Annotated in this window: 56 protein-coding genes and 1 tRNA gene (1 of these 57 running past the window's edge); 43 read left to right on the top strand and 14 right to left on the bottom strand. The window is 71.4% G+C overall.

Annotation, left to right across the window (positions count from 1 at the left end; genetic code table 11):
* Positions 1-219 precede the first annotated feature (219 nt).
* The 3 genes from IE134_RS05160 (at position 220) to IE134_RS05150 (ending at position 2,260) form a co-directional block, all read left to right on the top strand.
* Entirely contained in the window at positions 220-705 is a 486-nt protein-coding gene (locus tag IE134_RS05160) for a helix-turn-helix domain-containing protein (RefSeq protein WP_032782050.1), read from the top strand.
* A gap of 188 nt (positions 706-893) precedes the next feature.
* On the top strand, positions 894-1,112 hold the full coding sequence (locus tag IE134_RS05155; RefSeq protein WP_070204304.1) for a helix-turn-helix domain-containing protein: 219 nt from the start codon (positions 894-896) through the stop codon (positions 1,110-1,112).
* Positions 1,112-2,260: a tyrosine-type recombinase/integrase gene (locus tag IE134_RS05150; RefSeq protein WP_189429687.1), complete on the top strand. Its 1,149-nt coding sequence runs from the start codon at positions 1,112-1,114 to the stop codon at positions 2,258-2,260. Before IE134_RS05155 ends, IE134_RS05150 begins: the two co-directional genes overlap by 1 nt.
* Before the next feature lie 56 nt (positions 2,261-2,316).
* On the opposite strand, the gene IE134_RS05145 is transcribed toward IE134_RS05150, so the two are convergent.
* Together IE134_RS05145 and IE134_RS05140 are read right to left on the bottom strand one after the other, a co-directional pair.
* Positions 2,317-2,817 carry a hypothetical protein gene (locus IE134_RS05145; protein WP_093438623.1) on the bottom strand — a complete coding sequence of 167 codons (501 nt, stop codon included), beginning with the start codon at positions 2,815-2,817 and terminating at the stop codon, positions 2,317-2,319.
* A gap of 466 nt (positions 2,818-3,283) precedes the next feature.
* The gene (locus IE134_RS05140) at positions 3,284-4,324 is read right to left on the bottom strand and encodes a nucleotidyltransferase (RefSeq protein ID WP_189429685.1); all 1,041 of its coding nucleotides are present in this window, start codon (positions 4,322-4,324) and stop codon (positions 3,284-3,286) included.
* Positions 4,325-4,462: 138 nt separating this feature from the next.
* Here IE134_RS05140 and IE134_RS05135 point away from each other — a divergent pair, with 138 nt between their 5' ends.
* Complete coding sequence (locus IE134_RS05135; protein ID WP_093438628.1) at positions 4,463-4,768, top strand: helix-turn-helix domain-containing protein; 306 nt, start codon at positions 4,463-4,465, stop codon at positions 4,766-4,768.
* Positions 4,761-5,285, top strand: coding sequence for an ImmA/IrrE family metallo-endopeptidase (locus tag IE134_RS05130; protein ID WP_229823328.1), 525 nt, complete (start codon positions 4,761-4,763; stop codon positions 5,283-5,285). The genes IE134_RS05135 and IE134_RS05130 overlap by 8 nt, the downstream gene beginning before the upstream one ends.
* A 259-nt stretch (positions 5,286-5,544) precedes the next feature.
* Here the strand turns inward: IE134_RS05130 and IE134_RS05125 are convergent.
* Positions 5,545-5,618: transfer RNA gene (locus tag IE134_RS05125), tRNA-Gly, on the bottom strand.
* Positions 5,619-6,175: 557 nt separating this feature from the next.
* Here IE134_RS05125 and dcd point away from each other — a divergent pair.
* Entirely contained in the window at positions 6,176-6,751 is a 576-nt protein-coding gene (dcd, locus tag IE134_RS05120; protein WP_030723081.1) for a dCTP deaminase, read from the top strand.
* Between the two features lie 6 nt (positions 6,752-6,757).
* A complete protein-coding gene (locus tag IE134_RS05115) occupies positions 6,758-7,258 on the top strand; it encodes a phosphoribosyltransferase (RefSeq protein ID WP_030723084.1) in 501 nt (166 codons plus the stop codon).
* A 78-nt stretch (positions 7,259-7,336) separates the two neighbouring features.
* Here the strand turns inward: IE134_RS05115 and IE134_RS05110 are convergent, their stop codons facing one another.
* From IE134_RS05110 to IE134_RS05095, 4 genes are all read right to left on the bottom strand, one after another.
* Complete coding sequence (locus IE134_RS05110; RefSeq protein WP_030723087.1) at positions 7,337-8,314, bottom strand: Yip1 family protein; 978 nt, start codon at positions 8,312-8,314, stop codon at positions 7,337-7,339.
* A gap of 118 nt (positions 8,315-8,432) precedes the next feature.
* The gene (locus IE134_RS05105) at positions 8,433-9,578 is read right to left on the bottom strand and encodes an FG-GAP repeat domain-containing protein (protein ID WP_189429683.1); all 1,146 of its coding nucleotides are present in this window, start codon (positions 9,576-9,578) and stop codon (positions 8,433-8,435) included.
* A 257-nt stretch (positions 9,579-9,835) separates the two neighbouring features.
* Entirely contained in the window at positions 9,836-12,103 is a 2,268-nt protein-coding gene (locus IE134_RS05100) for a (Fe-S)-binding protein (RefSeq protein ID WP_030723092.1), read from the bottom strand.
* A gap of 80 nt (positions 12,104-12,183) precedes the next feature.
* Positions 12,184-12,861, bottom strand: coding sequence for a sugar transferase (locus IE134_RS05095; RefSeq protein ID WP_030723095.1), 678 nt, complete (start codon positions 12,859-12,861; stop codon positions 12,184-12,186).
* Positions 12,862-13,279: 418 nt separating this feature from the next.
* Here IE134_RS05095 and dnaK point away from each other — a divergent pair, with 418 nt between their 5' ends.
* The 6 genes from dnaK (at position 13,280) to IE134_RS05065 (ending at position 18,310) form a co-directional block, all read left to right on the top strand.
* Complete coding sequence (dnaK, locus tag IE134_RS05090; protein ID WP_010063164.1) at positions 13,280-15,133, top strand: molecular chaperone DnaK; 1,854 nt, start codon at positions 13,280-13,282, stop codon at positions 15,131-15,133.
* Positions 15,130-15,783, top strand: a complete 654-nt coding sequence (grpE, locus tag IE134_RS05085; protein ID WP_030723097.1) for a nucleotide exchange factor GrpE — start codon at positions 15,130-15,132, stop codon at positions 15,781-15,783. Before dnaK ends, grpE begins: the two co-directional genes overlap by 4 nt.
* A 96-nt stretch (positions 15,784-15,879) precedes the next feature.
* Entirely contained in the window at positions 15,880-17,070 is a 1,191-nt protein-coding gene (dnaJ, locus tag IE134_RS05080) for a molecular chaperone DnaJ (RefSeq protein WP_030723099.1), read from the top strand.
* 1 nt (position 17,071) lies between these two features.
* A complete protein-coding gene (locus tag IE134_RS05075) occupies positions 17,072-17,515 on the top strand; it encodes a heat shock protein transcriptional repressor HspR (protein ID WP_030723102.1) in 444 nt (147 codons plus the stop codon).
* 238 nt (positions 17,516-17,753) lie between these two features.
* Positions 17,754-18,059 carry a hypothetical protein gene (locus IE134_RS05070; protein WP_126931119.1) on the top strand — a complete coding sequence of 102 codons (306 nt, stop codon included), beginning with the start codon at positions 17,754-17,756 and terminating at the stop codon, positions 18,057-18,059.
* 8 nt (positions 18,060-18,067) lie between these two features.
* On the top strand, positions 18,068-18,310 hold the full coding sequence (locus tag IE134_RS05065; RefSeq protein ID WP_032769752.1) for a hypothetical protein: 243 nt from the start codon (positions 18,068-18,070) through the stop codon (positions 18,308-18,310).
* Between the two features lie 59 nt (positions 18,311-18,369).
* Here the strand turns inward: IE134_RS05065 and IE134_RS05060 are convergent, their stop codons facing one another.
* Entirely contained in the window at positions 18,370-19,362 is a 993-nt protein-coding gene (locus IE134_RS05060; RefSeq protein WP_373296788.1) for a helix-turn-helix domain-containing protein, read from the bottom strand.
* A 166-nt stretch (positions 19,363-19,528) separates the two neighbouring features.
* Between IE134_RS05060 and IE134_RS05055 the strand changes: the two genes are divergently transcribed.
* Positions 19,529-19,849, top strand: a complete 321-nt coding sequence (locus IE134_RS05055; RefSeq protein ID WP_063837379.1) for a helix-turn-helix domain-containing protein — start codon at positions 19,529-19,531, stop codon at positions 19,847-19,849.
* 99 nt (positions 19,850-19,948) lie between these two features.
* Here the strand turns inward: IE134_RS05055 and IE134_RS05050 are convergent, their stop codons facing one another.
* Entirely contained in the window at positions 19,949-20,482 is a 534-nt protein-coding gene (locus IE134_RS05050) for a hypothetical protein (protein ID WP_189429682.1), read from the bottom strand.
* 146 nt (positions 20,483-20,628) lie between these two features.
* Positions 20,629-22,407, bottom strand: coding sequence for an ABC transporter ATP-binding protein (locus tag IE134_RS05045; protein ID WP_030723121.1), 1,779 nt, complete (start codon positions 22,405-22,407; stop codon positions 20,629-20,631).
* Positions 22,408-22,600: 193 nt separating this feature from the next.
* Between IE134_RS05045 and lxmA the strand changes: the two genes are divergently transcribed.
* The 11 genes from lxmA (at position 22,601) to IE134_RS04990 (ending at position 33,393) form a co-directional block, all read left to right on the top strand.
* Positions 22,601-22,816, top strand: coding sequence for a lexapeptide family class V lantibiotic (gene lxmA, locus IE134_RS05040; RefSeq protein WP_010063176.1), 216 nt, complete (start codon positions 22,601-22,603; stop codon positions 22,814-22,816).
* 94 nt (positions 22,817-22,910) lie between these two features.
* Positions 22,911-23,546 carry a peptide terminal cysteine decarboxylase LxmD gene (gene lxmD / locus IE134_RS05035; RefSeq protein WP_030723124.1) on the top strand — a complete coding sequence of 212 codons (636 nt, stop codon included), beginning with the start codon at positions 22,911-22,913 and terminating at the stop codon, positions 23,544-23,546.
* The gene (locus IE134_RS05030) at positions 23,543-24,607 is read left to right on the top strand and encodes a hypothetical protein (RefSeq protein ID WP_098894526.1); all 1,065 of its coding nucleotides are present in this window, start codon (positions 23,543-23,545) and stop codon (positions 24,605-24,607) included. The genes lxmD and IE134_RS05030 overlap by 4 nt, the downstream gene beginning before the upstream one ends.
* On the top strand, positions 24,604-25,899 hold the full coding sequence (gene lxmK, locus IE134_RS05025) for a class V lanthionine synthetase subunit LxmK (protein ID WP_189429681.1): 1,296 nt from the start codon (positions 24,604-24,606) through the stop codon (positions 25,897-25,899). Before IE134_RS05030 ends, lxmK begins: the two co-directional genes overlap by 4 nt.
* Positions 25,896-26,900, top strand: coding sequence for a T3SS effector HopA1 family protein (locus IE134_RS05020; RefSeq protein ID WP_098894524.1), 1,005 nt, complete (start codon positions 25,896-25,898; stop codon positions 26,898-26,900). Before lxmK ends, IE134_RS05020 begins: the two co-directional genes overlap by 4 nt.
* A 5-nt stretch (positions 26,901-26,905) precedes the next feature.
* Complete coding sequence (locus IE134_RS05015) at positions 26,906-27,790, top strand: class I SAM-dependent methyltransferase (RefSeq protein ID WP_030723136.1); 885 nt, start codon at positions 26,906-26,908, stop codon at positions 27,788-27,790.
* A gap of 13 nt (positions 27,791-27,803) precedes the next feature.
* On the top strand, positions 27,804-29,246 hold the full coding sequence (locus tag IE134_RS05010) for a M16 family metallopeptidase (protein ID WP_189429680.1): 1,443 nt from the start codon (positions 27,804-27,806) through the stop codon (positions 29,244-29,246).
* Positions 29,243-30,787 carry a M16 family metallopeptidase gene (locus tag IE134_RS05005; protein ID WP_189429679.1) on the top strand — a complete coding sequence of 515 codons (1,545 nt, stop codon included), beginning with the start codon at positions 29,243-29,245 and terminating at the stop codon, positions 30,785-30,787. Before IE134_RS05010 ends, IE134_RS05005 begins: the two co-directional genes overlap by 4 nt.
* On the top strand, positions 30,784-31,818 hold the full coding sequence (gene lxmJ, locus IE134_RS05000; protein ID WP_030722193.1) for a F420-dependent peptide dehydroalanine reductase LxmJ: 1,035 nt from the start codon (positions 30,784-30,786) through the stop codon (positions 31,816-31,818). Before IE134_RS05005 ends, lxmJ begins: the two co-directional genes overlap by 4 nt.
* A 71-nt stretch (positions 31,819-31,889) precedes the next feature.
* The gene (locus IE134_RS04995; RefSeq protein WP_229823326.1) at positions 31,890-32,654 is read left to right on the top strand and encodes an ABC transporter ATP-binding protein; all 765 of its coding nucleotides are present in this window, start codon (positions 31,890-31,892) and stop codon (positions 32,652-32,654) included.
* Positions 32,647-33,393 carry an ABC transporter permease gene (locus tag IE134_RS04990; protein WP_189429678.1) on the top strand — a complete coding sequence of 249 codons (747 nt, stop codon included), beginning with the start codon at positions 32,647-32,649 and terminating at the stop codon, positions 33,391-33,393. The genes IE134_RS04995 and IE134_RS04990 overlap by 8 nt, the downstream gene beginning before the upstream one ends.
* Before the next feature lie 134 nt (positions 33,394-33,527).
* On the opposite strand, the gene IE134_RS04985 is transcribed toward IE134_RS04990, so the two are convergent.
* Both IE134_RS04985 and IE134_RS04980 read right to left on the bottom strand, forming a co-directional pair.
* A complete protein-coding gene (locus tag IE134_RS04985; protein ID WP_126931113.1) occupies positions 33,528-34,517 on the bottom strand; it encodes a helix-turn-helix transcriptional regulator in 990 nt (329 codons plus the stop codon).
* A 138-nt stretch (positions 34,518-34,655) separates the two neighbouring features.
* The gene (locus IE134_RS04980) at positions 34,656-35,666 is read right to left on the bottom strand and encodes a helix-turn-helix transcriptional regulator (RefSeq protein WP_179255697.1); all 1,011 of its coding nucleotides are present in this window, start codon (positions 35,664-35,666) and stop codon (positions 34,656-34,658) included.
* A 315-nt stretch (positions 35,667-35,981) separates the two neighbouring features.
* Here IE134_RS04980 and IE134_RS04975 point away from each other — a divergent pair, with 315 nt between their 5' ends.
* Positions 35,982-36,302 (top strand): Rieske (2Fe-2S) protein, encoded by a 321-nt coding sequence (locus IE134_RS04975; protein WP_003967571.1) that lies wholly within the window; start codon positions 35,982-35,984, stop codon positions 36,300-36,302.
* 130 nt (positions 36,303-36,432) lie between these two features.
* Here IE134_RS04975 and IE134_RS04970 read toward each other — a convergent pair whose 3' ends face one another.
* Complete coding sequence (locus IE134_RS04970; RefSeq protein ID WP_032782140.1) at positions 36,433-36,834, bottom strand: pyridoxamine 5'-phosphate oxidase family protein; 402 nt, start codon at positions 36,832-36,834, stop codon at positions 36,433-36,435.
* Positions 36,835-36,978: 144 nt separating this feature from the next.
* Between IE134_RS04970 and clpB the strand changes: the two genes are divergently transcribed.
* Positions 36,979-39,579, top strand: coding sequence for an ATP-dependent chaperone ClpB (gene clpB / locus IE134_RS04965; protein WP_098895621.1), 2,601 nt, complete (start codon positions 36,979-36,981; stop codon positions 39,577-39,579).
* Positions 39,580-39,737: 158 nt separating this feature from the next.
* Positions 39,738-40,283: a YbjN domain-containing protein gene (locus tag IE134_RS04960; RefSeq protein ID WP_030722169.1), complete on the top strand. Its 546-nt coding sequence runs from the start codon at positions 39,738-39,740 to the stop codon at positions 40,281-40,283.
* Between the two features lie 77 nt (positions 40,284-40,360).
* Here IE134_RS04960 and IE134_RS04955 read toward each other — a convergent pair whose 3' ends face one another.
* A complete protein-coding gene (locus IE134_RS04955) occupies positions 40,361-41,527 on the bottom strand; it encodes a pyridoxal phosphate-dependent aminotransferase (RefSeq protein ID WP_032769595.1) in 1,167 nt (388 codons plus the stop codon).
* A 139-nt stretch (positions 41,528-41,666) separates the two neighbouring features.
* Here IE134_RS04955 and IE134_RS04950 point away from each other — a divergent pair, with 139 nt between their 5' ends.
* The 15 genes from IE134_RS04950 to IE134_RS04880 all read left to right on the top strand — a co-directional run.
* The gene (locus IE134_RS04950) at positions 41,667-41,960 is read left to right on the top strand and encodes a hypothetical protein (RefSeq protein WP_030722163.1); all 294 of its coding nucleotides are present in this window, start codon (positions 41,667-41,669) and stop codon (positions 41,958-41,960) included.
* A 320-nt stretch (positions 41,961-42,280) separates the two neighbouring features.
* Positions 42,281-42,802 (top strand): DUF2617 family protein, encoded by a 522-nt coding sequence (locus IE134_RS04945; RefSeq protein WP_030722161.1) that lies wholly within the window; start codon positions 42,281-42,283, stop codon positions 42,800-42,802.
* Between the two features lie 67 nt (positions 42,803-42,869).
* A complete protein-coding gene (locus tag IE134_RS04940; protein WP_030722158.1) occupies positions 42,870-44,468 on the top strand; it encodes a polyamine aminopropyltransferase in 1,599 nt (532 codons plus the stop codon).
* 145 nt (positions 44,469-44,613) lie between these two features.
* The gene (locus IE134_RS04935) at positions 44,614-45,504 is read left to right on the top strand and encodes an SRPBCC domain-containing protein (protein WP_098017357.1); all 891 of its coding nucleotides are present in this window, start codon (positions 44,614-44,616) and stop codon (positions 45,502-45,504) included.
* A 20-nt stretch (positions 45,505-45,524) separates the two neighbouring features.
* Positions 45,525-46,331 carry an aldose epimerase family protein gene (locus tag IE134_RS04930; RefSeq protein ID WP_030722152.1) on the top strand — a complete coding sequence of 269 codons (807 nt, stop codon included), beginning with the start codon at positions 45,525-45,527 and terminating at the stop codon, positions 46,329-46,331.
* Between the two features lie 81 nt (positions 46,332-46,412).
* Positions 46,413-46,952: an orotate phosphoribosyltransferase gene (gene pyrE, locus IE134_RS04925; RefSeq protein ID WP_010063206.1), complete on the top strand. Its 540-nt coding sequence runs from the start codon at positions 46,413-46,415 to the stop codon at positions 46,950-46,952.
* Positions 46,953-47,097: 145 nt separating this feature from the next.
* Positions 47,098-48,129 carry a class II fructose-bisphosphate aldolase gene (fbaA, locus tag IE134_RS04920; protein ID WP_010063207.1) on the top strand — a complete coding sequence of 344 codons (1,032 nt, stop codon included), beginning with the start codon at positions 47,098-47,100 and terminating at the stop codon, positions 48,127-48,129.
* 100 nt (positions 48,130-48,229) lie between these two features.
* Positions 48,230-49,411 (top strand): MalY/PatB family protein, encoded by a 1,182-nt coding sequence (locus IE134_RS04915; RefSeq protein WP_126931108.1) that lies wholly within the window; start codon positions 48,230-48,232, stop codon positions 49,409-49,411.
* A 219-nt stretch (positions 49,412-49,630) separates the two neighbouring features.
* Complete coding sequence (locus IE134_RS04910; RefSeq protein WP_189429676.1) at positions 49,631-51,139, top strand: MFS transporter; 1,509 nt, start codon at positions 49,631-49,633, stop codon at positions 51,137-51,139.
* Positions 51,140-51,280: 141 nt separating this feature from the next.
* Positions 51,281-51,694, top strand: coding sequence for a DUF3151 domain-containing protein (locus IE134_RS04905; protein ID WP_003967556.1), 414 nt, complete (start codon positions 51,281-51,283; stop codon positions 51,692-51,694).
* 129 nt (positions 51,695-51,823) lie between these two features.
* On the top strand, positions 51,824-52,672 hold the full coding sequence (locus IE134_RS04900) for a tryptophan 2,3-dioxygenase family protein (RefSeq protein ID WP_030722149.1): 849 nt from the start codon (positions 51,824-51,826) through the stop codon (positions 52,670-52,672).
* Positions 52,665-53,903, top strand: coding sequence for a kynureninase (gene kynU, locus IE134_RS04895; RefSeq protein ID WP_126931107.1), 1,239 nt, complete (start codon positions 52,665-52,667; stop codon positions 53,901-53,903). The genes IE134_RS04900 and kynU overlap by 8 nt, the downstream gene beginning before the upstream one ends.
* Before the next feature lie 136 nt (positions 53,904-54,039).
* The gene (locus IE134_RS04890; RefSeq protein WP_098019007.1) at positions 54,040-54,957 is read left to right on the top strand and encodes an alpha/beta hydrolase; all 918 of its coding nucleotides are present in this window, start codon (positions 54,040-54,042) and stop codon (positions 54,955-54,957) included.
* A 95-nt stretch (positions 54,958-55,052) separates the two neighbouring features.
* Complete coding sequence (locus IE134_RS04885; protein WP_030722140.1) at positions 55,053-55,880, top strand: NAD(P)H-binding protein; 828 nt, start codon at positions 55,053-55,055, stop codon at positions 55,878-55,880.
* Between the two features lie 132 nt (positions 55,881-56,012).
* Positions 56,013-56,262: the start of a sensor histidine kinase gene (locus IE134_RS04880; protein ID WP_189429673.1), read on the top strand. 1,106 nt of this gene lie beyond the right edge of the window; 250 of the gene's 1,356 nt are visible here — the first part of the coding sequence; it begins with the start codon at positions 56,013-56,015; the stop codon falls past the right edge of the window.

Raw genomic sequence — 56,262 nt, 5'->3', positions numbered from 1 at the left:
TTTGCGCGCTGAGCCCCTCGGTGTTGGGTCACCGGGGGGCTTTTTGTGCTTCTGGGCAGGTCGAAGCGCGCGCCAGTGGACCGGTGCGGTCTGCTGGGGAGTTTCAACAGTACCACTACCTATGCGGATCGCATAGCGTTTTGCGATCGGCAGAAGCGATGCTAGCGTTATGGCATGCGCCGAAGTGGCGGTGAACGCGGAGAGTGAGAGGAGGCGGCGATGTCGGATGACGAAGAGGGCTCCGAGGGGGTGCTCCTCAGCGGCGAAGAGAACGCCACCGTGCGGATCAAGCTGGAGCGGGAGAAGCGCGGCTGGAGCACCACGACGCTGTCCGACCACATGAACGAGGCCGGCTTCGACATGAACCCGTCCGCGGTGTGGCGTATCGAGAACCGGAAGCGCCGCATCAACCTCGACGAGGCCATCGGCTTCGCCGAGGTCTTCGGCGTCCCGCTCAGCAACTTCGTCGGGCCGCCCAGCCTGGCGACCATGGGCCGCGCCATGGAGCTGATCGACAACGTCGTCGCCACCTATCGGGCCTCCAACCGCGCCAACCACGAGGCACGGAGAGCCCGCGACCAGCTCGATGCCTACCTTGCCGACCACCCGGACATCCGGGAGGAAGCCGACGTGATGGTCTCCAACGCCATCGCGACCGAGTTGATCAAGGTCAACGAGGAGTACGGTCCCGCTTCCGACGCGTAGCGAACCGATCCAGCCGCCGCAGTGGGAACGCAAACCCCCGCTGCGGACGCATCACCCGTCCCATCCCTGAACGACACCAGGCCAGCCCAGGGTTGCCGCCCTGCCCGCCGGCCAGAACCGGAGCACCAACTTTGCGCCCTTCGGCGATACCGCACGTCCCTGCTCAGCGCACACTCCAGGCGGAGGAGGTGACCACTACCGACCCCCTCCTCACCGTGGAGCAGGCTGCCCACCGCCTCGGCACCGGCGTGCGCTTCATCCGGCGACTCGTCCAGGAGCGCCGTATCCGCTACGTCAAGCTCGGCAAGCCCGTGCGGATACCCGAGAGCGCCATCGCCGCATACATCGAGGAGCGCACCGTGCCGACTCTCCGCGATGAGCGTTCCCGCTACGGGAAGGCCGCCTGATGGCCACCCGCAAGCCGCAGAGGCGGCGTGAATTCGGCACGGTCCGCCAACTGCCTTCGGGGCGCTGGCAGGCACGCTACTGGGCCCCGGACGGCAGCCGCCGTACCGCCCCGGAGACCTTCTCGACGCGCACGGACGCCCAGACCTGGCTCACGCTCACCCAGGCCGACATCGAGCGCAAGCACTGGGTCGACCCGGACGCCGGGGCGGTCAACTTCGCTGCCTACGCGGTCCAGTGGGTCGAGGAGCGCGGCCTCTCGGCCACCACGGAGGAGCTGTACCGCAGGCTCCTCCGGCTGCACCTGCTGCCCACGTTCGCCTCGGTGAACCTGGACGACATCACACCGCCCGGTGTGCGTACCTGGCGGGCCGAGCGGCTGGAGGCAACCGGTGCGACGACCGTCGCCAAGTCGTACCGCCTCCTCAAGGCCATCATGGAGACGGCCGCCGACGACGAGCTGATCCGCCGCAACCCCTGCCGGATCAGGGGCGCCGGCAGTGAGAGGGCCAAGGAACGCCCCACCGCCGCCGTCGAACAGGTCGACGCGCTCGCGGATGCCATGGGCCCCAGGTGGCGGCTGATGGTCTACTTCGGCGCCTACGGGCCGGTGCGGCCGGAGGAGCAGGCGGCACTGCGGCGGCCCGACGTCACGCTCGAACCGCTCGCGGCCAGGATCAGCGACGCCGCGCCGGAGCTGACCACAGGCCGCCGGGTCGAGGGCGACACGAAGTCGACCGCCGGACGCCGAACCGTCTTCCTCCCGGCCTTCTTGCACATCGAGGTGAAACGCCACCTGGACTGGTACGCGGAGAAGGAGCCCAACGGCCTCCTGTTCGTCGGTGAGCGGGGCGCGCCATTCCGGCGGTCCTCCTTCGGCCGCAAGTGGCGCAGGGCCCGCGCCAAGGTGGGCCTGCCGGAGGACTTCCGCTTCTACGACCTCCGCCACACCGGCCACACCCTGTCCACCCAGTCGGGGGCCACGCTCAAGGACACGATGGTCCGCGCCGGCCAGTCCTCGGAGAAGGCGGCGCTGATCTACCAGCACTCCGACGGGGCGCGGCAGCGGGAGGTGGCGGAGGGCATCGACGCGCGGGTGCGTCAGCAGCGTGCTCAGGGCGGTCCGAGGCCAACCAGTTCCAAGGCGTGAGGCCGAGGGGCGGGCGGGCTACCGCTCGCCCCGGCGCCGCGTCCCACTCTTCGCCATCAGAGGTGCCGACGCATCGCGGTGATGCAAGCGGTCTTGGCGGCGTTGGATCTCTCCCGGGAGTACGCAGTACCCAAGTTCATGCCGCTGTCGGATGTGATGGGGGCTTGGAGCCAAGCCACGCTCATCTGAACACCCGCTTCAGCCCGAGCGGTGGCAACGAGAGTGGCGTACGGCCCGGCCACCGACGACGCTTCGATCTGCAACCACGCTTGGTGGAAGGCCATGCGTGCCAGGATGGAGCTGACCTCGTCGGTCAACTCCCGACGTGCTTCTGGAAGGTCAGGCCGCCGACGGATTCGGTACGGCATCTCCAGGTATTCCTCGACTGCTGTCAACGCCTCTGCGAAGGTCTTGGACCGTCGCTCTCTCCTCACCGCACGCTGGTTCAGCGTGTAGGTGATGTAGACGCCGAGTAGCGCGATTACGGGGACAGTCAGGGCGGTGGTCTGTGCCCATGACCAGCCGCTCGCCGCCTCTGCGGCCGAGACGATCTCCACGCACTACTCCCAGGCATGCCGTGCGGCGCATCCCTCACGAGCCACCGGCCACCCTGGTCGCCTCCGGTCAGGCGCCAGTAGTGTTCAAGGAACAGGTGCGTACGAACGACCTCGATGAGGTCGAGAAGCCCGTTCTTGCTTGTCCACCGGTGCTCCTCAGGATCGTACGGGTGCCAGAGGCAAAGGGCATCGTCTACCGGGTACCGATGCTTTGACGCCGCACCTGGATTTGCGTGTACGCGGGGGAATTCGCTTGGCTGAAGCCCGTAGGTTTCGTATGCCGGGTGCTTGAAGAAGCGGATCTCCACATCGAGCGGCTGGGCTCCCGCAACGTCCAACCCTCTGACCCTGTAGGTCAAGGTCTCTGCCTTGTAGGAATGTTGGAGTGCGCCGCCGAAGCGGTGGCGCGCCTCTCGCTCCAGAGGCGCCCACCACGCCGGCTGTACCCCGTACCAGAGGCCCATGCCTACGGGGCCCAAGCGCGAGTCGGGGTAACCCGTGGGGTCAGGAGGCCAAGGCCGGAGGCGGCGCTTCCGGTCGTTGCCACGCTCTGAACCAGACGCGCTGCCTCTTCCTCGGCGGCAGCTTCTGCGTCAGCGGGGTCGATGTCGGGGATGATCTCTGGCAGTACCTGGTGGAGTGCGTGCTGGGCGCTGAGTGGACGTCCTGCCGCCTCGTGGTCGACAGCGAGGCCGATGTAGTCCCTGGCGGTTCGTAGGCGCTTGCGCACGTCCGTGATCGGCAGGCCGAGAGGGATGTCTCCTGCTACGCCCGCGGGGTCAGGGGTGGCTCCGTCTTCGAGCTGCTCTGCCGCATAGGTGAAGAAGAGCTGCAGGGCTTCGATCAGAGGCATGGGCGTGTTGATGCATCCCAAGGCCAGCGCCTTGATGTTCCAGGAGCAGAGAGGCTTGCTGTGGGTCGAGTTCCAGTGCTTGAGCAGCCTCACGACCCGAGCGAAGACCATGTTCGTGTCCTCGATGGCTTTGTGCACCATCAGCGTATGACTGACCGGATCGGCCCTGTCCCATCTCGCTGCGATCTTGTTGTTGGGGATGAACAGACCCACACCGGTGGGGTGGGGGATGGCCGTCATGACGTCGGCCGTGAAGTCCTGCTGCCCCTTGGTCACCGGGGCGCCGAAGCGTACGAGCACCGCGCGTCTCCGGCCGACGACCTCAATCGTGAGGTTGGGAAACTCGTCTTCCAATCCGGCCCGGATCGCGGCGCGCGCTCGCTCCATCAGCGATAGAGCATCCTTACCCTCAGGTCCGTAGCCTTCCGCGTCGGTGGGAGACAGGATGACCCCGAGGTCGACATCGGTCAGGGGGGTGTTCGCGTCGCCGTGCGCCACGCTGCCGTTGAAGTAGCAGGTCGACCCAGGAAACGCTCGCCTCATACATGCGGTCAGCAAGCTGCGGCGGCGCTTTGCCTCCGCGAGCTCATCGTCTGTCACCTGGATCTTGCGGCGGCCCTCATTGAGCAGGGTTGCTAGAGGCTTCTTCTGCATCAGAACTTCCTTCCTTGTACTTCCTGCCCCAAGGGATGCCCTAGGTTCCAGTTTGCCAAACCACTCGGTTATTCCAGTCTCACAAACATGGTTTGGGAGACTGGAACCGGCAGTGGTGGTGCTCCAGGATGGGAACTGATGGACTATTTCTATGAGCGCTTTGGGGACCGTGTTCGACGGGCCCGCATCGCCTGCGGGATGAACCAACAGGCCCTAGGTGAGGCCGTGGGACTCAATCGGACGTCGATCAGCAACATTGAGAAGGGTCGTCAGCGAGTCGCGCTCCACATGCTCTACGAGTTCGCCGCAGCCTTGCGGGTGGAGCCGGAAGCGCTTCTGCCGACTCCCGGCGATCAGCCAGACATCCTGGATGCGGTGCCGGAAGATGCACGCTCGTGGGCGCAGGATGTGCTCGCGAATGCTGAGGAGGAAGATCGTGGCTAGACGGGCCGAGGCTCGCGCAGCTCAATTGCTTGCTGACTGCGGAGTGTTTTCACCGCCCGTCAACGTCGAGCGGCTCGTCAGGCATCAGGGAGCGATGGTCTCTAGGAGCTCCTTCAAAGATGGTGACGTGTCAGGGATGTTGCTCCGGCGGGACGGGCAGTCGCCGGTGATCGGGGTCAACGACTCCCAACCCCCCTTGCGTCAGCGCTTCACTATCGCCCATGAGCTCGGACACCTCCTGCTGCACCCGGGGCGCGAGGTCGTCCTAGACCGCCCTGTTCGAATCAACCTGCGTGATGGGCTGTCCAGCACCGCTACGGATCGCGAAGAGATTGAGGCGAATGCCTTCGCTGCGAGCCTGCTGATGCCGGCCGATATGGTGCGCGAACAACTCATGCTGTTGCCGGTGGCGATCAGGCAGGATCCTGACCGATGCACGACTGCGCTTGCCGAGCGCTTCGAGGTCAGTGCGTCGGCGATGGGCTTCCGTTTGATCAACTTGGGATTGGTCAGCTGAGGACGCGGGGGCGGTGTCACTCCAAGGGTGCGCATCCTGCCCTGGGGAACGAGCCTGCATGTTCCCGCCGAAGGTGGCGCAGATCACTTGTGTTCGCCGACGAAGAGCGAGTCGTCGCCGGGCTGTGGTGCCGAGGTAGATGAGTACCACCTCGGCTAGGGGGCGATTAAGGGCCACTTGGGGCACGCGGAGGGCACGCTGCACCGCAAGAGGTCTAGACAACAAAGAAGCCCCGGGCCATTGGCCTGGGGCTTTCATGTGGAGCGGGTGACGAGAATCGAACTCGCGCTCTGAGCTTGGGAAGCTCATGTTCTACCATTAAACTACACCCGCGAAGCATGCCGATCACCGGCTCTGCATCGTTCCACACTGTACCCCATGCCAGGCCCCCGGCGGATGCGCCGAGGGGCCTTCCTGTCGTGTGCCGGGGGTGGGGGGAAAGGTGGACGGGGGTGTGATGGGCGGGAGTTGGGGGCGTAGCGTGGGTGGTCGGAGTGCCGCGTGGAGTGGCGTCCTGTTCATCCCCTAATGTGGCGTTCTCGTCCAGATGCGGTTGGGGAAGGGACTTGATGGAGTCGATGGAGCGCACCGTCGTCCGCTGTGCCGAAGGGCACGTTTTCACTACCTCGTCGTTTCCGATGCAGCAGCTCGGGGCCGACAGGATCGGGCCGGGGCGGTTGATCCGGTGTCCCCGGTGCGCCCGGTTGCGGCAGGCCGTTCCCGTGGCGTTCGAGGAGCGTTAGCGGCAGCGGTCGTCGTGGCTGAGCGGTCGCCGGCGGTAGTGGAGTGGTAGTGGAGTGGTAGCGAAGCAGTAGTCGTGGCGACGTGGAGCAGGGGCGCGCGGGTGGTCCGGTTGGGGCGGGCTCGCGCGTTCTGCGTATCCTCGGGGCGTGCTTCTCTCAGACAAGGACATCCGGGCCGAGATCGACGCCGGGCGAGTCCGTATCGATCCGTACGACCCTTCGATGGTGCAGCCGTCGAGCATCGACGTGCGGCTGGACCGCTTCTTCCGGGTGTTCGAGAACCACCGGTACCCGCACATCGATCCGGCGGTGGAACAGCCCGATCTGACGCGGACCGTCGAGCCCGAGGGGGACGAGGCGTTCATCCTCCACCCCGGCGAGTTCGTGCTGGCCTCCACGTACGAGGTGATCTCGCTCCCCGACGATCTGGCCTCGCGGCTGGAGGGCAAGAGTTCGCTCGGGCGGCTCGGTCTGGTGACGCACTCGACGGCCGGGTTCATCGACCCCGGGTTCTCCGGGCACGTGACCCTGGAGCTGTCGAACCTCGCCACGCTGCCGATAAAGCTGTGGCCGGGGATGAAGATCGGGCAGCTGTGCCTGTTCAAGCTGACCTCGTCCGCCGAGTTCCCCTACGGGTCCGAGCGGTACGGGTCGCGGTACCAGGGGCAGCGCGGGCCGACCGCCTCGCGGTCCTTCCAGAACTTCCATCGGACCCAGGTGTGATCGACCATGGCTAATGACGTGCGGGAAAACCTGACCTACGAGGGCTTCGGGCGTGCCGTGCGCGAGCTCGCCCAGGCCGTTGCCGATGACGGCTATGAGCCGGATGTGGTGCTGAGTATCGCTCGCGGTGGCGTGTTCGTCGCCGGCGGGCTCGCCTACGCCCTCGACTGCAAGAACATCCACCTCGTCAACGTGGAGTTCTACACCGGGGTCGGGACCACCCTGGAAATGCCCGTCATGCTGGCGCCCGTCCCCAACGCGATCGACTTCTCCGACAAGAAGGTCCTGATCGCCGATGACGTCGCCGACACCGGTAAGACCCTCAAGCTCGTCCATGACTTCTGCGTCGACCATGTCGCCGAAGTGCGCAGCGCGGTCATCTACGAGAAGTCCCACTCCCTCGTGAAGTGCGAGTACGTGTGGAAGAAGACCGACCAGTGGATCAACTTCCCCTGGTCGGTCGAGAAGCCCGTCGTTCGGCGGGACGGGCAGGTCCTCGACGCCTAGGGATGACGAAGACCTATGCGGAAGGCCCCGGAACGCGGAAGCGTTCCGGGGCCTTCTTGCACGTCCCTCGCTACTCGCTCAGATCGTGCCCAGCTTGATGATCGACAGCAGCGCGATCAGCTGGATCGCCGACGCTCCCAGCGCCTTCGGCCACGGCAGGTCGTGCGACTTGCTCACCATCGACGTGAACAGAGCGCCCGCCGCCAGCCAGGTCAGCCAGCCCACGATCTGGACCAGGGAGTTCTCGCCGCCCAGGAAGAGGGCGAAGAGCAGGCGCGGGGCGTCCGTCATTGACATGATCAGCATCGACAGGCCCACCGTCGGCTGCCACGAGCCCGTGCCGCCGAGCTGGCGGGCCAGGGTGTGCGTCACCGCGCCGAGGACCAGGCCGCCGATGACGAAGCCGACGCCGGTGAACAGGACGTACGGGATGGCCGTCGAGATCGTCGCGTTGATCGCTTCTTCGCGCGCCTGGTCGAAGCCGAAGAGCGCGAGCAGGCCGTAGAGGAACGTGACGACCAGCGCCGGGCCCCAGACCGGGTAGTCCCGCATCTGCCAGAACGTCGGGCCCGGGCGCATCACGATGCCGCTCAGCAGCTCCTTCCAGCGCAGCCGCGGGCCCGCCGGCTGGGCGGGGGCGGAGCCGGCGCGGTAGGTGTTGCCGTCGCCGTACGGGTCCTCGTCGACGCGGAACGCCTGCGTGTGGCCCGGACTGTTGGCGTACGGGTCGTGGGGCGCGGGGTCCGTGTACGGGTCGCCGAAGTACTCCGGTTCGCCGTGGCCCCCGTGGCCGCCGCCATGGCCCTGGTGGCCGTGATGGCCGCCTTGCCCGTGGCCGCCGTGTCCGCCCTGTTGTCCCTGGCCCTGGTAGCCGCCCGCGCCGTACTGGGCTCCGTACGGCGGTGGCGCCGCGCCGTTGCCCGGGCCTCCTGCCGTCGGCCACGGCTGAGCTCCGTACGGCGGCTGTGGTGCCTGCCCTCCGTACGGCTGCTGCCGCTGCTGCGGTTGTTGCGGGGTGCGGTTGTCCCGGCCGCGTCCGATCCTGAATCCAGCCACCCGTCGAACGTACCTGGTCCCCGGGGGCGGGGAGCGGGGGCCGGGGGAACCGGGGCGCCATTGCTGCCGAGCTGTGACATCCCCTAGGGGCCGCACCCCGGGGTCCAGGAGGGGGAGTTCAGCGGAGGAACAGCGCTGTGGAGAAGGTGACGAGGGGCTCGTCCGGGCTACCCGCCGGGTAGAGCGCGATCAGGTCCTGCCGCTCGCCCCGGTACGTCCGCACCACCGTGTCCGGCTTCTTGTCGCCGTCGTGGTCGCCGTGGTTCAGGAGGGTGGTGCGGGTGGTGCCCGTCGCCTTCAGCGGTGCGGTGGGGACGTCCTCCGCGGCGAACGCGTAGGCGCTGCCGGGACCCGCCGGGCCCTTCGCCGAGCCGAGGAGCAGGGTGCCCTTGCCCGCCTGGCCGGGGGCGTGCGGGCGGGCGGCCGCGACGAGGTCGTCGTAACCGTCGCCGTCGGTGTCGGTCCGGGGCTCGGGGGCGTAGAGGTACGGGCCGCCGTCGGGCAGCAGCTCCGCGCTGCGCGGGGCTCCGGTGCGGGTGAAGGGGCCGTGCAGGAAGGTGACCTGGCCGGCGCTGGCGGTGACCGCGAGGTCGGCCTTCCCGTCGCCGTCGAAGTCGCCGCAGACCGGCTGCTCGGGCCACTCGTTGCCGAAGCGGGCCTGCTGCGGGATGCGTACGGTGACGGCCTTGCCCGTCAGGCCCTGCGGGGAGCCGAAGAGGATCTGGAGCGGTACGGGTGGGGCGCCGATGCCGTTGTACGGGGGGTCGGTGGAGACGATCAGGTCGGTGAAGCCGTCCCGGTCCAGGTCGCAGGCCGACTCGGCGTCGAACGCGGCGGGCAGGGTGTCGCCGGACTTCGCCGCGTTCGCGCGGGCGCTCAGCAGTTGCCGGGTGGCCGGGTCCAGGGGGCGGTCGCGGTCCTCGGAGCCGTACACGATGCCGATGCCCGCGTCGTCGCCGTGGCTGTCCTCGGGGGCCTTCACCAGGTCGTTGACGACCAGGTCACGGTGGCCGTCGCCGTTGAAGTCGTACGGGACGCGGCTGCCGGTGCCGCGGGGGACGGGGGCGCTCGCGGTCTCCGCCTGCGTCCGTGCCTGCGCCGGGGGCGGGGTGTCGCCGTTCTTGCCGTCGGACGCGGAGGGCGGGCCCGAACAGGCCGTGAGCGCCAGCAGCAGGGCCGTACAGCCCACGGCGAGGGAGGCCGTCACCCTGCTGGTGACCGCCGCCTGCGGGTGCTCGGTGCGGGTGCTGGTGCGTGGACGCACGGGTGCCTCGTTGTTTGTCGTTCGTGAGCCGGTGCTCCCGTCGGCCGCCGGGACCCGGGAGGTGTTCCGGGAGCCTTGGTGGGCTTCTCCGGGGCACATGATGCTCCAGTTACGTCGTCGCGTACATGTCCGAGTTCACAGTTCCTCTGCGGCGGTCGTCACGTCGGCCCCGGCCACCGCGAGGTCCCGGACACGAGGAAGCGGCCGGTCCTGCCCCCGAGGCAGGTCCGGCCGCTTCTTCGCGCTGGTGCGTTACGTCACTTTGCCGGTTCCGGCTCCGGTGCGTCCACCTGCTCCGGCTCGCCGGTCGGGTCGACGGGCGTCTTCACGGACTCCAGGAGGAGCTGCGAGACGTCCACGACCTGGATCGACTCCTTGGCCTGGCCGTCGTTCTTCTTGCCGTTGACCGAGTCGGTCAGCATGACGAGGCAGAACGGGCAGGCGGTGGAGACGATGTCCGGGTTGAGGGCGAGGGCTTCGTCGACGCGCTCGTTGTTGACGCGCTTGCCGATCCGCTCCTCCATCCACATCCGGGCGCCGCCGGCACCGCAGCAGAAGCCGCGCTCCTTGTGGCGGTGCATCTCCTCGTTCCGCAGGCCCGGGACCTTCGCGATGATCTCGCGCGGCGGGGTGTAGATCTTGTTGTGACGGCCCAGGTAGCACGGGTCGTGGTACGTGATCAGGCCCTCGACCGGGGTCACCGGGATCAGCTTGCCCTCGTCGATGAGGTGCTGGAGCAGCTGGGTGTGGTGGATGACCTCGTACTCGCCGCCGAGCTGCGGGTACTCGTTCGCGATCGTGTTGAAGCAGTGGGGGCAGGTCGCGACGATCTTCTTCGACGACTTCGGCTTCTTCGTCGTCTCGTCTTCGTCGTCCTCGCCGTACGCCATGTTCAGCATCGCGACGTTCTCCTGGCCGAGTTGCTGGAACAGCGGCTCGTTGCCCAGGCGGCGGGCGGAGTCACCGGTGCACTTCTCGTCGCCGCCCATGATCGCGAACTTGACGCCCGCCATGTGCAGCAGCTCCGCGAAGGCCTTGGTGGTCTTCTTGGCCCGGTCCTCCAGGGCGCCGGCGCAGCCGACCCAGTACAGGTAGTCGACCTCGGTGAGGTCCTCGACGTCCTTGCCGACGATCGGGACCTCGAAGTCGACCTCCTTGGTCCACTCCACGCGGGCCTTCTTGGCGAGGCCCCAGGGGTTGCCCTTCTTCTCCAGGTTCTTGAGCATCGTGCCCGCCTCGGACGGGAACGCGGACTCGATCATCACCTGGTAGCGGCGCATGTCGACGATGTGGTCGATGTGCTCGATGTCGACCGGGCACTGCTCGACGCAGGCGCCGCAGGTGGTGCAGGACCACAGGACGTCCGGGTCGATGACGCCGTTCTCCTCGGCCGTGCCGATCAGCGGGCGCTCGGCCTCGGCGAGGGCGGAGGCGGGGACGTCCTTGAGCTGCTCCTCGGTGGCCTTCTCGTTGCCCTCCATGTCCTTGCCGCCGCCGGCCAGGAGGTAGGGGGCCTTGGCGTGCGCGTGGTCGCGCAGCGACATGATCAGGAGCTTCGGGGAGAGGGGCTTGCCGGTGTTCCAGGCGGGGCACTGCGACTGGCAGCGGCCGCACTCGGTGCAGGTGGAGAAGTCGAGGATGCCCTTCCAGGAGAACTGCTCGACCTGGGAGACACCGAAGACCGCGTCCTCGGCCGGGTCCTCCCAGTCGATCTCCTTGCCGGCCGTCGTCATCGGCTGGAGCGCGCCGAGCGCGACCTCGCCGTCGGCGTTCCGCTTGAACCAGATGTTCGGGAAGCCGAGGAAACGGTGCCAGGCCACACCCATGTTCGTGTTCAGCCCGACGGTGATCGCCCAGATCATCGTCGTGCCGAGCTTGATCATCGCGAACAGGTAGACCAGGTTCTGCAGCGTCTCGGTGCTCAGTCCCTCGAAGGCCAGGACCAGGGGGTACGAGGCGAAGTACGCGGGGCCGTAGCCGTCCACGTGGTGGAGCGCGCCCTCCAGACCGCGGAGCACCATGATCGCGGCGCCGATGATCAGGATGATCGCCTCGACGAAGTACGCCTGGCCCATCTTGGAGCCGGTGAACCGCGACTTGCGGCCCGCCCGCGAGGGCAGGTTCAGCTGGCGGATCGCGATCAGGACGAGGATGCCGAGGGTCGTGCCGAGCGCGATGAACTCGATGTACACCTCGTACGGCAGGAAGGTGCCGATGTACGGCAGCACCCAGTCGGCCTTGAACAGCTGGCCGTACGCCGTGACGATCGTCAGGCCCAGCGTCAGGAAGCCGACCGCGACGAACCAGTGGGCCACGCCCACGATTCCCCAGCGGTTCATGCGGGTATGGCCGACGAACTCCTTGATCAAGGTGATCGTCCGCTGCTTGGGGTCGTCGGTGCGGCTGCCAGCCGGTACCGCCTGTCCGAGGCGGACGAAGCGGTAGATCTGCGCGACGGCTCGGGCGACGAGCGCAACGCCGACGACCGTCAGCACCAGCGACACGATGATCGCGGCGAGTTGCATGAGTGGGGCTCCTCGGGCCTGCGAGAGCGGGATCCAGTTGGTTACGTGATACTGCCCGCTACTACTAAGCAGTAACTTAATTAGTCTGTGCTGACACTATCCGCTTGGTCCACCCTGCTACAGGCGGGCGGGCGGTGATCTGCGTCGCTCAGGTGTGCCTTGGTTCGGCGGGCCTTCCGGAGCTGTTCCCGCAGGGGATTGCGGGCTGCTTCGGTGAGGATCGCCAGGTAGAGCACCACTCCATGGTGCTCTGCGTAGTGCTGGTCCAGCAGAGCGGGGTCGTCCCACGGCATGCCCGAGCGGGCGCGCACCTGTGCCAGACCGGTCAGGCCCGGCCGCAGTTCCCACCGCCACTGCCGGGCGCCGGGTCCGGTGGCCCGGGGGTCGCCGGGGGCCAGGGGGGCGGGGCCGACCAGGGCGAGGTCGCCGCGGACGACGTGCGGCAGCCGCGAGAACAGGTCCAGGCGGAGCCTTCGGGTCCGCAGGGTGCGCAGCTCGAAGACCCGGCCGCCCAGGCCCGTCCGGGGGCGGCGGTCCCAGGCGCCGCCCGGGGTGCGCCGTGCGGTCAGGGTGAGCGCGGCCACGGCGACGGCGGGGTAGGTCAGGGCGAGCAGCGCGGTGCCGAGCACCAGATCCAGGGCGCGTTCGGCCGACGTACGGGGGAGGGCGCGGTCCGCGAGCCGTCGTGCCCGGTCGGTGAGGCCCGCCAGGTGTACGGCGGAGCGGGAGGGGAAGTCGCCCCGCGCGGTGCCGGACACGGTCGCGTACGCGGGTGAGGGTGGCCGCCCCGTGCTTCCCGCCCGCCGGTCCTCCCGTCTCATCTGCCGTACGTGCCGCTTCCTCGCGTTCTGCATCGCGCCCGCCCGGGGTTCGAGGTTCGATGGGACACCATGGGTGACGATCCACGCTGAAACCTGCCGGTCGGTGACGGTTGTGGCCGTCTCGCGGCAATTTGTGACAGAACGATCCCATGGTGGGACGGTGGGTCGGGTGGTGCGCGAGGGGCGTGGCGTGCGCCGGTGCGGTGGTGGGGCGGGCGGAGCGGCGCAGATAAGGTCCACGTAAGCGCCAGGTAGCACTTAAGTTGAGTGTGGCCGACTCAGGTCTGTTGACTCATGGGCGGGCGTCATGCATTCTTGAGTCAGATCCACTCAAGTAATCGTTGGAGGAATTGAAATGGCACGTGCGGTCGGCATCGACCTGGGCACGACTAACTCCGTCGTCAGCGTTCTCGAAGGCGGCGAGCCCACCGTCATCACCAACGCCGAAGGCGCCAGGACCACGCCGTCCGTCGTCGCCTTCGCCAAGAACGGCGAGGTGCTCGTCGGCGAGGTCGCCAAGCGCCAGGCGGTCACCAACGTCGACAGGACCATCCGCTCCGTCAAGCGCCACATGGGCACTGACTGGAAGATCGAGATCGACGGCAAGGGCTTCAACCCGCAGCAGATGAGCGCCTTCATCCTGCAGAAGCTGAAGCGCGACGCCGAGTCCTACCTGGGCGAGAAGGTGGCCGACGCGGTCATCACCGTCCCGGCGTACTTCAACGACTCCGAGCGTCAGGCGACGAAGGAGGCCGGCGAGATCGCGGGCCTGAACGTCCTGCGCATCGTCAACGAGCCGACCGCCGCCGCCCTGGCGTACGGCCTCGACAAGGACGACCAGACGATCCTCGTCTTCGACCTCGGTGGCGGCACCTTCGACGTGTCCCTCCTGGAGATCGGCGACGGCGTCGTCGAGGTGAAGGCCACCAACGGTGACAACCACCTCGGTGGTGACGACTGGGACCAGCGCGTCGTCGACTACCTGGTGAAGCAGTTCGCCAACGGGCACGGCGTGGACCTGTCCAAGGACAAGATGGCTCTCCAGCGTCTCCGTGAGGCCGCGGAGAAGGCGAAGATCGAGCTCTCGTCCTCGACCGAGACCACGATCAACCTGCCTTACATCACGGCGTCCGCCGAGGGCCCGCTGCACCTGGACGAGAAGCTCACGCGCTCGCAGTTCCAGCAGCTGACCTCGGACCTCCTGGACCGCTGCAAGACCCCGTTCCACAACGTCATCAAGGACGCGGGCATCCAGCTCTCCGAGATCGACCACGTCGTTCTCGTCGGTGGCTCCACCCGTATGCCCGCCGTCGCCGAGCTCGTCAAGGAGCTGACCGGCGGCCAGGAGGCCAACAAGGGTGTGAACCCGGACGAGGTCGTCGCCATCGGCGCCTCGCTCCAGGCCGGTGTCCTCAAGGGCGAGGTCAAGGACGTCCTGCTCCTCGACGTCACCCCGCTGTCCCTCGGTATCGAGACCAAGGGAGGGATCATGACCAAGCTCATCGAGCGCAACACCACGATCCCGACCAAGCGCTCCGAGATCTTCACGACGGCGGAGGACAACCAGCCGTCCGTGCAGATCCAGGTCTACCAGGGCGAGCGCGAGATCGCGGCGTACAACAAGAAGCTCGGGATGTTCGAGCTGACCGGTCTGCCGCCGGCCCCGCGCGGTGTCCCGCAGATCGAGGTCGCCTTCGACATCGACGCCAACGGCATCATGCACGTCGCCGCCAAGGACCTCGGCACCGGCAAGGAGCAGAAGATGACCGTCACCGGTGGCTCCTCGCTGCCGAAGGACGAGGTCAACCGGATGCGCGAAGAGGCCGAGAAGTACGCGGAGGAGGACCACGCCCGCCGCGAGGCCGCCGAGTCGCGCAACCAGGGCGAGCAGCTCGTCTACCAGACGGAGAAGTTCCTCAAGGACAACGAGGACAAGGTCCCCGGCGACGTCAAGACGGAGGTGGAGACCGCGGTCGAGGAGCTGAAGGAGAAGCTCAAGGGCGAGGACACCGCCGAGATCCGTACGGCCACCGAGAAGGTCGCCGCCGTCTCCCAGAAGCTGGGCCAGGCGATGTACGCCAACGCCCAGGCCGAGGGTGCGGCCCCGGGCGCCGAGGCCCCGGGCGACGGCCAGGCCAAGGCCGATGACGATGTCGTCGACGCCGAGATCGTGGACGACGAGAAGGACACCAAGGGCGGTGCGGCGTGACCGAGGAGACTCCGGGCTTCGAGGAGAAGCCCGACGTCCCCTCCGGCGCCACCCCTGATGACGCCGAGCCGAAGGCTGCCGACTCCTCCGAGGAGGAGACGGCAGCCCCGGCCGGGGACACCGATGCGACCGTCGGTCTGACGGCGCAGCTGGACCAGGTCCGTACGGCGCTGAACGAGCGCACGGCAGACCTCCAGCGGCTCCAGGCCGAGTACCAGAACTACCGCCGCCGCGTCGAGCGGGACCGGGTCACGGTCAAGGAGATCGCCGTCGCGAACCTCCTGTCCGAGCTCCTGCCCGTGCTCGACGACGTCGGCCGCGCGCGGGAACACGGCGAGCTGGTCGGCGGCTTCAAGTCGGTGGCCGAATCGATGGAGACCGTCGTCGCGAAGCTGGGCCTCCAGCAGTTCGGCAAGGAGGGCGAGCCCTTCGACCCGACGATCCACGAGGCCCTGATGCACAGCTACGCGCCGGACGTCACCGAGACGACCTGCGTGGCGATCCTTCAGCCGGGGTATCGCATCGGCGAGCGCACCATCCGCCCCGCGCGAGTGGCCGTCGCCGAGCCGCAGCCGGGCGCCACGCCCGCCGCGGCGAAGGAAGAGAAGAAGGCAGACGACGAGGAGAGCGGTGGCACCGAGGAGGTCTGACGGCAACACGTCTGATCACCTCGGTGCACACCGACCGGCCCGGCGGCCGGCCCACGGGCCGGCCGCTCGGCCGATCGTCCGGAAGGAGGGACGTCGATGAGCACGAAGGACTTCGTCGAGAAGGACTACTACAAGGTCCTCGGCGTCCCCAAGGACGCCACCGACGCCGAGGTCAAGAAGGCGTACCGGAAGCTCGCCCGCGAGTTCCACCCGGACGCCAACAAGAACGACGCCAAGGCGGAGGAGCGCTTCAAGGAGATCTCCGAGGCGAACGACGTCCTCGGTGACCCCAAGAAGCGCAAGGAGTACGACGAGGCGCGCGCCCTCTTCGGCAACGGCGGCTTCCGGCCCGGCCCCGGTGGTGCGGGCGGCAACTTCAACTTCGACCTGGGCGACCTCTTCGGCGGGGGCGCCCCGGGCGGCGGACAGGGCGGCGCGGGCGGCGGCTTCGGCGGCGGGGGCGGTCTCGGCGACGTCTTCGGCGGGCTGTTCAACCGCGGCGGCACGGGCACCCGGGTCCAGCCCAAGCGCGGCCAGGACATCGAGTCCGAGGTGACGCTCAGCTTCACCGAGGCGGTCGACGGGGCCACGGTCCCGCTGCGGATGTCCAGCCAGGCGCCCTGCAAGGCGTGTTCCGGCACCGGCGACAAGAACGGCACCCCCCGGGTCTGCCCGACCTGCGTCGGCACCGGCCAGGTCTCGCGCGGCAGCGGCGGCGGCTTCTCGCTCACCGACCCCTGTGTGGACTGCAAGGGCCGGGGCCTCATCGCCCAGGACCCCTGCGACGTCTGCAAGGGCAGCGGCCGGGCGAAGTCGGCGCGCACCATGCAGGTGCGGATCCCGGCGGGCGTCTCCGACGGCCAGCGGATCCGGCTGCGCGGCAAGGGCGGTGCGGGCGAGCGCGGCGGTCCGGCCGGCGACCTGTATGTCGTCGTCCACGTCGACGCCCACCCGGTCTTCGGCCGCAAGGGCGACAACCTCACGGTCACCGTGCCCGTCACCTACCCGGAGGCGACGCTCGGCGGCGAGATCAAGGTCCCCACGCTCGGCGGACCCCCGGTCACGCTGAAGCTTCCCGCCGGCACCCCCAACGGGCGTACGATGCGCGCCCGGGGCAAGGGCGCGGTGCGCAAGGACGGCACCCGCGGCGACCTGCTGGTCACCGTGGAGGTCGCGGTCCCCAGGGACCTGGGCCAGGAGGCCAGGGACGCCCTGGAGGCCTACCGGAAGGCGACCGCGGACGAGGACCCGCGGGCGGAACTGTTCCAGGCCGCGAAGGGAGCTTGAGATGGACGGCCGTCGACGCAATCCGTACCAGCTGACCGATGAGACACCGGTGTACGTGATCTCGATCGCGGCCCAGCTCTCGGGGCTCCACCCGCAGACGCTGCGCCAGTACGACCGTCTCGGTCTGGTCTCCCCGGACCGTACGGCCGGGCGCGGCCGGCGCTACTCGGCCCGCGACATCGAGCTGCTGCGCACCGTGCAGCAGCTGTCGCAGGACGAGGGCATCAACCTCGCGGGCATCAAGCGGATCATCGAGCTGGAGAACCAGGTGACCGCGCTCCAGCAGCGCGTCGCCGAGCTCTCGGCGGCGGTGGACGGAGCGGCGGTCGCCATGCAGCAGCGCGAGGCCCAGGTCCACGCCTCGTACCGCCGCGACCTCGTGCCGTACCAGGACGTGCAGCAGACGGGCGCGCTGGTGGTGTGGCGGCCCAAGCCGAAGCCGTAGCAGGAGCTTCGGGGCGGGCTTTTCCGTGCGAAGACGGCCGGGGTGGAAGAACACAGGGTGTTCTTCCACCCCGGCCGTCTTCGTGTGTCCCCGTGGTGGCCGGTGGCTGGCACCAAGTGGCCGGAATCGTGCAGCAAGTTGACAGTGATCGCCTCCCGGAGCGGATCGCTCCGCTGACAAGGTGGTGCATGTCGGCGGGAACGAGCCGACGAGACACGTGACGTACGGGGAGGAAGACATGGGCGTCTACGCGTTCACCGGAAAGACGGTCGCCACGGGGGGACTGCTCCTGGGACTGGTTCTCGGGGCGGCCGCCGCACCGGCCCACGCGACCGCCGGTCCCGGGGCCGGGGCCGGCACCGTGGCCGGAACGGCCGCACCGCTGACGACCGGGACGGGGGCCGGGATCGGGCTCGGGGACCGGGGCGAGGAGATCGCGTCGGAGGTGAAGGAGGCGGTCAACCGGCTCGTCTGCGGGGCACCGCTGCCGAAGCCGCTCGCGCCGTTCCTGGGCAAGGTGAAGTGCGTCAACGGCTGGCAGTAGAAGACCCGGTGGAGATCACGCTGGCGCGTGTCTCCACCGACGCCGCGCCCGCCGGAATCGCGGTGCTCCGGCTCATCGGGATGCTGCCCGCGCAGTGGGAGTGCGGCCAGCGCATCGAGGAGGACCGGATCACCGTCCTGGTGCGCGGCTCCGGGCAGGACGCGGAGGACGTCACCGCCGTACGGGAACGGTGTGCGGAGGCGCTGCGGGACCGGACGCTGCACGGGTGGGTCCTGGAAGGGGCCGGCTAGGGCCTCCGGGTCCCGCCGCCTCCGGGGGCGGGACCCGGACGGACGTCGCCCCCGGGCCCTCAGATCCAGCCACGCTCGCGGGCCAGCAGGGCCGCGTGCGGGCGGCTGGTCGCGCCCAGGATGCGGAGCACGTCGGCGACATGGCGGCGGTACGTCCGCACCGAGATGTCCAGGTTCCGCGCGCCCGTCTCGTCCTTCGCCACCCGGCACATCTCCTCCATGACGCGCTGCTCCATCTCGGACAGCACGTCGGAGGGGGAGGAGTGGGTGTCGATCAGGGTCGAGAGGTCCGTGGACTCGGCCCAGATCTTCTCGAACAGGGCCAGGATGTTGGAGACCAGACCGGCCTGCTGGGTGACCAGCGCGCCGCGCGAGGTGTCCGAGGGGTCGACGGGCACCAGGGCCGTACGGCGGTCGTACACGAGGATCCGCTCGGACAGCTTGTCCGCGGCCCGGATCGACGCCCCCTGCGCGGTGAGTTCGCGGAGGTAGGCGACGGTCGGCGGGTGGTCGAGCGCTTCCCGCAGCACCACGCTGCGGATCTGCACGCCCCGGCGCAGACACCGGGTGTCCAGGGGGCGTGCGTGCGCGATGTTCTCGGCGGTGAGGGCGGTGTACGGCTCGACGGAGAGGATCTCCTGGCGGGCGAAGAAGGCCAGGTCGTCGATCCGGTCGCGGATCTGCCGGAGGACTTCGAGCCGCTCGACGCCCTGCGTGGCGAGGGGGCGGGTCTGCTGTTCGGCGGTCAGCTCGGCGATCAGGTGCCGGGACCTGGTGACCTGGTGGAGCTGTTCGTGCAGCTCGCGCAGCCGGATCTCCGTGAGCCGCTCGACCGCGGTCTCCGGGGCGGCCGCCGAGACGCCGCCGTGCTCGTCGGTCCGCAGCAGGCCCAGCTCGTCGAGGCGCGCGAGAGCCTTCTCCACCTCCTCACGAGGGCTGTGGAGGAGCACCCCGATGTCCTCGGTGCCGGTGCCCGGATTGCGGAGGAAGTGCCGGTAGGCACGCTCCTCCGTCATGTCCAGGCCGAGTATGGACAGGCTTCCGCCGTTCACCGCTGCCGCCCCCCGCGTGCCGCACGACTACCGACGGCGCACCACGGCATGGGTCAAATGCCGCGCAACCGTCGAACCGATGAGGGAGAGGGTAATCCATAGGTAAAGCAGCAGGTAGTCCCGGTCGTCCGGGTGACGGGCGCGGGACGGGGGACGGTGACGATCAATGGAGGAGACTGCTGTGACGATGATGGCCGACGAACAGATGAGGACCGGCGGACGGGCGGGGGACGCCGTCGGCGGCCGGCCGGAGATGGACTTCGCCACGCTCACCGAACGGGAGCTGGAAGTGCTCGTGCTGCTGGCGAGCGGGGAGCAGAACCGCTGGCTGGCCCGGAGACTGGGCATCACGGAACGGACCGTCCGGGCGCACACGTCGAGCATCGTGCGCAAGCTGAACCTGAAGTCCCGGTTCGAGGCGGCGATCGTGTCGTATCTGCATGCGGAGGACATCAGAGGACATCAGGGGGTTGCGTCCGTGATCTGACGCCGGATCGCGCCCTGCGTACCGCGTTCCGACACGTCGAAGTCCCCGGCCGGAAGCCTCGCTTCCGGCCGGGGACTTCCGGCGTTCCCGCTCTGCCGTCTACGGCAGCGCGGCGCTGATCGCGTCCACCAGCATCATCCACATCGGCTGACCGCCCGTTCCGAACGCCGCCGACAGCGCGTAGCCGATGGCCGCGTCGAGGGGTTCGGGGGTGCCGGCCTCCTCCTGCCACTCCGCTATCACCCGGCGGTCGCCGTCCGAGGAGAAGTCCCCGAGGTGCTTCCCGTCGCGGGTCAGCTTGCTGAACGGGATCGAGTTCGGGACGAGCCGGTAGTGGATGCCCCCGTGGTGGACGTCGACCCGGTAGGTCTGCCGCCGGAGCTTGCCCTTGCCCGGCTTGATCGTCGCGTCCTCGCCGTCCACCGTGATCGTCAGATGCCGGGGGTCGCGGCTGCCGATGACGATGTGGTCGTCGACCTCCGCTTCCAGGGCCCGGACGATGGTGACGGTCGGGATCCGCTCGCCGCTGACGACGAGCTTCTCCCGGTGCTCGCCGAGGAGTTCGACGGAGATCTCCCCGTAGTGGTCGTCCTCGGTGGAGGCGGGCAGCGGGAGGGAGGTGGTGTCGGTCATCTGGATCCTTGAACCCTTCGGTCGTGCTGGGGGGGTGTTCGCGGAGCTTCACTGCCGTACGGAGTCATGGGCGAGGAGTTGAGGGCGCGCGGCTCACCGGCGTACGGAATTGTCCCAGGAGCGTGCCGTGCTCCGGTGCGTGCGGGTCAGTGTGCTCCCGCGGTCGCGACCGCCGGGGCGGCGGTCAACTGCGTTGCGGTGAGGTCCTGGTAGAGGGCGCTGCGCTCCAGCAGCTCCTCGTGCCGTCCGTGGTCGCTGACCCGGCCGTTCTCGAACAGCACCAGCCGGTCCGCCGTGGTGACCGTCGAGAGCCGGTGCGCGATGAGGAGCACCGTGCAGTCCCGCGCGGCCTCCTCCACCGTCCGGCGCAGCGCGGTCTCGCTGAGCCCGTCGAGATGCGCGGTGACCTCGTCCAGGAGCAGGACCTGCGGGCGGCGCAGCAAGGCCCGGGCGATGGCGAGGCGTTGGCGTTCGCCGCCGGAGAGGGCCAGGCCGCGGGCGCCGACAGCCGTGTCGAGGCCGTCCGGGAGGGCGGCGACGAAGCCGTCGAGGAGGGTGCGGCGGAGTACGTCGGCGACGGCCTCGTCGCTCGCGTCCGGCGCGGAGTAGAGAAGGTTCTCGCGGAGTGTGCCCGCGAGCATCGGGGAGTCCTGCTCGACGTAGGCGATCCGGCGGCGCAGTTCGGCCCGGCCCAGGGAGCGGATGTCGGTGTCGTCCAGCAGGATGCGGCCGTCCTCGGTGTCGTAGAACCGCTGGATCAGCGAGAACACCGTGGTCTTGCCGGAGCCCGACGGGCCGACGATCGCGGTGACCTTCCCGGCCGGTGCGACGAAGCTCGTGCCGTCCAGGACGGCCGCGCGTCCCTCGTAGCCGAAGGTCAGCCCGTCGACCGTGACGGCGGGCGGCGGGCCGGAGGGCGCCGGCGGCGTACCGTCCACATCGTCCTCGGCCGCCATGGACCGCACCTCCTCGATCCGGGCCAGGGCGCCGAGCCCCTGCTGCAGGGCGGTGGTGCCGCCGACGAGGGAGAGGACCGGGCCGCCCAGGTTGAACAGGTAGAGCAGGAAGCCGATCAGCGCGGCCAGTTCGAGGGTGCCCATGGCGACCAGCGCACCGCCGAAGCCGATGACGGCGAGGAACGAGGCCTGGACGATCAGCCCGGCCAGCACGGCGATCAGCGCGTGGTACCTGGCGCCCTTGAGGCCCGCCCGGTAGGCGCGTGTCGCGGCCTCGGTCGCCCGCTCGGTCTCCTTCGCCTCGCCGCCGTTGGCCTTGACGGTGCGGGCCGCGCCGAGCGAGCGGTCGAGCGCCGCGCCGATCTCGCCGACGGAGGTCTGCGCCTCCGTGGTGACCCGCTTGATCCGGGGCATGACGACGCCCATCGCGATGCCGACGACCACCAGCACGGCGGAGGTGATCCCGAGCAGCGGCAGGCTGACGATGCCCATCAGCACGATCGTGGCCAGCAGGTGGATCGACCCGTCGACGAGCTGGATGAGCCCGCCCGTCGCCGCGTGCTGCACCAGCGTGCTGTCGGAGGTGACGCGCGTCGTCAGCCCGCCCGGCTCGGTACGGTCCAACTCGGCTGTACGCAGCCGGATGAGACGGGCGATCAGACCGCGGCGGACCTGGAGCACGACGCGTTCGGCGGTCCGCTCGCTGAGCCAGGACTGCAGCCAGGTCAGCCCGATGGAGGCGACCAGCAGGCCGGTCAGGAGCAGGATGTCCTCCCGCAGCCCTTCCCCCGTCATGAGCTTGGCCAGCACCGACTGGATGACCAGCGGCTGCGCCAGGCCGGCGGCGCTGCCCGCCAGGGTCAGAGCCAGCACCGTGAGGAGGATGCCGCGGTGCGGACGCGCGTACGAGAGCAGCGCCCGCAGTGCGGGCCGCTCCGCCGGAGACTGTTCTGCGTCAGGTGTGTTCACACCCGTAGTTCTATCCTCTTACACCCGCGCGGGGAACTGTCGTTTGCGGCAATGCCGTAAGAGCCAATGGTGCGGACCTGGCGGCGTGGGTCACCATTCTTTCTGTCCGCAACGGACGCCGGTAAACCAGGCATCGGAGAGATGCGCGAAGTGGCCGGTCGTCAATTCCCTTTCATCACGCGAAGGAAATCTCATGCAGAACGTCACCGAGAAGGACCTGTTCGACGGCTACACCGCCTACACCTCCGCCGAGGAGCTCGGCCTGCACGACGGCCAGGAGGCCGCGCCGGCGTTCAGCCCCACCATCCCGTGGGCCATCCGCGCCACGATCATCACCGCGCGTTCCTCGCAGCAGTGCGCCGCCGCTCTCGGCTCGCTCGCCGCGAAGACCGTCGAGAACAAGTGCTGACCAGCGACTCTTCGCTGTGAGCCGCGGGGGTCGGCCGGAGATGCGATGCGCATGCTCCGGCCGGCCCCCGGCCCCAACGCACACAGGAGGCGTCGTGGAGGAACAGCAACGGGACTTCGAGCGCATCCTCGTCGTGGGGACGGGAGCCCTCGGCGTCGCCTTCCTGCCGTTCTGGATCAACTGGCTCGGGAATTCCTTTCCCGACATCGAGAAGCGGTTCGCGCTGACCCGTTCCGCATGCCGGTTCGTGTCGCCGGACGCGGTGGCCGTGCTCTCCGGAAAAGAAGTCTTCATCGACGACTGGAACGCGTTCTCCGGTGTCGATGTGCCTCATGTGGACATCGCGGAATGGGCGGATCTGATTCTCGTCCATCCCGCCACCCTGAATTTCGTCGGCCGCTTCGCCCTCGGGGTCGCCGACACCCCGCTGATGGTCGCCCTGCAGACCACCCGCGCCCTGGTCGGCGTCGCCCCGTCGCTGCCGCCCGGAGCGCTCGGGAGCCCGGTCGTCCAGGGACACCTGGCGGCGCTGCGCGAGCGGCCCGGAGTGGTGCTCGCCCCGACGATCCCCGCGCGGAGCGCGCGTACGGGTGAGGTGGAGGACGGCGGATCGGCACCGCTGAACGAGCTGTACGACCTGTGCGTCGCCCACCAGAAGGGCGATGCGGGCGTCGGTACGGACGTGGCCGGGGACCGTGTCGGCGCGGGCGTGACCGGGGGGTCCTCGTGAACGTGGCAACTCCGGCCCTGGATCTGGGTGTTCCGGTCGCCGAGTACGGAACCGGCCTTCAGGTCACCCGGGTTCACCGGGCGCCCGACGCCGGCCTCGGCGGTACCGGTGACTTCCTCTGGTGGCACGGGCCGGGGCCCCGGCGCGGTGGCCCGCTCCGCGTGCCCGCCCGGTCGGCCGCCCTGGTACCGGACCTCGGGCCCGTCGCGACGGCCGCGCTGCTCGCCACCGGCACGCCCCACGGAGACGGCCTGCTCCACCGGGCCGCCGGGTCCGCGTCGGCCGCCGCCTGGCTGCGGGACCCCCGCCCGCAGGCCGGGCGGCTCGTCGCCCACTCCCTCGCGGCCGCCGCGCGGGCGCTCCGGGCCCTGCACAGGGTCCCCCTGCCCCCGGGCCCGCAGCCTCTCCCGCCCCCTGGGGTGCGGCGGTTGCGGGAGTGGGCGGCCGGGACCGGGCCGCTCGCCCCGGCGGCCGCGCGGCTGCGCCGGCGTGCGCGGGAGGTGTGGGGCGGCGACCGCACGGAGCGGCTGCTGGGCTGGGCGGACGAATCCGTACGACCCTCGGGCCCCGGAGCCCCGGTCGTGCCGCTGCACGGCTGGGCGTCGACCGGTTCGCTCGTACCGCCCCGGAGCCGGGGCCGGGTCGCGCTGCTCACCGGCGAGGACCTGGGTGCGGGCCGCCGGGAGCTGGACCTGGGCTGGATGCTGGGCGACCTCGTCGAGCTGGCCTGGTCCTCGCCGCTCCACCGGGCGGCGGCGGAGAGCGCGGGGCTGTTGTCCGTCACGGACCTCCAGCGGATGTTCCTCGGTTCGTACGAAGCCGACGGGAGCGACACCCACGGGAGCGAGGGCGGCGGTCGCGAGCGCGGTGACCACGGGCCCTCGGGGCCGGTGTACGACCCGGTGGCCGTCGGGCGCTGCGCCGTGCTCCGCGTCGTCACGCACATGCGGGACTTCGCGACCTACTGCGAGTGGAGCGACGAATTGCTCGACTACCTCGCCTTCACTGCCGAGTTGATCGATGAGGAGGGCCGCCGCGCGGTCCCCCGAGGAGTGTCATGACGACCACGACGAGTACGACGGCCGCCCCGACGGAGGCGGTGGCCACGGCGAGCACGGCGGACGCGCCCGCGCTGATCAGGTTCCGGCCGACCGGACTCGACACGGCGCCGGAGGTGAACGCGCTGCTGGAGCGGCTGGGCCTCGGGCCCTTCGCGCCGGACGGGCTGACCGCCTTCGGCGGCCGTAACGACAACTGGGCCGGTACGACCACCCTCGGCCGGCAGGTCTTCGTCAAGACCGTCGCCCGGGCCCCCGACGGCAGCCGGCCCGAGATCGACCGCGCCCTCGCCTTCGAGGCGTCGGCCGCCCGGCTGCCGGCCGGTTCGCCGCTCCGTACCCCCGAACACCTGGGCACCGACCGGGACTCGGCCGTCAGCGCCTTCCGGCTGCTGCCCGGGTCCCGTTCGGGCTCGGAGGTCGCGTTGGACGGCGACTTCGACGAGGCGCTGTGCCGGGAGGCCGGGCGGGCCGTCGCCACGCTGCACACCCTGGGGTCGGCGTTCGGCGAGGACCCGGACGCGGCTTCGGGCCCCGCCATCGACACCGCCGAAGCCCCGCTGCCGCCGATGCGCTGGCTCCGGGCGTTCCCGTGGAGCGAGGTCCAGGACCGCAGCATGGCGCAGATCGCCGCCTGGAAGCTCGTCCAGGACGACACGGAGGTCGTCGCCGCGCTGCACCGGCTGCGGGAGCGGGAGCGCACGGCACCGCACACCCCCGCCCACTGCGATCTGCGCTTCGACCAGTTCCTCGTCCACGACGGGCAGCTCTACCTCTGCGACTGGGAGGAGTTCCGGCTCGCCGACCCGGCCCGCGACGTCGGCGCGTTCGTCGGCGAATGGCTCTTCCAGGCCACGTACTCCGTCTTCGCGCCGACCGGCGAGCCCACCACGGCGAAGGATGCCGTCGCGCCCGGCTTCGACCTGTCCCACGAGGAGATCGTGGAGCGCGGTGCGGCCGGACTGCGCCACCACATCCCCCGTATCGCGGCCTTCTGGCAGGGGTACACCGAGTGCCGCACCCCGGACCCCGAACTCGCGGAGCGGGCCGTCGGGTTCGCGGGATGGCATCTGTACGACCGGCTCATCGCCACGGCGCAGGCGCACGCCGTCCTCAACCCGGTGGCGCGCGCCGCCGCCGGGATCGGGCGGACGCTGCTGCTGAACCCGGCGGGTGCGGTGGCCACGCTGCGCCTGGCCGACCTCGCCGTGCCGCATGCCGCTTGGGCGCACCCCGCTGTGCCGCATCCTGCCGTGCCGCACCCCGCCGACGCCCCTTCAGGGAGCCCCCGATGACGCTCACCCCCACCCCGGTCCGGCCGGCCGGGCTCGCCCCGCGGCTCGTCGCCGCGCTCGACCTCGTGGACGTACGCGCCGACGGTCTCGAAGCGCGGGTCGCCGGGCGCACGCTGAGCGCGGACAGCCCGCGCGATCTGCGCGGCCGCCTCACCAACGCGCTGTACGAGGAGTTCCACGCCGGGAACGGGGCGCACCGCCGGGACGCGGACGCCGCTCCCCGCCGCACGCTGCGCGACTCCGCGCTGGAACGCCGCCTCGCCGCGGCCGTGCCGCACCCCACGACCCCGGTCACCGGACGGCTGCTGGAGGTCGGGGAGAGTGGCGAACTGGTCGTACGGCTGCCGGAGATCACCGCACGGCTCACCGCCGACCGGCTCATCGGCCCCGCCGCACCCGTACCGGGCGAGCTGGTCCAGGTCGCCCTGGAGGCGGCGCGGCCCGCCCTCTCGCCCGGCTTCTTCTACGTGATGGGTTCGCGGGCCCTGCCGGTCCCCGCGGGCCCGGTCCGCCGCCTGTTCCTGCACGCCCGTGACGCGGACGCGGCCGTCGGGCTGTGGGCCGCCGCGCTGGCCGCCCTGGAGGACGCCGGGGCGCGGTACCACGCCAAGGTCCTGTCCGACGAGGACGACTACCCGCGCCGCGACAGCGTCGTCGTCTATCTGCACGGCGACCACGCACCGGCCGAACGCGCGGTGGCCGCCGCCGTACGGGACCTGCCGGGGCTCGGCGGCGACACCTCGCTGTTCACCGCCCGCCTCGCCCCCGGCGTCGCCGCCGCCTGGGACCCGCGCGACCCGCGCCCCGGCCGCGACGGCATGAGCTTCGGGCAGCACCGCAGCTTCGCGCTGGCCACCGCGCTGGTCGACCACACGCAGGGGGCCGGCGCCGGGGACCTCGCCGATCAGGTCGTACGGGCCTTCCGCGCGGCAGGGATCGACCCGGAGCACCCCGAGAACAACCTCGCCGCAACCCCCTCGACCGCGACCGCTGGAGTGTGAGCCCGATGACCACGACGACCGAGACGACGGAGAACCCCGAGACCATGGAGACGGTGGCGCTTCCCGAGGCCGAGACCGGGACCGAGACCGAGGCTGCGGACGACGGCGAACAGGCGGCGGCCGCAGGGGGGTTCGGTGCGGCGATCACCGTCGCCTACAGCGACGCGCTGGCCGGTGTCTACGACGACATCTACCCGAGCACCCCGGACCTGGACGACATCGCCACGTACCTGCTCACCCTCGCCGCACCGGGAGCGAGCGTCCTCGAACTCGGCGTGGGCACCGGCCGGGTGGCGCTTCCGCTCGCCGAACGCGGCTTCGACGTCACGGGTGTCGAGTCCTCCGAGGGGATGCTGGCCCGCCTCGCGGAGAAGGACCCCGAGGGCCGGATCACTCCGGTGCACGGCGACTTCGCCGGGCTCGACCTCGGCCGCTCCTTCGACGTCGTCCTCGCCCCGTTCAACGTGCTGTGCTGCGCGATGGCGGTCGACGAGCAGATCGCGCTGATGCACGCCATGGCCCGGCACGTCACGGCGGAGGGGCACGTGGTCATCGAGACGTTCGACCCGAGCGACTACCACGTACAGAAGAAGAACGAGGTCAACACCTATCCGATCGGGGCGCGCGGGGCGCTCATCGAGTCGGTGGGGGTGCTGCCCGCCTCGCAGAACATGATGCTGCAGAGCACGCTGTTCCTGGACGGCGACGCCCCGAAGTCCGCGACGACCGTGATGCGGTACGTGTGGCCGGGCGAGCTGGACCTGCTCGGCGCGATCGCCGGGCTGGAGCTCGTCGGCCGGTACGCGGGCTGGCGCGAGCAGCCCTTCGACGGGGGCGACAGCCGCAAGATGTGCGTCTCCGTGTTCCGCCCGCTGAACCAGGCCGGTTGAGATGAGCCCGAGCGTGTCCGTGCTCCCCGGCGGGCTGCGGGTGTGCGTCGAGTCGGTCCCGCAGTACGGGCGGGGCCTCGCCGCCGTCGCGCTCACGGTCGCGGCGGGCGGCGACGACGACCCGGCCGGACGCCACGGTACGGCGCATCTCGTCGAGCACCTGATGTTCCCGCGCTCGGGCCGGGAGGGTTCCGCCGACCCCGCCGGGGAGGGGTACGCGGCGCTGGTCGCGGGCGCGGGCGGGGTCTGCAACGCCGAGACCCACCGGGACCACACGGTCTTCCACACCACGGTCCCCGCCGAGCTGCTGCCCGACGCCCTGGCCTGGGAGGCCGGCCGCCTGCTCGGCTTCGCGCCCACGGAGGACGTGATCCGGACCGAGACCGACGTCATCGGCGAGGAGATCCGAGGCGCGGGGGACGCCGGCCGGTACTGGGAATCGGCGCTGGGTGCGCTGTACCCGGGGAGCAGGGACAGCTTCGGTACGGCGGCTGAGCTGGCGGGCATCACGGCCGGTGAGGTGGAGGCGTTCTTCCGGGCGCACTACACGGCACCGCGGATGGTGCTGTCGGTCGTGGGGGACGTGGACCCGGCGCGGGTTATGGCGGTGGTTCGGGAGGTGTTCGGGGGGGTGGGGGTGATCGGCGTTGCGGGGGTGGCCCGCGCTGCGGTGGTGGCCCGCGTCGCGGGGGAGGTGCGTACCGCCGAGGAGCCCCGCGCCGCCGAGCAGACCCGTGCCGCGAGGGAAATCCGCGCCGTTGGGAAGATCCGTATCGCCGAGGAGGCCCGTACCGCCGAGGCGCCGCGCACCGCGAGGGATATCCGCACCGCCGAGCAGACCCACACCGCGAGGGCGCCCCGCGCCGAGACCGAGATCCGCACCGCGCCCCTCCCCGCCGCGCGTCCCGGTGTCGCGGTCGGGCATCCGTTGCCCGACCCGGTCGCCGACCGCCCCGCCTACCTCGCCCAGGCCGTGCTCGCCCAGGTGCTCGGCCGGTCCCGGCTGCCCGCGTTGGCCCGGTCCGCGCGGGACGGGCACCGCCTCACCTCCGCCACCGTCACCTGCGGCTACCACGGCCAGTGGCTCGCCTCCGCCGCGCCCGACCTGACCCTCGCGGTGCTCGGCCGGGCGCCCGGTACCGAGGTCGGTGCGGCCGTCGACATCTGGCGGTCGGTCCTGCGGGCCGTGGCCGACGGGCCCCTGCCCGAGGCCGAGCACCGCCGTGCGGTGAACTCCCTGCTCGTCGCCTGGCACCGGCAGGCCGACTCGCTCCCCACCCGGGCCGTCGCTCTCGGCCGCGACGCCCTGCTCCTGCCGGTCTCGGCGGGCCCCGACGCCCTCCCCGCCGAGCTGCGCCGCACCACACCCGCCGAGGTGTCGGCGGCGGCCCGCGCGCTGCTCGAAGGACCGGTCACCGTGACCGAACTCGCCCCGCAGAAAGGCACCGTCGGATGACCCGGGCCCGTACCGCCGCACTCTCGACCGGAGTTCCGCCCACCCTGCCCCCGCGCGCCGCCGGGCCGCGCACCACCCTGTCCGCCGATCTCCCCACCGGGCTGCGCGTGCTCGCCGCCCACGCCCCCGCCGCCCCCCTCGCCGAACTGCGCCTCGTCATCCCCTACGCACGCACCGAACCGGGCCTCGCCGCCGCCCAGGAGCTGCTGGCCGCCTGTCTCGGAACGGGCAGCCGGGACCGTACCCGGCAAGGCATCGCCGACCGGGCCGCCGACCTCGGGGCGGAGCTCAGCACCGTCGTCACCGCCGAGTCCCTGATCCTGTCCGTCAGCGTGCTGGCCCCGGGCCTGCCCGGTGCGCTCGACCTGCTGGCCGAACTGCTGCTGCGCCCGCGGTACGAGGAGGGCGAGGTGGCCCTCGCCCAGCGCCGGGCGGCCGCCGCACCGCGCGCGCCCGCGCCCCGGGTACGGCTGCGCCGCGCGGCGCTCGCGCACGGGTTCGGCCCGCACCCGTTGTCCTCGGAGTCCGGGGGAACGGTGCCGCTCCTGGACGTGGTCTCCCTGGTTCCCGACGACCTCCTGGCCCTCCACGCCCGCGCCGTCGTCCCCGGCGGGTCGTCGCTGGTCGTCCTCGCGGGAGAGGAGCCGGACGCCGTGCTGCGCCTGGCCGGCGAACGGCTCGCGCCCTGGTCGGGGGGCCCGTCGGGGCTCACGCTTCCGTCGTTCGCCCGCCCCGTCCCGCGTCCGGGCGCGGTGGAGCTCACGGAGGCGGGTGACTCGGAGGCCGGGTGGGGCGACGCCGTCGCGGGGCAGTCCCTCGTCCTGACGGTCGGGCCCGGCGTCCCCACCGCCGATCCGCTGCACGCCCCCTTCCACCTCGCCCAGTTGGTGCTGGGCGGGTACGCCTCCGCCCGGCTCGCCCGGCAGGTGCGCGACCGGCTGGGGCTCGCGTACGACGTCTCCGCCGGCCTCCGTGAGAACGGGGCGGGCAGCTGGCTGGAGATCGCGTGCGCGGGGGCGCCGGGTGGCGCGGGCCGGATCGCCGCCGAGATCACCCGGTGCCTCCGGGACCTCGCCGAGGACGGTCCGTCCCGGGCGGAGGTGGACCGCGCCCGCGCCTACGCGGCCGGCTTCACCCGCTTCGCCCTCGCGACCCGCGCGGAGGAGGCGAGCGCGCTGGCCGGGTTCGCCGCGGCGGGCCTGGAGCCGGACTGGCTGGACGGCTACCGGGCGCGGCTCGCCGCCGTCACCCCCGAGCAGGTGGCGGAGGCGGCCGCCCGCCATCTGGCCCCGGACCGGGCCGTGGTGGCGACGTACGAGCCGGGATCCATGGCGGCCCCGCCGCACCCGGGCCCACACGCGCAGGACCCCACGGCGGCCCCGCCGCACCCGGGCCCGCACGCGCCCGCCCCCAAGGCAGCCCCGCCTGCCGCCGGCCCACACGCGCCGGCCCCTACCGCAGCCCCGCCGCACGTCGACCCACACGCGCCCGCCCCCACCCCCGCCGCCCTGCCCCACGACCAGAAGGGTGCTCGCCCGTGAACCCGGCCGTCCTCTACCCCCTCCAGCCCGACCACCCCGAACTCGTCGCCCCCTTCGCGGCGCTGGTCCGGCGCACCGGGGCCCGCCGGCTGTGGATGTGCCAGTCCTTCCAGGCCGAGACGCACCAGGTGCTCGCATATCTGGCGGGCGCGGGGCACACGGTTCCGGTCGGGACGAGTGTGACCCTGCTTCCGCTGCGGCACCCGTACGAGGCGGCGCTCCAGGCCCGTTCGCTGGCGCTGCTCACCGACGAACCGGTCGTCGCGGGCTTCGGCATCGGCAACCCGGACTTCGTGGCGGGCCTGACGGGGCGCCCGTACGACAGTCCGCGTACGGCGGTCCGCGACTACCTGCGCTCCGTACGCGCCCTGCTGGACGGGGAGCGGGTCGAGGCCGGCGGCCCGTACCACCACCTCGACGGCGCACTGCCGGTGCTCCCGCACGCGCCGCGCGTCGAGGTGGGGGCGGGGGTGCTGCGGCCCGGGATGGCACGGACGGCGGGGGAGGCCGCGGACGTCGCGATCACCTGGATGACGCCGCCGGGGTACGTGGCGGGAACGCTGCGGCCCGCGCTGGAGGAGGGGGCGGCAGCGGCCGGCCGGTCACGGGTGCCCCGGATCGCCACCGCCGTGCACGTCGTCCTCGACCGGCCGGGACGTGACGTACGGGCCCTGGCGCTCGCGGCGACCGCCGGGCACCGCGAGGCCCCGCACTACGCGGCGATGCTGCGGGCGGCCGGTCTCGGTCTCGACCCGCACGACCCGGCGGGCAGCGCGGACGCCCTGCTGCGGCACCGGGTGGTCGTGGCGGGCAGTGCGCAGGAGATCGCGGGCGCGCTGGACGCGTACCGCCGCAGCGGGGTGGACGAGGTGCTGCTCAACCCCACGGGGGTGCTCCTCGGTGAGGGCGTGCACGCGGCTGTTGAGGACCTGGAGGAGATCCTCGGCGCCTGCCGCAGCTTCCTGCCCGGCGATCGGCAGGAAGCTGCGTCCGTGGAGCCGGGGCAGCGGCCTGGCCGGCTGGTTGGCTGAGGAACACCCCCCGACGCGTGACCGGCGTCGGTGCGGACCGCATTGACCGAACGGCAGGACAGGAAGAACACGTGCGACCAGAGCATCCGCCCCGGGCAGGGGGAAGCGTCGTCTTCGACGGCGTGAGCAAGAGGTTCGGCGACCATCAGGCCCTCGACGACGTGAGCTTCGCGCTGCGACCGGGCAAGGTCACCGGCCTGCTCGGGCCCAACGGGGCGGGCAAGAGCACCCTGCTGAGAATTCTGCTCGGGCTGGCCCGCCCCGACGCGGGGAGCGCCGAGGTCCTGGGCGGGGAGCCGCTGTCCGCCCCGGAGCGGGCGCAGCGGGTCGGCGTGGTCATGGACGCGATCGGCTTCCACCCACGGGTGACGGTCCGCCGTCAGCTGGAGATATCCGCCCGTTCGCTGGGTCTGCCGTCCTCGCGTATCGCCGAGGTGATCGGGCAGGTCGGCCTGGACGGTGCGGAACGCAAGCGGGTCAAGGCGTGCTCGACGGGCATGCGGCAGCGCCTGGCGCTGGCCGTCGCCCTGCTCCCCGACCCCGAACTCCTGATCCTGGACGAGCCGTTGAACGGTCTCGACCCGGACGGGATCCGCTGGATGCGCCGCCTGGTCGAGCGCTCCGCCGACGAGGGGCGGACAGTGCTGATCGCCAGCCACATGCTCTCCGAGGTCGAGCAGAGCGTGGACGACGTGGTCGTGCTGCGCCGCTCGGTGCTGTTCACGGGCTCGCTCCAGGAGCTGGTCCGGCGCGGCGGCGGCCGCTTGGAAGACGCCTACTTCGCACTCGTCGAGGGCACGACCGCCGCGCCGCGCCCGGAGGTCACCCGTGCCTGAGGCCCTGCGCAACCAGCTCTCCGCCGAACTCCTCAAACTGCGTACGGGCCTGGCCCTCCCGGCGCTCCTCCTGGTGGCCCTCGCTTTCTGCGCGCTGGGCCAACTGGGCCTGGTGTACGCGGAGTCGGACCCCGCGTCCGCCGGTGCGGAGCTGACGGCGAACATCGTCGGGCTCGGCGCGTCCGCCGCGCTCTTCGCGACGCTGCTCGGGGCGCTGCAGGTGACAGGCGAGTTCAGCTCCGGCTCGATCGGCCGCACCGTGCTGTACGCCTCCGGCCGCTCGGCGGTCGTGGGCGCCAAGCTGCTGGCCACGACAGTCTCGGGCCTGGTCTTCGGCGTCGCGGCGGTGGTCTGTTCCCTCGCCGTCGGCTACGCGGCGCTCGAGGCGAAGGATTCCGGCCTGACCCTCGACGGCTCCACCTGGACGACCGCCGCCGCCGTCCTGACGATCTGCACCCTGGCCGGCCCGTGGGGGGCGGCGATCGGCTTCGTCGTCCGCAACCGGCTCGCCGCGGTCCTCGGCCTGGTCGTCTGGGGCACGCTGGGCCAGGTACTGGTGCTGGGCCAGCTCCCCGAGGTGGGCCGATTCCTCCCGGAGGGCGCCCAGTTCGCCCTGCTGGGCGACGCCTCCGGCTTCCCGGACGCGCTGGCGGCACCGTACGGTCTGCTGCTGCTCGTGGGCTGGACGGCAGCGATGTCCCTGGCGGGCACCCGCCTCTTCACCCACCGCGACGTCTGAGAACGACCACTGCCGGGGCGTGGCCGCGCACTTCGCTGTGTGCGGTCACGCTCCGGTGCTGGTGCTGGTGCTGGTGCTGGTGCTGGTGCCGGTGCCGGTGCTGGTGCTGGTGCTGGTGCCGGGGGGCCTGCGCGTCACTGCTCGCGCCGGTCGGCTTCCACGATGCCGGACCGGACGAGGAGGGCGCCGAGGTGGGTGCGGCTGGTGGCGCCGAGTGCCTGCATGAGTTTGGCGATGTGGGCGCGGCAGGTGCGGACGCTGATGCCGATCTTGCGGGCGACGACGTCGTCGACGTGGCCTTCGGCGAGGAGGCGGGCGATGCCGAGCTGCACGGCGGTGACCGGGACATCCGGTGCCGCCGTGTGATGGGTTTCGGCCAGCGGGACGGCCTGCGCCCACAGGACCTCGTAGACCTGGATGAGGTAGGAGACCAGGGCCGGATGTCCGATTCGCAGGGCGGTGACGCGGTCGGCGGACGCGGGGATGTAGGCGACTGTCCGGTCGATGATGATCAGGCGCTCGACGGTGAGCTCGGTGGTGCGCACCTGAAGGTACTGTTCCGGTACCTGGGCGATGTAGCCGCGGACGGAGCTGCTGTACCGGGCCGGGTGTTGGTAGATGTGCCGGATCCGTACGCCACGCCTGATGGCGGTGTTGGCGTTGGCCAGAGCCGCTTGCAGCGCCTCGGGAGGTCGGTCGCTGCCGGGCTGAGCTGTGAGGATCTCCTCGGTGGCCGTGGCGGTGGCCTCGTCGATGGACGCCTGGATGGCGGCGATTCCTTCGAGCACGGTGATGGCCATGTTGGGGTCGCCGTGCGCGATGGCGGTCAGCGGAAGCAGTGACTGGCTCAGCGTCGCGGAGAGCTGCAGCCGCTCCTCGATCTCACGGGAGACGGGTTGCAGCAGGTGGGCCAGCGCGACCGACGGTGGTATCGGACGTAACCAGGCGTCGTTCCACGGGTCGGCGTAGACGAGGGACAGATCGATGAGGCAGGGAGCGGCCGATACGTCGGCACGCGCCAGCCGCCCTGTCTTCAGAGCCTCCTCGTACAGACGGATCGCCGGATCGCACAACTCGGCTTTCCCGTGGGGAGAGTGGGCTGATCTGTCGTCTTCGGTAACCATTTGGGATCCCCCCGCTTCGTGCAGTGCAACAAGTGGACGGTGTCGGCGGCCCAGTTGTGGGGGGATCGTGGAGGCGTCGGGGGAGCGGGGATCTTCTCCGATTCACCTGGGCGTGGCCGCGCTCTCCCCCTTGTGCGGTTACGCCCCGGTGCCGGGCGATATCGCATGGTCGGGGTCTGATTCCAGGATTCCTGATCGTGCTATCAGGTAGCCGAGTTGGGCCCGGCTGGTGCTGCCGAGCGTGGCGTTCATCTTGGCGATGTGTGCACGGCAGGTCCGGACGTTCATGCCGAGCCGGCGAGCGATGGAGTCGTCGACGTGACCTTCTACGAGGAGTTGGGCTATCGAACGCTGGACACCGCTGATTCCTGCGGGAGTGGGGTTGTACAAGACCTCTTCGAGGAGCGGAGTGGCGCGTTGCCAGAGCTGCTCGAAAACCCTGATGAGGTAGGAGACGAGCCCCGGATGCCGAAGCTCCAGAGCAACCGACCGGTCGTCCTGTGCGGGTATGAACGCGACGGTGCGGTCGAAGATGAGCATGCGCTCGACCAATTCCTCCAGGGTGCGGATTTCGACGCCTTCCGCGAGACGTTCCGCGTAGACGAACGTGCCCTGGTGGTGTCGCACGGTGTGCTGGTACAGGGTGCGGATCTGGACACCCCGGTCGACCACCGCCTTGCCGCGCTCCAGTCCCTTGCTGAGGATGTCCTCGCTGCGACCGCCCCCGGGCTGGATGGTGAGTACCTCGTGGCGGGCTTCGGCGGTGGCGACGTCGATGGCCGCGTTGATGCGTGTGCTGCCCTCCAGCACGGTGATCGCGTGGGTGGTGGGGGGATCCTGGGCACTGATGTCCATGAAAGGTTCGAAGGACTCGGTCAGTCTCAGGGAATGCCGCCTGCGCTCCTGGATCTCGCGCTCTATGGGGTGCAGCCGCTGCGCGAGGGCGGCGGAGGGCGGCACCGGGCGGAGCCAGTTGACGTCGTCGGGATCCGGGTGGAGCAGGGCGAAGTCCATCAGGCACGGGGCCGGATCGGCGTCGGCGCGAGGTATGCGGCCGGAGCGCAGCGCGTTGGCGTAGAGGCGCTGTCCCGCATCGCATAGTTCGGTGATGCCGTGAGGATGTGCCGCTTTTGACTCGCTTGTGGCCATATGTCCACCCCCCATGTTCCTGAACCTACAGGAACATGATGCATCGACCCGGTGGTGTTCGAGTGCTCAGGTGGGACATCGTCTTGGTGCGGGGGAGATGAATCCATCAAGTGAGGACGAAGCCGAAATGTATAAGCGAATGCTTCGCTCGGTGCTTGCCACTGCGTTCGTAGGTGCTCTGGCCCTCGGGGCCCTGTCCGCACAGGGGGCCGGGGATATCACGTGGGGCAGCCAGACGGCCGAATCGGCGCCGGCGGCGCAGGCGGCCGTGCCCGGTGATATCACCTGGAACATCGCTCCGGCCCGTACGGTCGCATGAGCACCCCGCCGGACGACCGCACCTTCCGGCGCGAGATGGCAACCGCCTATCGCTCAGGGTGGCATTTCATCGATCTGCTCACGGCCCTCCCCCGCCGTGGCGACTCGTTGATGGTCACCCTGTTCGGAGAGCCGATCGTCGTGGTGATGGAAGAGGACGAGGACGTCCGCGCCTATCGCTGTCTCCGTCGGCCCCGCGGCGCCCCGCAGCCGGTTCGCTGTGCCGTCAGGTACGGCATGATCTTCGTCAATCTCGATCAGCGCGACCACGAGCTGTTCGACGCAGAACCCCTTTCCGCCACCCCCCGCAGTGCCTGAGCGATTCCCCCGTCGTCACCTGTCGCTCCAGGCGCTTCCCCCACACAGCGGCGCCACCGTGACCTGAACACGGTGGCGCCGTTGTGCTGTCTCCGCGGCTCTGCGCGGCTCTCCGCGGCTCTGCGCGGTCTCAGGCCTTGCCGAGCGCCCGGTCGAGGGTGATCTCGATGACGACCCGGGTCGGATTGATCCTCGGCGGACGGCCGTAGCGCTCCTCGTGGCGCGCCTCCGCGTCCTTGACGGTCTCCGGCTCGGTGCGGATGACCGCGCGGCCCTCCAGGGTCGCCCAGCGGGCCCGGTCGATCTGGCAGACGGCCACCCGTGCCCCGTCGGGGCCGGCCGCGCGGATGTGGGCGACCTTGCGGCTGCCCCCGTCGGTGATCACGCGCGCGATCCCGGCCTCCGGGTCGTACGTCACACAGACCGGCACCACGTGCGGCGTGCCGTCCGGGCGGGGGGTCGTCAGCGTGGACAGGTGGCTCTCGCGCCAGAACGCGACGTATTCGGGGGAGGGATTGCGTACGTCTGCCATGGGGGCAGCGTACGAGGCCGGGGACCGGGCGGCCGCAGCGCGTGCGCGCAGGGCCTTGAGTGGAATAGACTCAACTTTGTGTACGTTGATTAAGTCAAGGCAAGACGTACGCCCGACCCCAGCTGCGAGGAGGAGTAACCACACGTGGACGCCGAGCTGACCAACAAGAGCCGGGACGCCATCAACGCGGCCACCAGCAGGGCCGTGAAGGACGGGCACCCCGACCTCACCCCGGGGCACCTGCTGCTCGCGCTGCTGGGGGGGCAAGGCCGACAAGCAAGCGAGAACATCATCGACCTGCTCGCCGCCGTCGAGGCGGATCAGGCCGCCGTACGGGGCGCGACCGAGCGGCTGCTCGGAACCCTGCCCAGCGTCACCGGCTCCACCGTCGCCCCGCCCCAGCCCAACCGCGAGATGCTCGCCGTCATCCAGGACGCGGCCCAGCGGGCCGAGGAGCTGGGCGACGACTACATCTCCACCGAGCACCTGCTCATCGGCGTCGCCGCGAAGGGCGGGCGGGCCGGTGAGATCCTCGACGGACAAGGGGCCGGCGCCAAGAAGCTGCTGGCCGCGTTCGAGACGAGCAGGGGAGGGCGCCGGGTGACCACACCCGACCCGGAGGGCCAGTACAAGGCCCTGGAGAAGTTCGGCACCGACTTCACGGCCGCCGCGCGCGAGGGCAAGCTGGACCCGGTCATCGGCCGCGACCAGGAGATCCGCCGCGTCGTGCAGGTGCTGTCCCGCCGGACGAAGAACAACCCCGTCCTCATCGGTGAGCCCGGCGTCGGCAAGACCGCCGTCGTCGAAGGGCTCGCCCAGCGCATCGTCAAGGGCGACGTCCCGGAGAGCCTCAAGGACAAGCGGCTCGTCTCGCTCGACCTCGGCGCGATGGTCGCGGGCGCGAAGTACCGCGGTGAGTTCGAGGAGCGCCTGAAGACCGTCCTCTCCGAGATCAAGGAGAGCGACGGCCGGATCATCACGTTCATCGACGAGCTGCACACCGTCGTCGGCGCCGGCGCGGGCGGCGACTCCGCCATGGACGCGGGCAACATGCTCAAGCCGATGCTGGCCCGCGGCGAGCTGCGCATGGTCGGCGCGACCACGCTCGACGAGTACCGCGAGCGCATCGAGAAGGACCCCGCCCTGGAGCGCCGCTTCCAGCAGGTGCTGGTCGCCGAGCCGTCCGTCGAGGACACCATCGCGATCCTGCGCGGTCTCAAGGGCCGTTACGAGGCCCACCACAAGGTGCAGATCGCGGACTCGGCGCTGGTGGCCGCCGCGACCCTCTCCGATCGCTACATCACCTCCCGCTTCCTCCCCGACAAGGCCATCGACCTGGTCGACGAGGCCGCGTCCCGGCTGCGGATGGAGATCGACTCCTCGCCGCTGGAGATCGACGAACTCCAGCGCTCCGTCGACCGGTTGCGCATGGAGGAGCTGGCCCTCAAGAACGAGTCCGACCCCGCCTCCAAGCAGCGCCTGGAGAAGCTGCGCCGCGACCTCGCCGACAAGGAGGAGGAGCTGCGCGGCCTCAACGCCCGCTGGGAGAAGGAGAAGCAGGGCCTCAACCGGGTCGGTGAGCTCAAGGAGCGCCTCGACGAGCTGCGCGGCCAGGCCGAACGCGCCCAGCGTGACGGCGACTTCGACTCCGCCTCCAAGCTGCTGTACGGGGAGATCCCGGGCCTGGAGCGCGAGCTGGAGGAGGCCGCGGAAGCGGAGCAGGAGGCGTCCAAGGACAAGGACACCATGGTCAAGGAGGAGGTCGGGCCGGACGACATCGCGGACGTCGTCGGCGCCTGGACCGGCATCCCGGCCGGGCGGCTGCTGGAGGGCGAGACCCAGAAGCTGCTGCGGATGGAGAGCGAACTCGGCAAGCGGCTGATCGGGCAGACCGAGGCCGTGCAGGCCGTCTCCGACGCCGTACGCCGGACCAGGGCGGGCATCGCCGATCCCGACCGGCCCACCGGGTCGTTCCTCTTCCTCGGGCCCACCGGCGTCGGCAAGACCGAGCTGGCCAAGGCCCTCGCCGACTTCCTCTTCGACGACGAGCGGGCCATGATCCGCATCGACATGAGCGAGTACGGCGAGAAGCACAGCGTCGCCCGCCTGGTCGGGGCCCCGCCCGGTTACGTCGGGTACGAGGAGGGCGGCCAGCTCACCGAGGCCGTCCGCCGACGCCCGTACAGCGTCGTGCTCCTGGACGAGGTCGAGAAGGCCCACCCCGAGGTCTTCGACATCCTGCTCCAGGTCCTCGACGACGGCCGGCTCACCGACGGCCAGGGCCGCACGGTCGACTTCCGCAACACCATCCTCATCCTCACCTCCAACCTCGGCTCCCAGTTCCTGATGGACCCCCTGGTCAAGCCCGAGGTGAAGAAGCAGCAGGTGCTGGACGTGGTGCGGGCGTCGTTCAAGCCGGAGTTCATCAACCGGCTCGACGACCTCGTGGTCTTCTCCGCCCTGTCCGGCGACGAGCTTGCCCATATCGCCGGGCTCCAGATCGGCCGACTCGCGGCCCGGCTGGCCGACCGGCGGCTCACCCTCGACGTCACACCCGAGGCGCTGGCCTGGCTCGCCCAGGAGGGCAACGACCCGGCGTACGGGGCGCGGCCGCTGCGCCGGCTCATCCAGACGGCGATCGGCGACCGGCTCGCCAAGGAGATCCTGTCCGGCGAGGTCCGCGACGGTGACACCGTACGGGTGGACCGGGCCGAGGACGGACTGATCGTCGGCCCCGCCTCGTAACCACCGGTCACGGAGCGTCGCACGCTGTCAGCGAATGCCCGGCGAGCCCCGTCTCCACCCGCTGTCTGTCAGCTTGTGGCTGATCGGGGCCGCCGGGGCTTGCCATGCCCCGCCCGCCATGGGAGAGGATGGCCGCAACCGCACGAAGGGAAATAACGGTGAGCATCGATCCGTCCTCGATTCCTAATTTCGGGGGCCAGCCCGAACCGCAGGCGGCAGGACCGGAGGGCCCCGTCGTCCCTGACCAGGACCTCGTCAAGCAGCTCCTCGACCAGATGGAGCTGAAGTACGTCGTCGACGACGAGGGCGACCTCGCGGCGCCGTGGGAAGAGTTCCGGACGTACTTCATGTTCCGCGGCGAGGCGGAGCAGCAGGTCTTCTCGGTCCGTACGTTCTACGACCGCCCGCACGACCTGGACCAGCGTCCCGTCCTGCTGGACGCCATCGACGACTGGAACCGCCGCACCCTGTGGCCCAAGGTCTACACCCACGCCCACGAGGGCGAGGAGGGCGAGACGGGTTCCGTCCGGCTGATCGGTGAGGCGCAGATGCTCATCGGCACCGGCGTCAGCCTGGAGCACTTCGTCTCCTCGACGGTGAGCTGGGTGCGCGCCTCGATCGAGTTCGACAAGTGGCTCATCGAGCACCTCGGCATCCAGCCCGCTGAGGGCAAGACGGACGGCGAGGAGCCCGCGGGCGCCTAGTCTCCGACAGTATCGGGTCACGGCCCGGGCGGCGGTCATCGCGACCGTTGCCCGGGCCGTTCCCGTACCCCCGGGGCTCAGCCCAGCCGGGCCAGCCGCTCCACCGCCGACTCCAGCACGTCGTCCCTCTTGCAGAACGTGAACCGGACCTGGCTGCGGCCCGCCTCCGGGTCGTCGTAGAAGACCGAGACCGGCACGGCCGCCACCCCGCAGCGCTCCGGCAGCGCGCGGCAGAACGCGTAGGCGTCCTCGTCGCCGAACGGGGAGATGTCGGTGGTGATGAAGTACGTCCCCTCCGGCTCGTACACCCGGAAGCCCGCGGCGCGCAGTCCCTTCGCCAGCAGGTCCCGCTTGCGGTGCATGTCCGCGCGGAAGCCGCTGAAGAACGCGTCCGGCAGGGCGAGCGCCTCGGCGATCGCGTACTGGAACGGGCCCCCGCTGACGAACGTCAGATACTGCTTCGCCGCCCGCACCGCCGCCACCAGCGGCGCGTCGCCGGTCACCCAGCCGATCTTCCATCCGGTGTACGAGAACGTCTTGCCCGACGACGAGATGGACACCGTTCGCTCGCGCATCCCGGGGAGCGCGGCGATCGGGTGGTGCGCCCCCGTGAAGACCAGGTGCTCGTACACCTCGTCGGTCACCACCAGGAGGTCGTGCTCCACCGCGAGGGCCGCGATCCCGGACAGTTCGTCGGGGGTGAGGACCGTGCCGGTCGGGTTGTGCGGGGTGTTGAGCAGCAGGAGGCGGGTGCGCGGGGTGATCAGGGTGCGCAGTTCGTCGAGGTCCGGGCGGAAGTCCGGGGCGCGCAGGGTGAGCGGTACGCGCCGGGCGCCCGCCATGGCGATGCAGGCGGCGTACGAGTCGTAGTACGGCTCGAACGCGATGACCTCGTCGTCCGGTTCGAGGAGGGCCAGCAGGGAGGCGGCGATCGCCTCCGTGGCCCCGGTCGTCACCAGGACCTCCGTCTCCGGGGACCAGGTCAGGCCGTAGAAGCGCTCCTGGTGGGCGGCGACGGCGTTGCGGAGTTCCGGGACTCCGGGGCCGGGCGGGTACTGGTTGCCGTGGCCGGCGCGCAGCGCCCGGACCGCCGCCTCCCGGATCTCCTCGGGTCCGTCGGTGTCGGGGAAGCCCTGGCCGAGGTTGATGGAGCCGGTCCGCACGGCCAGCGCCGACATCTCGGCGAAGATCGTCGTGCCGAACGCGGCGAGGCGGCGGTTGAGCAGCGGTCGTCCCTGTGTCATGGGCGCCATCCTGGGCCGAAGCTCTGGAGTTGCTCAAGTCCGCTTTGGCGCGCGGCGGCCTTGGGAATCCCCCTGTCACACAACAACGGGGAAGCGACGGGGGACCTCGCTTCGGGGGATGGAAAGGCGGGTGGGGGCCATGGGCGTCTTCATCGCGATAGTGATCGCCGCGGTCGTCGTCGGGGGACTGCTGGCCGTTCTGCGGGCCACCGGCGGCAGCCGGCCGTCGAGCAGGCGCAAGGGAAGCCGGCGCTCGTCGAGCGTGGCATCGGGAGGCGGCGACAGCTTCGGCGGCGGCGACTCCGGCGGCGGCTGGTGGTCGTCGTGGGGCGACTCCGGATCCGGCAGCGACTCCGGTTCCGGTGGGCACTCCTGCGGCGGCGGCTCGTCGTGCGGGGGTGGAGGGGGCGGCTGCGGCGGGGGCAGCAGCTGACGGGGCCTCCTCGCGCGGTCACCGACAGTGACCTGGCGCCGGGCGTCCGGAGGGTGAACTCCCTCCGGACGCCTTTTTGTTGAGCGACGCGGACGTTTTCGGTTGAACAGTTGAACCGTGGGGCCCCCGAGGGGATGGAAACCACGGCAAGTTGGGCGAAAACGCTGTGAGTGCGGCGTACTTCGTGATTCCCTCGTCGAAGAGAACATTCAGCCCTCGGACCCCAGTTGGACCAGATCGGGCGCCCTCACCTCCCACGCGCAGTCACGCAGGGGGCGTTCCGCTGTCCCGGTGTCCATGTGTGTTTGCGGAGCCCACCCATGCTCACCACCCTCCAGACGGCCTATTCCGATACCCGCGCCGCCGACCTGGCCTGGATGCTGGGGCGGGAGCCGCTGCCCGCCCTGGCGGTCCTCGACCTCCGGTTCGACGGCGCCGAACTCCAGTTGAGGCTGCTCGGCGCCTCCCACCAGGTGCTCCTCCAGGAGGAGCACGGGGGCTGTTCCGAGACCGTGGCCTGTATGCCCGGCAGCAGCACCCCCCTGCCCCTCGGTGTCTCGAAGCGCCTGGGGGACCGGGAGTACGAATTCGCGGCGCGGGTCGAGACCCTGACTCAGGGTCAGTTCGCCGGGCGCGCGCAGGAGCTGATCGCCCTGGTGAGCGACCACCCGCACGGCCTGGTGGGCACCTTCCCCGGCAGCCCGTACGCCTTCACCGCGATGCTCGCCCAGCGCACCGAGGGGCAGGTGCGGTGGCGCACCTGGCACGCGTACCCGCAGGAGGGGCAGTTGGTGGTGACCCGGACCCGGGTGGGCGTGCGGATTCCCGCACCCGCGGCCTAGTTGGCGGGGGCACTTACACCCGTGTGGGTGACAAGGTGCGACCTTGTCGTGACGTAGCGTTCGCGTCATGATCGACCAGCAGATGTCGCTGCGAGGGGGCGCGGCGCGGCTCCCCGTACGGCCGAGGACCGGCCGGCTCCTCGTGCTGGCCGCGGTCTTCGTCTGCGCCGCCTGCGGTCTGGTCTACGAGCTCGAACTGGTCGCGCTCGCCTCGTATCTCATCGGCGATTCGGTCACCCAGGCGTCCGTCGTGCTCTCCGTGATGGTGTTCGCGATGGGCATCGGATCCCTTCTCGCGAAACGTTTGCGCTGCCGTGCCGCCGTCGGTTTCGGGATGATCGAGGCGGCCCTCGCCCTGATCGGCGGCTCGTCCGCGCTGGTCCTCTACGCCTCGTTCGCCTGGCTCGGTGATTCGCAGTACGCCCTGGTCGGGTTCTCGCTGGCGATCGGGGTGCTGATCGGCGCGGAGATCCCGCTGCTGATGACGCTGATCCAGCGTGTCGACCGGCAGGACGCGGGCGGGGCCGTCGCCGATCTCTTCGCCGCCGACTACGTGGGCGCGCTGGTCGGCGGGCTCGCGTTCCCCTTTCTGCTGCTGCCGATGCTGGGGCAGTTGACCGGTGCGCTGTTCACCGGCGCGGTCAACGCGGCGGCGGGCGGGGCGCTCGTCCTGTGGGTCTTCCGGCGCGATCTGAGCGCCCGCTCCCGCTGGCTGCTCGTCCTGGCCAACGTCTCGGTGATCGCGGTGCTGGCCACCGCCACGGTTCTGGTCGACGACTTCGAGCGGGCGGCGCGCCGGGCGGTGTACGGGGACCAGGTGCGGGTCGCCGTGCAGACCGGGGTGCAGGAGGTCGTGGTGACCGGCACCGACCGGGACTCCCTGGGCCTCTATCTGGACGGCCGGCTGCGGGTCAGCGCCCGCGACGAGTACCGCTACCACGAGGCGCTGGTGCACCCCGCGATGAACGGCCCCCGCGCCCGCGTGCTCATCCTGGGCGGCGGCGACGGGCTCGCCGCCCGTGAGGTGCTGCGTTACGGGGACGTCCGCGCGGTCACCGTCGTCGAGCTGGACCCCGCCGTCACCCGACTGGCCCTTACCGACCCCGCCCTCTCCGAGCTGAACGGCCACGCTTTCCGCGACCCCCGCCTCACCGTGGTCGGGGCGGACGCGTTCCCCTGGCTCCGGGCCGACCACGGCCGCTACGACGTGGTGATCTCCGACCTCCCGGACCCCGGCATCACCGCCAGTACGAAGCTGTATTCGGCCGAGTTCTACGGGCTGGTCGCGGAGGCCCTGGCCCCGGACGGGCGGCTCGTGGTGCACGCCGGACCGCTGGGGGCCCGGCCGCAGACCTTCTGGACGGTGGAGGCATCGGTGCGCGCGGGCGGCCTCGCGACCCGCCCCTACCGCGTCACGGGCCGGTACGCGGGCTTCGCCGCCAGCCCGGACCGGGGCGGCGGGGAGGGCCGGGAGCGGGAGGACTGGGGCTTCCTCCTCGCCGCGCCGGGCGAGGCGCCGCGGGCCGCGCTGGCCGCCGGAGGGCCCGAACCGCGCTCGCTGCGGGGCCGGGAGCTGCGCGAGGGGGCGCGGGCCGCGGCCGAGGCCCGGCTGCCGGGGCTGCTCCCGTCGACGCTGGTCCACCCGAGGTACTGGGAGGACGCGTGAGCACGGGGTGTGCGCCCCTCGGCCTGCGGCGGTCCTTCGACGCTCCCTTGGGGTTCCCTCGGCGGTCCCTTGGGGGTCCCTTGGCAGTCCTTCGGAGGGGTGAAGCGCTCACGTTCCGGCCCGTGGCCGATTAGGCTCGGTTGCCATGGAGCATGAGGTGTTCGTTCCGGTTTCCGTCCCGGCCCTGCTGCGCACCCTGGGCGATCCCGCCCGGGTCGCCCGCTGTGTCCCCGGTCTCCAGCAGGACGCCGACGCGTCGGCGTCGCCCCTGGCGGGCCGGCTGAAGCTGCGGGCCGGCGGCCACACCATCACCTACCGGGGCGAGCTGCGGCTCACCGGCCCGGAGAGAGACCGCTTCGCCGTCACGGGCAAGGGCGTGGAAGCCCGGGGCACCGGCGCGGTCGAGCTGGCCCTGACCATCGGCCTCACGGCGGCGGACGGCGGGACGACGATCGCCTACAGCGGTACGGCCGACGGGGACGGGCGGCTGGTCGAGCTGGAGGAGGGCGCTGCGCTCGCGGCCGCCCACCGGCTCCTGGACCGCTTCACCCAGCAGTTGGTGACGGAGTCGCTGGCGGCGCGGGAGGAGGGTGACGCCGGCGCGGAGGCGGACGCGGACGCCGATGTGGACGACGCCGTGGCCGCGGAGGGACTTGCGGGCGACGAGGAGGGCGCGGTCGGCGCGGTCGGCTCGGGCGACGAGATCCGCGCGGACGACGCGGACGGCTCGGCGGGCGACGGCCCCGGGTCCGTCTACGACTCACCCGTGCCGCCGCCCTCGCTCGACCCCGTCGCCGGGGTGGAGTTCACCGTTCCGGACGAACCGCCCGCCGAGGCCGCCCACGCCCGCCGCACCATGATCGGGCGCAGCGCCGAGGAGGTCGACCACGCGCCGCCGCGCGGCCGCTACGCCCCCGTGCCCTCCCCGGAGGCGGGCGGTGCGAGCACCACCCTGCGGTGGGTCGCCCCCGCCGCCGCCCTCGCGCTCGCCTCCGCCGTGGTGCTGGGCCGGGCGTTGCGGCGCCGCAGGCCCTGAGCCGCCAGTAGGGTCGTCGGGTGAGCAGCAGCGAAGAGAACGTCAGGCTGACCGTCGGCACCGCCGAGTTGACCGTCGACCCCCTGCACGGCTGCCGGATCAGCAGCCTGCGGATCGGGTCCACCGAACTGCTCCGCCAGGGCGATCGGTACGGCTGCTTCCCGATGGTCCCCTGGTGCGGGCGTACGGGGTACGGGCAGTTCCGCAACGGCGACGAGCTCCACGAGCTGCCGCTGAACTCCCCGCCGCACGCCATCCACGGCACCGGCCGGGACACCTCCTGGCACCCCGCGCACACGGCCGCCGACCTGGCCGAGGGCCGGGCGGCCTTCTACTACGACCTGGCGAAGCCCTGGCCGTACGAGGGCCGGGTGACGCAGACCTACGAGCTGACCGAGGACACGCTCACGCTGGGCCTGGCCGTCGAGACGTACGGCGACTCCTTCCCGGCCCAGGCCGGCTGGCACCCCTGGTTCCACCGCACCCTCGACGGCCGGGACGCCGAGCTGTCCTTCGACGCCGCCTGGCAGGAGGAGCGGGGCGGGGACCATCTGCCGACCGGGCGGCGCATCGACCCGCAACCCGGCCCGTGGGACGACTGCTTCGGCATGCCCGACGGCGTGGACGTGAAGATCACCTGGCCGGAGCGGCTGGAGCTGACGGTGAAGAGCCGCAGCGAGTGGGTGGTGGTCTACGACGAGCAGGACGAGGCCGTCTGCGTGGAACCCCAGTCCGGCCCGCCGAACGGGCTGAACACCGCGCCCCGCCTGGTGACCCCGATCGACCCGCTGGAGATGACCACGACCTGGAGCTGGACGCGGCTCTGAGCCGGTGCCCGGCGCGGGCCCGGGCGGGCCTGGACGTGGGCCCGGGCGTGGGCCCGTGCGGCACCGCTTACCCTCGTGGACATGACTGACGTACGCGCTGACCTGCTCCAGCAGATCAAGGACAAGGCCGTGGTGCACGGCAAGGTGACCCTCTCCTCGGGTCTGGAAGCCGACTGGTACATCGACCTGCGCCGGATCACGCTGGACGGCAAGGCCGCGCCGCTGGTCGGGCAGGTCATGCTCGACGCGACCGCCGAGCTGGACTACGACTGCGTCGGCGGGCTGACGCTCGGGGCCGACCCGGTCGCCACCTCGATGCTGCACGCCTCCGCCGCCCGGGGTAAGAGCCTGGACGCGTTCGTCGTCCGCAAGGCGCAGAAGGCGCACGGGATGCAGCGCCGGATCGAGGGCACGGACGTCAAGGGCCGCCGCTGCCTGGTCGTCGAGGACACCTCCACCACGGGCGGCTCGCCGCTGACCGCCGTCGAGGCGGTCCGTGAGGCGGGTGGCGAGGTCGTCGCCGTCGCCGTGATCGTCGAGCGCGGGGCTGCCCCGGCCATCGCCGAGGCCGGTCTGCCGTACGTCCACGTGTACTCGGTGGCCGATCTCGACCTGGGCTGAACCCTCCCCGGACCCGGTTTCACGTGAAACCGGGTCCACCGGGTGGAGCCGGATGGCAAGTCTGGGAAGATGGGGGCGACGATGACGTCGCCCCCAGGTCAGGGACTCACAGCCTGCACACCCGCACATCCCAAGGAGCGGTCAGATGCCCATCGCAACCCCCGAGGCTTACGCCGAGATGCTCGACCGGGCAAAGGCGGGCAAGTTCGCCTACCCGGCCATCAACGTGACCTCGTCCCAGACCCTGCACGCCGCGCTGCGCGGCTTCGCGGAGGCCGAGAGCGACGGCATCGTCCAGATCTCCACCGGTGGTGCGGAGTTCCTGGGCGGCCAGTACAACAAGGACATGGTCACGGGCGCGGTCGCCCTGGCCGAGTTCGCGCACATCGTCGCGGCGAAGTACGACGTCACCATCGCGCTGCACACCGACCACTGCCCCAAGGACAAGCTGGACGGGTACGTACGTCCGCTGCTCGACGTCTCCGCCGAGCGCGTCGCCAAGGGCCTGAACCCGCTGTTCCAGTCCCACATGTGGGACGGTTCGGCCGAGACCCTCGCCGACAACCTGGCCATCGGCCAGGAGCTGCTGGCCAAGGCCGCCGCCGCCAAGATCATCCTTGAGGTCGAGATCACCCCGACCGGCGGTGAGGAGGACGGCGTCACGCACGAGATCAACGACGAGCTGTACACGACCGTCGACGACGCGCTGCGTACCGCCGAGGCGCTCGGCCTGGGCGAGAAGGGCCGCTACCTGCTGGCCGCGTCCTTCGGCAACGTCCACGGTGTCTACAAGCCGGGCAACGTCGTGCTCCGTCCCGAGCTGCTGAAGGACCTCCAGGCGGGCGTCTCCGAGAAGTACGGCAAGCCGGCCGGCAGCCAGCCGTTCGACTTCGTCTTCCACGGCGGTTCGGGCTCCACCGCCGAGGAGATCGTCACCGCGCTGGAGAACGGCGTCGTGAAGATGAACCTCGACACCGACACCCAGTACGCCTTCACCCGCCCGGTCGCGGACCACATGTTCCGCAACTACGACGGTGTCCTGAAGGTCGACGGCGAGGTCGGCAACAAGAAGACCTACGACCCCCGCACCTGGGGCAAGCTCGCCGAGGGCGGCATGGCCGCGCGCGTCACCGAGGCGTGCGCGAACCTGCGCTCCACGGGCACGAAGCTGAAGTAGTCACCCGTCCGCACGGACGCGTAGACGTACGGTGCCGGGCCCGGTCCTCCCTCGGGGGGCCGGGCCCGTCGCTGTGCCGGGAGAGAGAAGAGGATCTGCTGTGGGCGCGCCCTACGACTTCGATACCGCCGTCGACCGCCGGGGCACCTGGTGCGTCCAGTGGGACGGGGTCGCCGACCGGTTCGGCGTCGACGGCCTGCTGCCGTTCACCATCTCCGACATGGACTTCGCCACGGCCCCCGAGGTCCTGGCCGCGCTCCGGGCCCGCCTGGACCACGGGGTGTTCGGCTACACCACCTGGTGGCAGGACGACTTCCGCTCGGCGATCGCCCACTGGTACGCCACCCGGTACGGCACCGAGATCGACACCGGGCAGCTCGTCTACGCGCCGTCCGTGCTCAGCCAGCTCTCCCAGCTGCTCCAGATGTGGACGGCGGAGGGGGACGGCGTCGTCGTCCACACCCCTGTGTACGACGGCTTCCGCAAGGCGATCACCGGGCTCGGGCGGGAGCTGCGTGGCGTCCCGGTGGGGGACGAGGAGGCGCTGGAGCGGGAGCTTGCGCGGAGCGATGCGAAGGTGCTGGTGCTGTGCTCGCCGCACAACCCGACCGGCCGGGTGTGGACGGCCGACGAGCTGGCCCGGACGGCGGCGCTCGCCGAGCGGTACGGGGTCGCGGTGATCAGCGACGAGATCCATGCGGACTTCGTGCACGACGACGGTGCGGGGCGCGTCCATGTGCCGTGGACGCGGGTGGCGGGGGACGGCCGGTGGGCGCTGGTCACCTCCGGGTCGAAGGCGTTCAACTTTCCGGCGCTGACCGGTTCGTACGGGTTCATCGGGGACCCCGCCGACCGGGCGGAGTTCCTGCGGCGGATGGAGACGGCGGAGGGGCTGGCGTCACCGGCCGTCCTGTCGCTGACCGCGCACATCGCGGCGTACCGGGAGGGGGCGGCGTGGCTGGACGCGGTGCGGGCGTATGTGGCGGGGAACCTGGGGTACGTCGAGGAGCGGCTGGGGGCGGTCTTCCCCGAACTGGGGTGGGTGCCGCCGCAGGCCGGATACCTGGCGTGGATCGACCTGCGGCCGCTGGGGGTGGAGGAGTCCGCGTTGCAGCGGGTGCTGGTGGAGCGGGAGCGGGTGGCGGTGATGGGGGGTTCTGTTTACGGGGCGCCGGGGTGCGTCCGGCTGAACGTGGGGTGCCCGCGGGAGAAGGCGGTGCGGGGGGTGGAGGCGTTGGTGCGGGCGGTGGAGAGCCTCAGCTCAAGCCCCTCCGGCGATTGAGGAGCGGGGGTGCGGGGGCAGCGCCCCCGTGACGGTGCTGAGGGGTGCGGGCCGTGGAGGCCGTGCGGTAGCCGCTGGTTTCGGGGGCGCTGCCCCCGGCCCCCGCTCCTCAAGCGCCGGAGAGGCTGGAAGTGCGGGCCCAGCCATCGGCGCGGTTCTCCTCAAGCGCCGGAGGGGCTGGAAGTGCGGGCACTTGCTCTGTTGGGGCACGCTGGCTCCATGGCTGCTGCTGGCTCCGCCCCCGGGGAGATCCGGGTCGCCTCGCCCGTCGGGCGCTGGGTCGTGCTGACCACCGTGCTCGGGTCCGGCATGGCGATGCTCGACTCCACCGTCATCAACGTCGCCCTGCCCCGTATCGGCGAGGACCTCGGCACCGATATGGCCGCCCTCCAGTGGACCGTCAACGCCTACATGCTCACGCTCGCCGGGCTGATCCTCCTCGGCGGGGCGCTCGGGGACCGGTACGGGCGGCGGCGGGTGTTCATCGTGGGGGTGATCTGGTTCGGCGTGGCCTCCCTGCTCTGTGGGATCGCGCCGAACGCGGGCGTCCTCATCGCCGCCCGGGCGCTCCAGGGCGTCGGCGGGGCGCTCCTCACGCCGGGGTCCCTCGCGCTCATCCAGGCCAGTTTCCATCCGGACGACCGGGCGCGGGCCGTGGGGCTCTGGTCCGGGTTCGGCGGGGTCGGGGCGGCCGTGGGGCCGTTCGTGGGCGGGTGGCTCGTGGACGGGCCCGGATGGCGGTGGGTGTTCCTGCTGAATCTGCCGCTCGCCGCGATCTGCGTACCCGTCGCGCTCCGGCACGTACCGGAGTCGCGGGATCCGGCGGCGCACGGGCGGTTCGACGTGCTGGGGGCCGCCCTCGGGGCGCTGGCGCTCGCCGGGGTGACGTACGCGCTGATCGAGGCCCCGGAGCAGGGCGCCTCGCCGCTCGTGATCGGGGCGGCCGTCGGCGGGCTGCTGCTGGGGGCCGCGTTCGTGGCGGTCGAGCGGCGGCGGGCCGACCCCATGCTGCCGCCGTCGATCTTCCGCTCCCGGCTGTTCACCTCGGTCAACCTGGTGACGTTCTGCGTCTACGCGGCCCTCGGCGGCTTCTTCTTCCTCTCCGCGATCCAGCTCCAGGTCGTCGCCGGGTACTCGGCGCTGGGGGCGGGCACCGCGCTGCTGCCCACCACCGTGCTGATGCTGCTCTTCTCCGCCCAGGCCGGTGAGCTGGGGCGGCGCATCGGACCCCGGATCCCGCTCACCGTGGGGCCGCTGCTGGCCGCCGCCGGGATGCTCCTGATGCTGCGGGTGGGACCGGGCAGCGCCTCCTTCGGCGGGTACGTCACCGAGGTGCTGCCCGCCGTCCTGGTGCTCGGCGCCGGGCTCGTCGTGGTCGTCGCGCCGCTCACCGCGACCGTCCTGGCCGCCGTGGACGCCGGGCGGGCCGGGCTGGCCAGCGGCATCAACAACGCCGCCGCCCGGGCCGCCGGGCTCATCGCCGTGGCGGCCCTGCCGCTGCTCGCCGGGATGGGGCCCGAGGCGTACCGGGACGCGGGCGAGTTCGCCACGACCTTCCGGCGGGCGATGCCGATGTGCGCGGGGCTGCTGGTCGCCGGTGCGGTCCTCGCCTGGTGGACGGTGCGCACCCCGGCCGCGACCGCCGCCGTCCGGAGCGAGCGGCCCGAGTGCGCGGTGCACTGCGGGGTCACCGCCCCGCCGCTGGAGCCGGAGCGGCGGGAGGGGTGAGACCGGCCGGGGCCGCGGTGCCGTCGGGACGGCGACGGGCCCACGGCCCGCCCGGGCCGCGGTGCCGCCGGGACGGCGACGGGCCCACGGTCCGCCCGGGCCGTGGTCCCGCCGGGACGTGACGGCAGGCACACTTGAACCATGTCCATCCACGAGAACCTGCTCGGGGGCCCCGCCCCGACCCACCTCCCCGACGACCCCGAGCCGCGCGAGCTGCTCGCCGCCGGCACCCCGCCCGCCGAGGTCGCCGCGAAGTACCCCACCTCCTCGCTCGCCTGGGCGCAGCTCGCCGACGAGGCGTTCGAGGGCGGCCGGGTCGTCGAGTCGTACGCGTACGCCCGTACCGGCTACCACCGCGGCCTCGACTCCCTGCGCCGGGCCGGCTGGAAGGGCCACGGGCCCGTCCCGTTCGAGCACGAGCCGAACCGTGGCTTCCTGCGCGCCCTGCACGCCCTGGCCCGGGCCGCGGGCGCGATCGGCGAGACCGAGGAGCACGAGCGCTGCTCGACGTTCCTGCGGGACTCCTCGCCGACCGCCGCCGACATCCTCAGCTGACCTCCTCGGCCCTCCCCGCCCACGCGCGCCGGGCGGGGAGGCGCTTAGTATGCGAGCAGGGGACCGGAGCTCCACCACCTCACGGAAGGGGCGGACCGCTACCCGGAAGCTCGTGTCGAGGAGACAGAAATGTCGACCAACCACCCCGACCCCGAAGCCACCGGTGCGGACACCCCGTACCTGGACTTCGCGGGAACGACTCCGTACGAGGACTACGTCCAGGCGGATGTCCTGACCCACCTCCAGCACCTGCGCTCGGACGATCCCGGCGAGATGGTCTTCCTGGTCACCACCCAGGTCATGGAGCTGTGGTTCACGGTCATCGTCCATGAGTGGGAGACCGCCACCCGCGCCCTGCGCGAGGACCGCATACCCGTCGCGCGTGACGCCCTGAAGCGTTCGCTGCGCGAGCTGGAGGCGCTCAACGAGTCCTGGCGGCCGCTCGCCGGACTCACCCCCGCCCAGTTCAACTCCTACCGGGGCTCCCTCGGCGAGGGGTCCGGATTCCAGTCCGCGATGTACCGGCGGATGGAGTTCCTGCTCGGCGACAAGTCCGCCTCCATGCTGGTGCCGCACCGGGGCGCGCCCCGGGTGTACGCCGAGCTGGAGAAGGCGCTCGGGGAGCCCAGCCTGTACGACGAGACCCTCGCCCTGCTGGCCCGGCGCGGGTACGCGATTCCCGAGGCCGTCACCACCCGGGACCTGACCAAGCGGTACGAGCCGTCGCCCGAGGTCGAGGCCGTGTGGGCGGAGATCTACGCCTCCGACGACCAGAACGACGAGCTGGTCCGCCTCGGTGAGCTGCTCACCGATGTCGGCGAGCTGGTGTGGCGCTGGCGCAACGACCACCTCGTCGCCACCCGTCGCGCGATGGGCTCCAAGACCGGCACCGGCGGTTCCGCCGGGGTCGCGTGGCTGGAGAAGCGCGCCACGAAGAACGTGTTCCCCGAGCTGTGGACGGCGCGCAGCCATGTCTGAGACCACGACCACGACCACGCCGGACGCGCTCCGCGAACGGGCGCTGAAGCTCGACGCCACCGATCCGCTCGCCGGCCGCCGCGAGCTCTTCGCGCTCGACGACGGCGTCTACCTCGACGGCAACAGCCTCGGCGCGCTGCCCGTCCACGTCCCCGCCCGGGTGCAGGACGTCCTCACCCGCCAGTGGGGCGAGCTGCGCATCCGGTCCTGGGACGAGAGCGGCTGGTGGACCGCGCCCGAGCGGATCGGCGACCGGATCGCCCCGCTCGTCGGGGCCGCCGCCGGGCAGATCGTCGTAGGCGACTCGACCAGCGTGAACGTCTTCAAGGCCGTCGTCGCCGCGGCCCGGATCGCGGGCGAGGGACGCGACGAGATCCTGGTTGACGCGACGACCTTTCCCACGGACGGGTACATCGCGGCGTCCGCCGCCCGGCTCACCGGCCACCGGCTCGTGCCCGTCGCGCCGGCTGACGTACCGGCCGCGCTCGGTCCCCGTACCGCCGCCGCCCTGCTCAACCAGGTCGACTACCGCTCCGGCCGGCTGCACGACCTGCCCGGGCTGACCGCCGCCGTCCACGCGGCGGGCGCGGTCGCCGTGTGGGACCTCTGCCACAGCGCCGGCGCGCTGCCCGTCGGGCTCGACGAGCACGGGGTGGACCTGGCGGTCGGCTGTACGTACAAGTACCTCAACGGCGGCCCCGGTTCGCCCGCCTACCTGTACGTCGCCGAGCGCCACCAGGCCGCCTTCGACTCGCCGCTGCCCGGCTGGAACTCGCACGCCGACCCGTTCGGCATGACCCCCGGCTACGCCCCGGCGGACGGTTCCGTACGGGGCCGGGTCGGCACCCCCGACATCGTCTCCATGCTGACGCTGGAAGCGGCGCTCGACGTGTGGGACGGGGTGGCGGTGGACACCGTACGGGCCAAGTCCCTGGCGCTGACGGACTTCTTCCTGGAGTGCGTCGAGGCGTACGTTCCGGCGGACCGGGTCACCTCCGTCACCCCGGCCGCGCACGCCGAACGCGGCAGCCAGGTCGCCCTGCGCTGCGACGAGGCCGAGCCCGTGATGCGCCGCCTCATCGAGCGGGGCGTCGTCGGCGACCTGCGGCGGCCGGACGTGCTGCGGTTCGGCTTCACCCCGCTGTACGTCGGATTCGCCGACGCGGAGCGGGCGGCGCGGGTGCTGGCCGAGGTGCTGGCGGAGATCCCGCCGTCTGGCCCGGCCGCCTGACGGGACGTCAAGGTCTGTTCGGCCGGGCGGGGACGGTGCCGAGTGCTGGTACCGTCCCCGCAGGTCAACCCAGTTGGCCACCTGACGCAGGAACAGAACGCAGGCACAGGCCACGGGCAGAGGACGGTTGAGCAGCATGTCGGATTCCCCGGGTTCCCCGGACTCTGCGGCGCGTGATCGGGACGAGGCGGAGAGCGCGTCGGCGTTCGCCCACCCTCCCGTCGCCCCCGACGCCACCGCCGCCTACGGGGACCACCCCGACCAGGTCGTCGACTTCTACGCCCCGCGCGACGGCCGCACCGCCGCCCCGCTCGTCGTCCTCCTGCACGGCGGCGCCTGGCGGGCCCCGTACGACCGGGCCCATGTCTCCCCGCTCGCGGACTACCTGGCCCGCCGGGGCTTCGCGGTGGCCAATGTGGAGTACCGGCGCGGCGGCGACGACATCCCGCAGCAGCGCGGCGAGGGGCAGCGTGCTCCGGGCGCCGACCCGGTCGCGGGGCGCTGGCCGGAGACCTTCGACGACGTGGCCGCGGCCCTGGACGCGATGCCCGTGCTGGCCGCCCGCGCGCTGCCCGGCGCCGATGTGCGGCGGATCGTGGTCACCGGGCACTCGGCGGGCGGGCACCTCGCCCTGTGGGCGGCGGCGCGCCACGTCCTGCCCGAGGGGTCGCCGTGGCGGCTGCCCGCCCCGCCGCCGCTGCGCGGGGTCGTCGCCCTGGCCCCGATCGCGGACTTCGCGGCGGCGGTCCGGCTGGGGGTGTGCGGCGGCGCGGTCACCCAGCTCCTGGGCGGGGAGGCCGGCTTCGCGGACCGGGCGGCGCACGCCGACCCCGGGGCGCTGCTGCCGACCGGGATCGCCACCGCGATCGTCCAGGGCGTCGACGACATCGTCGTCCCGCAGGCCGTTTCCGAGGCGTACGTCGACGCGGCGGCGCAGGCCGGCGAGACGGTCGGGCTGACGCTGCTCGGCGGTGTCGGGCACTTCCCGCTGATCGACCCGGCCGCCGACGCCTGCGCCGTCGTCGCCGAGGAGATCACCCAGCTCGCCTGGTAAGCCCTTCACGACAGAGGACCGAAGCTGTCCTCAAGGGTCTCTACCTTGGTCGTGTTGCCGCTCAGACGGAGTCGGAACCGACGAAGGAGATCCTCATGACGATCCTGGTGACCGGAGCCACGGGAACGGTCGGCCGTCGCGTGGTCGAGCAGCTGCTGGAGCGCGGCGAGCACGTCCGGGCCCTGACCCGCGACCCGGAGCGGGCGGAGTTCCCGGCCGGCGTCGAGGTCGTCGGCGGCGACCTGGAAGACCCGGCGTCGCTGGTTCCCGCGCTGCGCGGGGTGACCGGACTGCACCTCATCACCTTCGGCGGAGCGCTCTTCGCCCCGCTGGAGACCGCCGACGAGATCCTCGCCCTGGCGAAGGAGGCGGGCGTGCGCCGGGTGACCGTGCTGCACGGCGGCGGGGACACCCCGATGGAGGCGGCGGTGCGCGCGAGCGACTTCGCGTGGACGGTCGTGATGCCGGTGGAGTTCATGGCGAACGCCCTGGAGTGGGCGCCCGGCATCCGGAGCGAGGGCGTGGTGCGCGAGCCGTTCGTGGACCGGCTGAGCGCGATGGTCCACGAGTCGGACATCGGCGCGGTGGCGGCCGTCGCCCTCACCGAGGACGGTCACGGCGGCCAGGAGTACCTGATCACCGGACCGCAGGCGCTGACCGTCCGCGACAAGACGGCGGCCATCGGCGCGGCGCGGGGCGCGGACGTGGAGCTGGTCGAGCTCACCGAGCAGCAGGCGCTGGAGACCTGGCGGGGCCAGGGCATGCCGGAGGACGTGATCGCGTTCCTGATCGACGTCTACCGGGACACGCCGCCGGAGGGCCGGACCGTGCGCGGCACGGTGGAGAAGGTCACCGGGCGGCCGGCGCGGACCTTCGCCGAGTGGGCCGAGGAGCACGCGCACGCCTTCCGCGCGGAGGCCTGACCCGGGGGGCCGACCGGGGCCCCCGCGGTTCTCCGGGACGGCACGGCGGAGGCGGGTAGTCCTTGAGACGGACGCTCCGGAATCCGTAGCGATGCTGACGACCCGCCGTCCGCCGCCGCCTACCGTGGAAGCGTGACCGAGAACCAGACGAAGACCAGTAGCCCGGAGTTCCGGGCAGCCGCAGGGGCGATAGACGGCCTGCGGGACGACCTCCTGCGCAACGTGTTCGCCTACCGGCCGCTGCCGCCGCTCAACCCCGACGGACGGATCATCCGGCGGCTGCCCGAGGGGCTGCGCCGGTTCGTCGTCTGGACTCCGCACGCCATCGTGCTGTTCGCCGCGTTCCTCGTGATGATGGCCGGGTTCGCCGAGTGGGAGTACC

This window comes from Streptomyces rubiginosohelvolus (assembly GCF_014649875.1).
Classification (GTDB): domain Bacteria; phylum Actinomycetota; class Actinomycetes; order Streptomycetales; family Streptomycetaceae; genus Streptomyces; species Streptomyces rubiginosohelvolus.
This window is presented reverse-complemented; position numbering and strand designations above follow the sequence as displayed.

What these genes read in the sequence shown, in the direction of transcription:
- IE134_RS05160 (WP_032782050.1), top strand. Translation starts at nt 220, where the DNA reads ATGTCGGATGACGAAGAGGGCTCCGAGGGGGTGCTCCTCAGCGGCGAA.
- IE134_RS05150 (WP_189429687.1), top strand. Translation starts at nt 1,112, where the DNA reads ATGGCCACCCGCAAGCCGCAGAGGCGGCGTGAATTCGGCACGGTCCGC.
- IE134_RS05140 (WP_189429685.1), bottom strand. Translation starts at nt 4,324, where the DNA reads ATGCAGAAGAAGCCTCTAGCAACCCTGCTCAATGAGGGCCGCCGCAAG.
- IE134_RS05135 (WP_093438628.1), top strand. Translation starts at nt 4,463, where the DNA reads ATGGACTATTTCTATGAGCGCTTTGGGGACCGTGTTCGACGGGCCCGC.
- IE134_RS05115 (WP_030723084.1), top strand. Translation starts at nt 6,758, where the DNA reads ATGGCTAATGACGTGCGGGAAAACCTGACCTACGAGGGCTTCGGGCGT.
- IE134_RS05100 (WP_030723092.1), bottom strand. Translation starts at nt 12,103, where the DNA reads ATGCAACTCGCCGCGATCATCGTGTCGCTGGTGCTGACGGTCGTCGGC.
- dnaK (WP_010063164.1), top strand. Translation starts at nt 13,280, where the DNA reads ATGGCACGTGCGGTCGGCATCGACCTGGGCACGACTAACTCCGTCGTC.
- dnaJ (WP_030723099.1), top strand. Translation starts at nt 15,880, where the DNA reads ATGAGCACGAAGGACTTCGTCGAGAAGGACTACTACAAGGTCCTCGGC.
- IE134_RS05075 (WP_030723102.1), top strand. Translation starts at nt 17,072, where the DNA reads ATGGACGGCCGTCGACGCAATCCGTACCAGCTGACCGATGAGACACCG.
- IE134_RS05070 (WP_126931119.1), top strand. Translation starts at nt 17,754, where the DNA reads ATGGGCGTCTACGCGTTCACCGGAAAGACGGTCGCCACGGGGGGACTG.
- IE134_RS05055 (WP_063837379.1), top strand. Translation starts at nt 19,529, where the DNA reads ATGGAGGAGACTGCTGTGACGATGATGGCCGACGAACAGATGAGGACC.
- IE134_RS05050 (WP_189429682.1), bottom strand. Translation starts at nt 20,482, where the DNA reads ATGACCGACACCACCTCCCTCCCGCTGCCCGCCTCCACCGAGGACGAC.
- lxmA (WP_010063176.1), top strand. Translation starts at nt 22,601, where the DNA reads ATGCAGAACGTCACCGAGAAGGACCTGTTCGACGGCTACACCGCCTAC.
- lxmK (WP_189429681.1), top strand. Translation starts at nt 24,604, where the DNA reads ATGACGACCACGACGAGTACGACGGCCGCCCCGACGGAGGCGGTGGCC.
- IE134_RS05020 (WP_098894524.1), top strand. Translation starts at nt 25,896, where the DNA reads ATGACGCTCACCCCCACCCCGGTCCGGCCGGCCGGGCTCGCCCCGCGG.
- IE134_RS05015 (WP_030723136.1), top strand. Translation starts at nt 26,906, where the DNA reads ATGACCACGACGACCGAGACGACGGAGAACCCCGAGACCATGGAGACG.
- IE134_RS05005 (WP_189429679.1), top strand. Translation starts at nt 29,243, where the DNA reads ATGACCCGGGCCCGTACCGCCGCACTCTCGACCGGAGTTCCGCCCACC.
- IE134_RS04985 (WP_126931113.1), bottom strand. Translation starts at nt 34,517, where the DNA reads ATGGTTACCGAAGACGACAGATCAGCCCACTCTCCCCACGGGAAAGCC.
- IE134_RS04980 (WP_179255697.1), bottom strand. Translation starts at nt 35,666, where the DNA reads ATGGCCACAAGCGAGTCAAAAGCGGCACATCCTCACGGCATCACCGAA.
- IE134_RS04975 (WP_003967571.1), top strand. Translation starts at nt 35,982, where the DNA reads ATGAGCACCCCGCCGGACGACCGCACCTTCCGGCGCGAGATGGCAACC.
- IE134_RS04970 (WP_032782140.1), bottom strand. Translation starts at nt 36,834, where the DNA reads ATGGCAGACGTACGCAATCCCTCCCCCGAATACGTCGCGTTCTGGCGC.
- IE134_RS04955 (WP_032769595.1), bottom strand. Translation starts at nt 41,527, where the DNA reads ATGACACAGGGACGACCGCTGCTCAACCGCCGCCTCGCCGCGTTCGGC.
- IE134_RS04950 (WP_030722163.1), top strand. Translation starts at nt 41,667, where the DNA reads ATGGGCGTCTTCATCGCGATAGTGATCGCCGCGGTCGTCGTCGGGGGA.
- IE134_RS04945 (WP_030722161.1), top strand. Translation starts at nt 42,281, where the DNA reads ATGCTCACCACCCTCCAGACGGCCTATTCCGATACCCGCGCCGCCGAC.
- IE134_RS04940 (WP_030722158.1), top strand. Translation starts at nt 42,870, where the DNA reads ATGATCGACCAGCAGATGTCGCTGCGAGGGGGCGCGGCGCGGCTCCCC.
- IE134_RS04935 (WP_098017357.1), top strand. Translation starts at nt 44,614, where the DNA reads ATGGAGCATGAGGTGTTCGTTCCGGTTTCCGTCCCGGCCCTGCTGCGC.
- pyrE (WP_010063206.1), top strand. Translation starts at nt 46,413, where the DNA reads ATGACTGACGTACGCGCTGACCTGCTCCAGCAGATCAAGGACAAGGCC.
- fbaA (WP_010063207.1), top strand. Translation starts at nt 47,098, where the DNA reads ATGCCCATCGCAACCCCCGAGGCTTACGCCGAGATGCTCGACCGGGCA.
- IE134_RS04910 (WP_189429676.1), top strand. Translation starts at nt 49,631, where the DNA reads ATGGCTGCTGCTGGCTCCGCCCCCGGGGAGATCCGGGTCGCCTCGCCC.
- IE134_RS04905 (WP_003967556.1), top strand. Translation starts at nt 51,281, where the DNA reads ATGTCCATCCACGAGAACCTGCTCGGGGGCCCCGCCCCGACCCACCTC.
- IE134_RS04900 (WP_030722149.1), top strand. Translation starts at nt 51,824, where the DNA reads ATGTCGACCAACCACCCCGACCCCGAAGCCACCGGTGCGGACACCCCG.
- kynU (WP_126931107.1), top strand. Translation starts at nt 52,665, where the DNA reads ATGTCTGAGACCACGACCACGACCACGCCGGACGCGCTCCGCGAACGG.
- IE134_RS04890 (WP_098019007.1), top strand. Translation starts at nt 54,040, where the DNA reads ATGTCGGATTCCCCGGGTTCCCCGGACTCTGCGGCGCGTGATCGGGAC.
- IE134_RS04885 (WP_030722140.1), top strand. Translation starts at nt 55,053, where the DNA reads ATGACGATCCTGGTGACCGGAGCCACGGGAACGGTCGGCCGTCGCGTG.